Annotated in this window: 57 protein-coding genes, 2 tRNA genes and 1 pseudogene (2 of these 60 cut by a window edge); 28 read left to right on the top strand and 32 right to left on the bottom strand. The window is 63.7% G+C overall.

Annotation, left to right across the window (positions count from 1 at the left end; genetic code table 11):
• A protein-coding gene (locus JQ592_RS20465) for a UPF0182 family membrane protein (protein ID WP_211404591.1) crosses the window boundary here: on the bottom strand, nt 1-398 show its 5' end (the start). Its footprint begins 2386 nt before the window's first position; 398 of the gene's 2784 nt are visible here — the first part of the coding sequence; it begins with the start codon at nt 396-398; its stop codon lies beyond the left edge, outside the window.
• Nucleotides 399-594: 196 nt separating this feature from the next.
• On the opposite strand from JQ592_RS20465, the gene JQ592_RS20460 reads away from it, so the two are divergent.
• Nucleotides 595-1065, top strand: coding sequence for an aminoacyl-tRNA deacylase (locus JQ592_RS20460; RefSeq protein WP_211404590.1), 471 nt, complete (start codon nt 595-597; stop codon nt 1063-1065).
• Nucleotides 1066-1247: 182 nt separating this feature from the next.
• Nucleotides 1248-1667: a CBS domain-containing protein gene (locus JQ592_RS20455; RefSeq protein WP_211404589.1), complete on the top strand. Its 420-nt coding sequence runs from the start codon at nt 1248-1250 to the stop codon at nt 1665-1667.
• Between the two features lie 137 nt (nt 1668-1804).
• Here JQ592_RS20455 and JQ592_RS20450 read toward each other — a convergent pair whose 3' ends face one another.
• Nucleotides 1805-3622 (bottom strand): DEAD/DEAH box helicase, encoded by a 1818-nt coding sequence (locus JQ592_RS20450; RefSeq protein WP_211404588.1) that lies wholly within the window; start codon nt 3620-3622, stop codon nt 1805-1807.
• Nucleotides 3623-3928: 306 nt separating this feature from the next.
• On the opposite strand from JQ592_RS20450, the gene JQ592_RS20445 reads away from it, so the two are divergent.
• Both JQ592_RS20445 and JQ592_RS20440 read left to right on the top strand, forming a co-directional pair.
• Nucleotides 3929-5233 (top strand): tyrosine-type recombinase/integrase, encoded by a 1305-nt coding sequence (locus JQ592_RS20445; RefSeq protein ID WP_211404587.1) that lies wholly within the window; start codon nt 3929-3931, stop codon nt 5231-5233.
• Between the two features lie 17 nt (nt 5234-5250).
• A complete protein-coding gene (locus JQ592_RS20440; protein WP_211404586.1) occupies nt 5251-6222 on the top strand; it encodes a hypothetical protein in 972 nt (323 codons plus the stop codon).
• Nucleotides 6223-6406: 184 nt separating this feature from the next.
• Here JQ592_RS20440 and JQ592_RS20435 read toward each other — a convergent pair.
• Nucleotides 6407-6481, bottom strand: a tRNA-Glu gene (locus JQ592_RS20435).
• A 221-nt stretch (nt 6482-6702) separates the two neighbouring features.
• A complete protein-coding gene (locus tag JQ592_RS20430; RefSeq protein ID WP_211404585.1) occupies nt 6703-7047 on the bottom strand; it encodes a hypothetical protein in 345 nt (114 codons plus the stop codon).
• Between JQ592_RS20430 and JQ592_RS20425 the strand changes: the two genes are divergently transcribed.
• Together JQ592_RS20425 and rpoH are read left to right on the top strand one after the other, a co-directional pair.
• Nucleotides 7046-8053, top strand: a complete 1008-nt coding sequence (locus tag JQ592_RS20425) for an RluA family pseudouridine synthase (RefSeq protein WP_211404584.1) — start codon at nt 7046-7048, stop codon at nt 8051-8053. The two genes, JQ592_RS20430 and JQ592_RS20425, sit on opposite strands and share 2 nt — an antisense overlap.
• 217 nt (nt 8054-8270) lie before the next feature.
• Entirely contained in the window at nt 8271-9170 is a 900-nt protein-coding gene (gene rpoH, locus JQ592_RS20420) for an RNA polymerase sigma factor RpoH (protein WP_018643767.1), read from the top strand.
• Nucleotides 9171-9209: 39 nt separating this feature from the next.
• On the opposite strand, the gene JQ592_RS20415 is transcribed toward rpoH, so the two are convergent.
• Nucleotides 9210-9368, bottom strand: a complete 159-nt coding sequence (locus JQ592_RS20415; protein ID WP_211404583.1) for a hypothetical protein — start codon at nt 9366-9368, stop codon at nt 9210-9212.
• Between JQ592_RS20415 and JQ592_RS20410 the strand changes: the two genes are divergently transcribed.
• Nucleotides 9358-9699: a hypothetical protein gene (locus tag JQ592_RS20410; RefSeq protein ID WP_211404582.1), complete on the top strand. Its 342-nt coding sequence runs from the start codon at nt 9358-9360 to the stop codon at nt 9697-9699. The genes JQ592_RS20415 and JQ592_RS20410 overlap by 11 nt on opposite strands.
• Before the next feature lie 118 nt (nt 9700-9817).
• Here JQ592_RS20410 and JQ592_RS20405 read toward each other — a convergent pair whose 3' ends face one another.
• The 5 genes from JQ592_RS20405 to JQ592_RS20385 all read right to left on the bottom strand — a co-directional run bounded on the left by JQ592_RS20405 (nt 9818) and on the right by JQ592_RS20385 (nt 14644).
• Entirely contained in the window at nt 9818-10441 is a 624-nt protein-coding gene (locus JQ592_RS20405; protein WP_211404581.1) for a peptidoglycan recognition protein family protein, read from the bottom strand.
• Nucleotides 10442-10475: 34 nt separating this feature from the next.
• Nucleotides 10476-11687 carry a GGDEF domain-containing protein gene (locus tag JQ592_RS20400; RefSeq protein WP_211404669.1) on the bottom strand — a complete coding sequence of 404 codons (1212 nt, stop codon included), beginning with the start codon at nt 11685-11687 and terminating at the stop codon, nt 10476-10478.
• 767 nt (nt 11688-12454) lie between these two features.
• Entirely contained in the window at nt 12455-13066 is a 612-nt protein-coding gene (locus tag JQ592_RS20395; protein WP_211404580.1) for a LysE family translocator, read from the bottom strand.
• 56 nt (nt 13067-13122) lie between these two features.
• Nucleotides 13123-13497, bottom strand: a complete 375-nt coding sequence (locus JQ592_RS20390) for a response regulator (protein ID WP_211404579.1) — start codon at nt 13495-13497, stop codon at nt 13123-13125.
• A gap of 340 nt (nt 13498-13837) precedes the next feature.
• Nucleotides 13838-14644 carry a lytic murein transglycosylase gene (locus JQ592_RS20385; protein WP_211404578.1) on the bottom strand — a complete coding sequence of 269 codons (807 nt, stop codon included), beginning with the start codon at nt 14642-14644 and terminating at the stop codon, nt 13838-13840.
• A gap of 153 nt (nt 14645-14797) precedes the next feature.
• On the opposite strand from JQ592_RS20385, the gene JQ592_RS20380 reads away from it, so the two are divergent.
• The 3 genes from JQ592_RS20380 to JQ592_RS20370 all read left to right on the top strand — a co-directional run bounded on the left by JQ592_RS20380 (nt 14798) and on the right by JQ592_RS20370 (nt 16574).
• Entirely contained in the window at nt 14798-15325 is a 528-nt protein-coding gene (locus tag JQ592_RS20380; protein WP_211404577.1) for a hypothetical protein, read from the top strand.
• 139 nt (nt 15326-15464) lie between these two features.
• Complete coding sequence (locus JQ592_RS20375) at nt 15465-15806, top strand: hypothetical protein (RefSeq protein ID WP_211404576.1); 342 nt, start codon at nt 15465-15467, stop codon at nt 15804-15806.
• A 531-nt stretch (nt 15807-16337) separates the two neighbouring features.
• Nucleotides 16338-16574, top strand: coding sequence for a hypothetical protein (locus tag JQ592_RS20370; protein WP_211404575.1), 237 nt, complete (start codon nt 16338-16340; stop codon nt 16572-16574).
• 64 nt (nt 16575-16638) lie between these two features.
• Here JQ592_RS20370 and JQ592_RS20365 read toward each other — a convergent pair whose 3' ends face one another.
• The 3 genes from JQ592_RS20365 to dnaG all read right to left on the bottom strand — a co-directional run bounded on the left by JQ592_RS20365 (nt 16639) and on the right by dnaG (nt 22680).
• On the bottom strand, nt 16639-17949 hold the full coding sequence (locus tag JQ592_RS20365) for a leucine-rich repeat domain-containing protein (protein WP_211404574.1): 1311 nt from the start codon (nt 17947-17949) through the stop codon (nt 16639-16641).
• 177 nt (nt 17950-18126) lie between these two features.
• Nucleotides 18127-20283, bottom strand: coding sequence for an RNA polymerase sigma factor RpoD (rpoD, locus tag JQ592_RS20360; RefSeq protein WP_211404573.1), 2157 nt, complete (start codon nt 20281-20283; stop codon nt 18127-18129).
• Between the two features lie 375 nt (nt 20284-20658).
• Nucleotides 20659-22680 (bottom strand): DNA primase, encoded by a 2022-nt coding sequence (gene dnaG, locus JQ592_RS20355; protein WP_211404572.1) that lies wholly within the window; start codon nt 22678-22680, stop codon nt 20659-20661.
• 214 nt (nt 22681-22894) lie between these two features.
• Here dnaG and JQ592_RS20350 point away from each other — a divergent pair, with 214 nt between their 5' ends.
• On the top strand, nt 22895-23458 hold the full coding sequence (locus JQ592_RS20350; RefSeq protein ID WP_211404571.1) for a chlorite dismutase family protein: 564 nt from the start codon (nt 22895-22897) through the stop codon (nt 23456-23458).
• Between the two features lie 57 nt (nt 23459-23515).
• Here JQ592_RS20350 and JQ592_RS20345 read toward each other — a convergent pair whose 3' ends face one another.
• The 3 genes from JQ592_RS20345 to JQ592_RS20335 all read right to left on the bottom strand — a co-directional run bounded on the left by JQ592_RS20345 (nt 23516) and on the right by JQ592_RS20335 (nt 25893).
• Complete coding sequence (locus JQ592_RS20345) at nt 23516-23914, bottom strand: gamma-glutamylcyclotransferase family protein (RefSeq protein ID WP_211404570.1); 399 nt, start codon at nt 23912-23914, stop codon at nt 23516-23518.
• 236 nt (nt 23915-24150) lie between these two features.
• The gene (locus tag JQ592_RS20340) at nt 24151-24981 is read right to left on the bottom strand and encodes a transglutaminase-like domain-containing protein (RefSeq protein WP_211404569.1); all 831 of its coding nucleotides are present in this window, start codon (nt 24979-24981) and stop codon (nt 24151-24153) included.
• A complete protein-coding gene (locus JQ592_RS20335; RefSeq protein ID WP_211404568.1) occupies nt 24982-25893 on the bottom strand; it encodes a transglutaminase family protein in 912 nt (303 codons plus the stop codon). It lies immediately after the preceding gene.
• Nucleotides 25894-25984: 91 nt separating this feature from the next.
• Between JQ592_RS20335 and JQ592_RS20330 the strand changes: the two genes are divergently transcribed.
• The gene (locus JQ592_RS20330; protein WP_211404567.1) at nt 25985-26791 is read left to right on the top strand and encodes an N-formylglutamate amidohydrolase; all 807 of its coding nucleotides are present in this window, start codon (nt 25985-25987) and stop codon (nt 26789-26791) included.
• On the opposite strand, the gene JQ592_RS20325 is transcribed toward JQ592_RS20330, so the two are convergent.
• Nucleotides 26788-27771, bottom strand: a complete 984-nt coding sequence (locus JQ592_RS20325; protein ID WP_211404566.1) for a DUF3592 domain-containing protein — start codon at nt 27769-27771, stop codon at nt 26788-26790. The genes JQ592_RS20330 and JQ592_RS20325 overlap by 4 nt on opposite strands.
• A 74-nt stretch (nt 27772-27845) precedes the next feature.
• Nucleotides 27846-28466: a LysE family translocator gene (locus tag JQ592_RS20320; protein WP_211404565.1), complete on the bottom strand. Its 621-nt coding sequence runs from the start codon at nt 28464-28466 to the stop codon at nt 27846-27848.
• A gap of 520 nt (nt 28467-28986) precedes the next feature.
• Between JQ592_RS20320 and JQ592_RS20315 the strand changes: the two genes are divergently transcribed.
• From JQ592_RS20315 to JQ592_RS20305, 3 genes are read left to right on the top strand one after another with little or no spacing between them, the layout of a single operon-like run.
• The gene (locus JQ592_RS20315; protein WP_211404564.1) at nt 28987-29301 is read left to right on the top strand and encodes an ArsR/SmtB family transcription factor; all 315 of its coding nucleotides are present in this window, start codon (nt 28987-28989) and stop codon (nt 29299-29301) included.
• Nucleotides 29294-29764 carry an SRPBCC family protein gene (locus tag JQ592_RS20310; protein ID WP_211404563.1) on the top strand — a complete coding sequence of 157 codons (471 nt, stop codon included), beginning with the start codon at nt 29294-29296 and terminating at the stop codon, nt 29762-29764. Before JQ592_RS20315 ends, JQ592_RS20310 begins: the two co-directional genes overlap by 8 nt.
• Entirely contained in the window at nt 29761-30273 is a 513-nt protein-coding gene (locus tag JQ592_RS20305; RefSeq protein WP_211404562.1) for an SRPBCC family protein, read from the top strand. Before JQ592_RS20310 ends, JQ592_RS20305 begins: the two co-directional genes overlap by 4 nt.
• Before the next feature lie 153 nt (nt 30274-30426).
• On the opposite strand, the gene JQ592_RS20300 is transcribed toward JQ592_RS20305, so the two are convergent.
• Entirely contained in the window at nt 30427-31200 is a 774-nt protein-coding gene (locus tag JQ592_RS20300; RefSeq protein WP_211404561.1) for a DUF2189 domain-containing protein, read from the bottom strand.
• 268 nt (nt 31201-31468) lie between these two features.
• Between JQ592_RS20300 and JQ592_RS20295 the strand changes: the two genes are divergently transcribed.
• Complete coding sequence (locus tag JQ592_RS20295) at nt 31469-33700, top strand: ATP-binding protein (protein ID WP_211404560.1); 2232 nt, start codon at nt 31469-31471, stop codon at nt 33698-33700.
• A gap of 1 nt (nt 33701) precedes the next feature.
• Here JQ592_RS20295 and JQ592_RS20290 read toward each other — a convergent pair whose 3' ends face one another.
• The 6 genes from JQ592_RS20290 to JQ592_RS20265 form a co-directional block, all read right to left on the bottom strand.
• Nucleotides 33702-34145: a hypothetical protein gene (locus JQ592_RS20290; protein WP_211404559.1), complete on the bottom strand. Its 444-nt coding sequence runs from the start codon at nt 34143-34145 to the stop codon at nt 33702-33704.
• 2 nt (nt 34146-34147) lie between these two features.
• Nucleotides 34148-34516 carry a YybH family protein gene (locus tag JQ592_RS20285; protein WP_211404558.1) on the bottom strand — a complete coding sequence of 123 codons (369 nt, stop codon included), beginning with the start codon at nt 34514-34516 and terminating at the stop codon, nt 34148-34150.
• Between the two features lie 80 nt (nt 34517-34596).
• Nucleotides 34597-35064 (bottom strand): MarR family winged helix-turn-helix transcriptional regulator, encoded by a 468-nt coding sequence (locus tag JQ592_RS20280; RefSeq protein WP_211404557.1) that lies wholly within the window; start codon nt 35062-35064, stop codon nt 34597-34599.
• A gap of 8 nt (nt 35065-35072) precedes the next feature.
• On the bottom strand, nt 35073-36683 hold the full coding sequence (locus JQ592_RS20275) for an acyl-CoA synthetase (RefSeq protein WP_211404556.1): 1611 nt from the start codon (nt 36681-36683) through the stop codon (nt 35073-35075).
• A gap of 123 nt (nt 36684-36806) precedes the next feature.
• Nucleotides 36807-37946 (bottom strand): epoxide hydrolase family protein, encoded by a 1140-nt coding sequence (locus tag JQ592_RS20270; protein ID WP_211404555.1) that lies wholly within the window; start codon nt 37944-37946, stop codon nt 36807-36809.
• Between the two features lie 255 nt (nt 37947-38201).
• Complete coding sequence (locus tag JQ592_RS20265) at nt 38202-38657, bottom strand: GatB/YqeY domain-containing protein (protein WP_211404554.1); 456 nt, start codon at nt 38655-38657, stop codon at nt 38202-38204.
• Nucleotides 38658-38885: 228 nt separating this feature from the next.
• Here JQ592_RS20265 and carA point away from each other — a divergent pair, with 228 nt between their 5' ends.
• Nucleotides 38886-40076: a glutamine-hydrolyzing carbamoyl-phosphate synthase small subunit gene (carA, locus tag JQ592_RS20260; protein WP_211404553.1), complete on the top strand. Its 1191-nt coding sequence runs from the start codon at nt 38886-38888 to the stop codon at nt 40074-40076.
• A 36-nt stretch (nt 40077-40112) separates the two neighbouring features.
• Here the strand turns inward: carA and JQ592_RS20255 are convergent, their stop codons facing one another.
• Nucleotides 40113-40328 (bottom strand): hypothetical protein, encoded by a 216-nt coding sequence (locus JQ592_RS20255; RefSeq protein WP_211404552.1) that lies wholly within the window; start codon nt 40326-40328, stop codon nt 40113-40115.
• 147 nt (nt 40329-40475) lie between these two features.
• Between JQ592_RS20255 and JQ592_RS20250 the strand changes: the two genes are divergently transcribed.
• Nucleotides 40476-41000: a cupin domain-containing protein gene (locus tag JQ592_RS20250; RefSeq protein WP_211404551.1), complete on the top strand. Its 525-nt coding sequence runs from the start codon at nt 40476-40478 to the stop codon at nt 40998-41000.
• A 170-nt stretch (nt 41001-41170) separates the two neighbouring features.
• Here JQ592_RS20250 and JQ592_RS20245 read toward each other — a convergent pair whose 3' ends face one another.
• Nucleotides 41171-41695: a Dps family protein gene (locus JQ592_RS20245; protein WP_211404550.1), complete on the bottom strand. Its 525-nt coding sequence runs from the start codon at nt 41693-41695 to the stop codon at nt 41171-41173.
• 105 nt (nt 41696-41800) lie between these two features.
• Between JQ592_RS20245 and JQ592_RS20240 the strand changes: the two genes are divergently transcribed.
• Both JQ592_RS20240 and JQ592_RS20235 read left to right on the top strand, forming a co-directional pair.
• Nucleotides 41801-42502 carry a class I SAM-dependent methyltransferase gene (locus tag JQ592_RS20240; RefSeq protein ID WP_211404549.1) on the top strand — a complete coding sequence of 234 codons (702 nt, stop codon included), beginning with the start codon at nt 41801-41803 and terminating at the stop codon, nt 42500-42502.
• Between the two features lie 54 nt (nt 42503-42556).
• A tRNA-OTHER gene (locus JQ592_RS20235) sits at nt 42557-42632 on the top strand.
• A 108-nt stretch (nt 42633-42740) separates the two neighbouring features.
• Here JQ592_RS20235 and JQ592_RS20230 read toward each other — a convergent pair.
• Nucleotides 42741-43118, bottom strand: coding sequence for an ArsR/SmtB family transcription factor (locus JQ592_RS20230; RefSeq protein ID WP_211404548.1), 378 nt, complete (start codon nt 43116-43118; stop codon nt 42741-42743).
• 113 nt (nt 43119-43231) lie between these two features.
• Between JQ592_RS20230 and JQ592_RS20225 the strand changes: the two genes are divergently transcribed.
• The 3 genes from JQ592_RS20225 (at nt 43232) to greA (ending at nt 48799) form a co-directional block, all read left to right on the top strand.
• Complete coding sequence (locus tag JQ592_RS20225; RefSeq protein ID WP_211404547.1) at nt 43232-44401, top strand: MFS transporter; 1170 nt, start codon at nt 43232-43234, stop codon at nt 44399-44401.
• Nucleotides 44402-44652: 251 nt separating this feature from the next.
• Entirely contained in the window at nt 44653-48117 is a 3465-nt protein-coding gene (carB, locus tag JQ592_RS20220; RefSeq protein WP_211404546.1) for a carbamoyl-phosphate synthase large subunit, read from the top strand.
• A 208-nt stretch (nt 48118-48325) separates the two neighbouring features.
• Nucleotides 48326-48799: a transcription elongation factor GreA gene (gene greA / locus JQ592_RS20215; protein WP_018643807.1), complete on the top strand. Its 474-nt coding sequence runs from the start codon at nt 48326-48328 to the stop codon at nt 48797-48799.
• Nucleotides 48800-49060: 261 nt separating this feature from the next.
• Here greA and JQ592_RS20210 read toward each other — a convergent pair.
• Nucleotides 49061-49177, bottom strand: a pseudogene (locus JQ592_RS20210) (IS110 family transposase); the annotation flags it as partial.
• Between the two features lie 192 nt (nt 49178-49369).
• On the bottom strand, nt 49370-49849 hold the full coding sequence (locus JQ592_RS20205) for an Lrp/AsnC family transcriptional regulator (RefSeq protein WP_183246374.1): 480 nt from the start codon (nt 49847-49849) through the stop codon (nt 49370-49372).
• Between the two features lie 266 nt (nt 49850-50115).
• On the opposite strand from JQ592_RS20205, the gene trxB reads away from it, so the two are divergent.
• From trxB to JQ592_RS20180, 5 genes are all read left to right on the top strand, one after another.
• Complete coding sequence (trxB, locus tag JQ592_RS20200; RefSeq protein ID WP_211404545.1) at nt 50116-51081, top strand: thioredoxin-disulfide reductase; 966 nt, start codon at nt 50116-50118, stop codon at nt 51079-51081.
• 5 nt (nt 51082-51086) lie between these two features.
• Nucleotides 51087-52010, top strand: coding sequence for a LysR family transcriptional regulator (locus JQ592_RS20195; protein ID WP_025032176.1), 924 nt, complete (start codon nt 51087-51089; stop codon nt 52008-52010).
• A gap of 447 nt (nt 52011-52457) precedes the next feature.
• A complete protein-coding gene (locus JQ592_RS20190; RefSeq protein ID WP_211404544.1) occupies nt 52458-53366 on the top strand; it encodes a 4-hydroxy-tetrahydrodipicolinate synthase family protein in 909 nt (302 codons plus the stop codon).
• 284 nt (nt 53367-53650) lie between these two features.
• Nucleotides 53651-53797, top strand: a complete 147-nt coding sequence (locus tag JQ592_RS20185) for a hypothetical protein (protein WP_211404673.1) — start codon at nt 53651-53653, stop codon at nt 53795-53797.
• 149 nt (nt 53798-53946) lie between these two features.
• Nucleotides 53947-54093, top strand: a complete 147-nt coding sequence (locus tag JQ592_RS20180; RefSeq protein ID WP_211404543.1) for a hypothetical protein — start codon at nt 53947-53949, stop codon at nt 54091-54093.
• A 122-nt stretch (nt 54094-54215) separates the two neighbouring features.
• Here the strand turns inward: JQ592_RS20180 and JQ592_RS20175 are convergent, their stop codons facing one another.
• Entirely contained in the window at nt 54216-54893 is a 678-nt protein-coding gene (locus JQ592_RS20175; protein ID WP_025032179.1) for a ParA family protein, read from the bottom strand.
• Between the two features lie 491 nt (nt 54894-55384).
• Nucleotides 55385-55662: the 3' portion of a hypothetical protein gene (locus JQ592_RS20170; RefSeq protein WP_211404542.1), read on the bottom strand. Its footprint extends 82 nt past the window's final position; only the last 278 of its 360 coding nucleotides appear in the window; the start codon falls outside the window, past its right edge; the stop codon is at nt 55385-55387.

The raw sequence follows: 55662 nt of genomic DNA, 5'->3' as shown, positions 1-55662 counted from the left end.
AAAGCTGCGCCCCCTGCGATCAACCGGGGCCACGGCAACCGGTCGCGCACAAGGGCAAGCGGATCCGGCGGCGCGTTGCCCGCAGCGCCCCACACCGAAGCGACGACTAGCTGTGTCGACCGCCGCCGGGCAAAGCGCAGTGCGAGCCATCCGTTCAAACAAAGGATGACGGCGGTTCCCGTCCAGACCGCAAGAAAGACGACGGCTTTGGCGCCGATTGTCGTCCAAAAAACCTGCAGATAGCCGATCGAGGAAAACCACAGCCAGTCGACCAGGAAGTCGCTCGCGAGCCAGAGCGGGATCAGGCAAATCCCAATGACAGTGGCCGCAACAATGAGCCCGACCACGGCATTCTGCCTTGGTACCTTCCGTTCGGGTCCGGTAATCCCGATCGTCATGGTTTGATCATAGCGGAAATGAGGGACGCCCGCCCCTCGATTTCGCGGTCGGGCGGCGCTCGCCTACTCTACCGCCGACAGCACTCGTATCCCGACGATCCCGGGTCTATAATCAGGTAGCCATCTGTCCTATGCCGATGGTCTGCAGGGAAGACCTCACGATGGATGGTTTGCATTTTGCTCCGGAGGTGATGTCATGGCCATTGCTCCCACGCTCCAGAAATACCTAGCCGCTGAGAACATCCAGTACGAGGTGATCCCGCACGAACTCAGCATGACGTCCGCTCGAACCGCCGAGGCATGCCATATCTCGGGCGACCGCCTCGCCAAGGGCATCGTGCTGCGGCGCAACGGCGGATACATGCTGGCCATCTTGCCCGCATCGCATCACCTCCGCCTGTCGGACCTGAGGACAAGCCTCGGCGACAATGTCCACATGGCCGATGAAACCGAGATCAATCGGCTGTTCAGCGACTGTGCACACGGCGCAGTTCCTGCCGTCGGCAAATGCTACGGATTGGACATCATCGTCGACGACAGCATCGAGGCGCAGCCGGACATCTATATGGAAGCCGGCGATCATGAGACGCTGCTTCATATGGGTCACGCGCAGTTTGCGCGCCTGACGGCCAATGCACCGCACGGGCGCTTCAGCGCGCATGACTGAGGATCTTGTACACCGCCCATCGCCCTTGCGATCCTGGGCGGGAACTCTGGCCGCGAGGTTGCCGTCATACTGTTCAGCAGGGTGGCGGCGAGAGCGTCTGCATTTGTCTGGTCTGGTTCGCAACATGGGGGGCGTCGCTGCGTTGCATCAACGCAATTGAAACCCACCAACGGAGGCTCGCCATGAAAGTCAAAGACGTGATGCACAAGGGTGTCGACTGGGTCAGCCCCGACACCCCAATTACCGAGCTTGCCAAACTGATGCGGGCGCATGACATCGGCTGCATTCCGATTGGCGAGGACGACAAGCTGGTCGGAATGGTGACCGACCGCGATATCGTCTGCAAAGGGCTCGCGAGCCACAGCTTCGATGCCGGCCGCGCGAAGGCGCGCGACGTGATGACCGAGGGCATCCATTGCTGCCGCGAGGACGATGACCTCGCCAAGGCGATGCATCATATGGAGAAGCTGCAGGTCCGCAGGCTGCCGGTGATCAACAAGAGCAAGCGGATGGTCGGCATCATCAGCCTGGGTGACGTCAGCCATTCCACGTCGGGTGATATGCTCACCGAGACCGTCCGGAGCATTTCGGCGCATCACTGAACTTGCGGCCAGGACTTACGGCCAGGGCTCCTGTCGCGATCGCCGCTCGAACAGGCATTGAGGGAGCCCGAGCCATGCGCTCGTCATGCCCCATCGCGCGGCGCGGAAGCGACGGCGCGAGGTGGGTCATTTTGCGCCTACGCGATCAAACGTTGCACCAATTCCGACTCACTCGAGTACGTCAGGAGCGCCTCGTGAGTCGCCCGGGTAATCCCAACATAGGTCAGCCGGACACACTCCTCGACGGTCTCGCCGTGGCGGCCGAGCAAGCCCAAGCCGGCAATAGCGACGCAGGGAAACTCCAGCCCTTTCGCGGTGTGCATGCTCAAGAACCGCACGGCCACCCGCTTGATCGAAACTCTGTTGCGATTGTCCTTGGCCATATCGATCGGCACGTCATGCCTGGCGAGTATTTGCTCGACCCGCCCGCCGATCCAGTGCTCGGGGTAGAGACACGCCATCTGCGACCACTCGTACCCGGCCTTTTTCCTATCGAGAAACCACTCGGCGACGCAGTGAGCCTCTGCGTCGATGCTCACGCATCGCCGCACGGCCGGCTCCACGCCCTGCCGGCCCGCATCTTCGGGCAACAGGATGGCGTGCTCATCGTCGGCCGTGATGCCCGGAGCGCCAATGACGTCTGCAGCGAAGCGTTTCGCGAAAGCAACGATTTGCGCAGTGTTGCGGTAGTTGACTTTCAATACGCTCGTTCTGCCCTTGGCCTCAATTCCGAGCTGGCTCCATACCGGGCGTTCACGCCCCTTGTAGATGGCCTGGATGTCGTCGTAGACGACCATCAGCGCCTTCGTGCGCGGGTTCACCATCTTGGCCGCGAGCGCGAGCCATTGCGGCTCGAAGTCGTGTGCCTCGTCGATCAGGACAGCGTCGTACTGCTCCGTCGGGATATGGCCTTGATCTACCGCCTTCATGACCTCTGAAACGCTCGCAGCCAGTCGCTTTGCGTAGTCCGGATACTCCCGCTCGGATGGGGCGGGGACCCCATAAGTCCGCAGCATCCGGTAACACCAGGAATGAAAGGTGAGGACCTGAACGCGGTTCTCCACGCCCCTGCTTTGCATGGCATCCTCAAGCCGCCCGGCGATGCCATTGGCGTAACACAGGATGAGCACCGGCTTTGCCGCCGCACGCGCCAGATACTCGGCTCGAAAGGCAAGGATCAGGGTCTTGCCCGATCCGGCGACGCCGCGAATAATTCGATGCCCCTCTCCCAGACTGCGCGCGAACTGCTCCTGATGCAGGTCCATGACCGCAAGCGTCCGGTCCGAAGGATCGGCCGCAGGCGCTTCGTCCAGAGGCAGCGCAATCTGTCGTATGCGGATTTCCGGAAAGAGCAGCGCCCGCAGGCGGTCGAATTGCGGCATGGACAGCGGCTCTTCGGGACGCGGGTGAACCATGTTCCACAATCTGGTCCGGAATTCTTCGGGATCCGCTGTCTCCGTCATTTCATCCTTGAAAAGACACAGATGCCCGGCCAGCACCTCCTTGAGATTGGTCTGATCGAACTGCTTGCGCGTGATGTTCGTGAATACGGCCCCGAAGCCGAACGGAACAATGGATCGGCCGACAAAGCGATGACCAGGCGGAAACAACAATTGTCCATCGCGCTCCAGCGTGCGCACGACCTCGAGCGTGTACCTGCGAGCCTGCTCGAGGGGATTGCTCTCCCGTACGACACCGCGATTGGTCAGCAACTCGACCTTTGTCTTGTCGGCCGAAACAATCGTCTCCAGGCGCCAGTCTTTCACCTCGAGCACGAGCAGGCCGTTCGCGGGGTGAACGATGATAAAATCCGGATGCCGGTTGTGAGGGCCGACAGGGAGATTGTGCCAAACGACAGCGTTCTCTTCGAGGAAGTCCTTGAGTCGTTCCGCCAGTCGTAGCTCCCCACGACTGTCGAAGCGTGCGAAGCCGAGACTGGGGATCAGGATGGCCATGTTGCGACCGCGAGCGCCATTGCGGACCACCTTGTGGGCTACGTGTGTAGCAGAGCGGTCTCTCCAGGCTCACATGGTTGCCTAGAGTGTGCAGCTTTTCAATGGCTTAGGATTTGTCTGGCGCTCCCTAGGGGAATCGAACCCCTGTTTCAGCCTTGAGAGAGCAGAAACTCGGGCCCCGGCGAACGCCCGCGAACGTCTATAAACTCAATTGAATCAATTGCTTAGTTCGCTGACGTCTGCTACACTCCATCTCAATTCTCCACCGTTTGTTGGAGAAAAGTTGGAGAAGCAGGACGAGATTCCATGGCGCGCTCAGCCCGCAATTCCTCCCTCGAGACGCGGACCGCGCGCGCCAAGCTGCGCATTCGCCGCGCGCCGTACTTCGCGAAAATCGCGAAGGGACTGAGGCTCGGCTATTACCGCGGCGCGATCGCGGGCTCCTGGATCGCGCGTCTCTATCGCGGCGAGCGCAACTACGAGACCAAGGCGATCGGGATGGCCGATGATACAGTCGAGGCCGATGGCGTCCAGGTGTTCGACTACTGGCAGGCGCAGGAGCAGGCACGGCAATGGGGTGAGCGGCAGCGACTCATGGCCGCGGGCGGCGTGCGCAAGGGCTCCTACACGGTCGCCGATGCGGTCGCGGACTACCTCACCGAGATCCGAGCAGAGAAAAAGCCGGCGGCCGTAAAAGGCGCTGAGTATGTGTTGGACGCCTGGATCCGGCCGGAGCTCGGCGCCGTGCAGGTCGAAAAGCTCACCACCGACCGGCTGAACCGGTGGCGCAACAAGCTCGCAACGGAGCCCAAGCGCGTCCGAACCAAGCGCACGGCCGCCGAACAAGCCACCCGTCCAACGCCGGATGACGAGGATGCCCGACGCGCCCGCAAGGCGACCGCCAATCGCATCTTGACCGTGCTGAAGGCGGTGCTCAACCGCGCCTTTCACGCCGACCGCGTCGCCTCCGACGCCGCCTGGCGCAAGGTCAAGCCGTTCAAGCGGGTCGACGAGGCCGTCGTGCGCTACCTCAGCGTGGCCGAGGCGCGGCGGCTGGTCCAAGCCTGCGCCGAGGATTTTCGGAAGCTCGTTCAGGCAGCGCTCCTGACCGGCTGCCGCTACGCGGAGTTGACCCGGCTGAAGTGCGGGGATTTCAACGCGGACAGCGGCACGCTGGCGATCCGTTTGAGCAAGGGCAAGGTGCGCCATGTGGTGCTGACGGAGGAGGCCCAAGACGCCTTTGAAGGCTGGACAGCCGACCGGCCGTCATCCGATTTGGTGTTCCGGCGCGCCGATGGGGATGCCTGGGGGACCTCGCATCAGAAACGTCCCCTTGAGGAGGCTAGCAAGCGGGCCGGCATTGCTCCTGCGGTTACCTTCCACATCCTGCGGCATACCCACGGATCGCACCTCGCCATGAAAGGCGTGCCGATGGGCGTCATCGCCAGCCAGCTCGGCCATGCCGACACGCGGATGACCGAAAAACACTATGCTCACCTGGCACCCAGTTACGTTGCACAGACCATCCGGGCGAATTTTCCCGTGCTTGGCCTTGCAACAAACGAAGTCGTAATTCCGCTCCGACGGCGTTCATCGGAAGGACGAGCCTAAGATCAGGCGATACACTCGTGGACAGCAACCGACCAAAGACGTCGAAGGGCACCCCACCGACCAATAAGGCCGACGAGCCTCTTGACGCCTGGAACGAGTTAGGCCGGAAAGAGCTCAACGACTGGCGGGCAAAGCCGCGATTGCACACAGCTGTTTTCGAGAAGTACCTTACCAAGGATCTAACGACTGATCCGCCTGACGAGGCCTTCCCGTCGCCGGAGGTCAAGGAAGCATTTTATCGACAGCGCAGAGAGCTGATCGATGAGATAGAAGCGGTAAGAAAGGAAATGGGCTGGGACGAAGGTCGTCTCCTCGAATTTTCGCAAACAGTGGTTGAATTTCGAAAACAACCGACCATCGCGAAGTATTTGAAGGTCAGAAAGAAATTTCCCGACCTTGATATTCAGGTCGGGATGTCGGGTGGAATCGACCCGCTCTTTGCTATCCAAGAAAAATGCGAAAAATACAAGATCGACCCGCTTTTGGTGGCAGGCGCAATGGACGGGTTTGAACCAGGTATCGACGCCCTATCTCTGGTTCTAATGGATCGGATCGTTTCGCGAGATAAGATTGCTGGGCCGGGCTCAGCTCAACGGAGACGTGACGCAATCTCAAAAACTATGGTCGATTTCTTGATTTCGGCCATGATCGAAGGCATCGAATGGAGTGGTGATGCGGTTCGACTGCCGGCCTCCTTGATCCTCCTGATCAGGCATCAGCTCGGTGCTCTCAAAGGTGACCTGCATCAAGAAGCGCAATCCTACGAAACAAAGGCGAGTCTCGCGTTCACAGCCGCCCAACATGCATCCTCAGACGAAATTCCGAGCATCAACGATCTCCTGAGTTTCGTTGACCCGGAGGCGCCGATTTCGCGGGCCACCATTGCTCGCTGGCGCAAGGACAAACAGTTCAACAAGCTCTTCCTGGGCTTCAGGAAGAGCAAAAGGGCAGATTGGCCGGAGTCTCACCAAAATAAATTGGTGAGATAGGATTTCCGCCTCCGCGAATTTGAGAGCGCATGAAGGCATCGGCGGCGCCGAGAACGGCTACCGTTCTTTCACCGCCTGTACCGGGCTGACCACACAAGCTTCACTCCACCGCCGGGCCGTTGGAGAAAAGTTGGAGATGAGATGAGCACGAGGTCGGAAATTATCGTCAAGTTATTGAAATCGCTGGCGCTCCCTAGGGGAATCGAACCCCTGTTTCAGCCTTGAGAGGGCCGCGTCCTAACCGCTAGACGAAGGGAGCGTGAGGCGTACGACATAGCCGCGAATTTTGCCGGCGGCAAGGTGTGATTGGGGGTTTCAGATGGCCTCACCGACGTCGTCCTGGCGAAAGCCAGGACCCATTATCCCAAATGGTGATGGTTAAGGCACCTCGGAGCCACGATCTCGTTCACGCAACCGGACTCGGTGATTATGGGTCCTGGCTTTCGCCAGGACGACGATGGAGGGGTGTTCCGGGCCCTCTCACGGCTCATTGGCGAATTTCAGCTTCCCGGCCGGCCTCAACGTGTGGGCATCAAAAGTACGGATCTCGGTGACCCCGCCCACATCGAGTGTGACCACGAGGCGGTCGCCGGCGACCCCGGTCGCGACGATTTTGGCGCCCTTGGGCAGGGTGGCGGTGACGTCGCCGGCCGCTTCGACCGCCCTTCCCTCCGACTTGAAAAGGCGGTAGCCCACCGCGATCAGAACGGCGCAGATCGCCAGCGCCGTGGTCAACCCCGCGATCAGCATCATCCGCCGCACCCGCGCGAACAGCGCGGCCTGCTCGGGGGTCGGTTCGGGAACAGCGGTATCAGACGTCGTCATGGAAAGTTTTGGCTCTGCGCAAAGGTTGGAAGTTGTCGTCGCCGGCGACGAGGGCTCGCCCCGGCTCGACCGCGTGCTGGCGGCGCACCTCACCGACCTGTCGCGATCGCGGCTGAAAGCCCTGATTTTGGCGGGCGCGGTGAGCCTGAAGGCTTCCGCTATCCGCGACCCCGCTTATCACGTCGTCTCCGGCGATACGATCATAATCGACGTGCCAGAGGCGGCGCCCGCCGAGCCGAAGGGCGAGGAGATCGCCCTCGATATCGTGTTCGAGGACGACGACATCATCGTCATCAACAAGCCCAAGGGGCTGGTCGTCCACCCCGCGGCCGGCCACGAGACCGGCACGCTGGTCAACGCGCTGATCGCCCATTGCGGCGCTTCGCTGTCGGGCATCGGCGGGGTGCGCCGGCCCGGCATCGTGCACCGGCTGGACAAGGACACCACAGGGCTGATGGTGGTCGCCAAGAACGACCTCGCCCACGCCTCGCTGTCCGCACAATTCGCCGATCACGGCCGCACCGGCGAGATGCGGCGCGGCTACATGGCCTTCGCCTGGGGGGTGCCGAACCGGCACCGCGGCACCGTCGATGCGCCGATCGACCGTCATCCGCATGCCCGCGAGAAGATGGCGGTGCGCCAGGGCGGCCGCGAGGCGGTGACGCATTGGGAGATCCTGGAGAGCTTTGCCGGCCGAGACGGCAAGCCGGTGGCCGCCCTGCTCGGCTGCGAGCTCGAGACCGGCCGCACCCATCAGATCCGCGTTCACCTCGCCCATATCGGCCACCCCCTGATGGGCGATGCGGTCTACGGTCCGCATTTCAAGACCAAGGCGAACCAGCTCGGGCCGGAATCGCAGGGGGCGCTAGCCGCGCTCGGCCGGCAAGCCCTGCATGCCTATCTGCTGGTATTGGAGCACCCGAGGACGGGAGAATTACTCCACTGGGAGGCGCCTCTGCCGGAGGATTTGCTTCTCCTGGAGGACGCCCTCAAAGCGGCGCTATGACGCAGGCCGTTTAGGAAATCCGTTACATTACAAAAAGTTATAGCTGCCACACGGGGACGTGACGTCAGCAATCCTTCCCTTTTCGACCCCCGATGGGGTATATTGCGCCTGCGTTGGAAATGACCAGCGCGGAACATCGCAGCCCGGCCGGCTTTGACACAGCGGTCGTCTGCCTGGCCCGCCGCTATCGGGGGCCTGAACCTTTGGAGGGCGCACTATGGCCCGTACCGCTGCTTTGCCGGTCCTCAATGGAGAATCCGGCTTATCTCGCTACCTCGCCGAGATCCGCAAGTTCCCGATGCTGGAACCCCAGCAGGAATACATGCTCGCCAAGCGTTGGCGCGAGCATGACGATCGCGACGCGGCGCACCAACTCGTCACCAGTCACCTCCGCCTCGTGGCCAAGATTGCTATGGGCTATCGCGGCTACGGCCTGCCGATCTCCGAGGTCGTCTCGGAAGGCAATGTCGGCCTGATGCAGGCGGTGAAGCGTTTCGAACCCGAGAAGGGGTTCCGTCTCGCCACCTACGCCATGTGGTGGATCAAGGCGTCGATTCAAGAGTACATCCTGCGTTCCTGGTCGCTCGTGAAGATGGGCACCACCGCGAACCAGAAGAAGCTGTTCTTCAACCTGCGCAAGGCGAAGAGCAAGATCAACGCGCTGGACGAAGGCGATCTCCGCCCCGACCAGGTCGCGACCATTGCCAAGCGCCTCGGCGTGACGGACCAGGACGTGATCGACATGAACCGCCGCCTCGGTGGCGACGCGTCGCTCAACGCCCCGATCCGCGACGACGGCGAAGCCGGCGAATGGCAGGACTGGCTGGTCGACAACACGCCCAACCAGGAAGCCCTGATGGCGGAGCACGAGGAGTATGATCACCGCCGTGACGCGCTGAACGGCGCCATGGGTGTGCTCAACCCGCGCGAACGCCGCATCTTCGAGGCCCGCCGCCTCGCCGATGAGCCGATGACGCTGGAAGACCTTGCCGCCGAGTTCGGCGTGTCGCGCGAGCGCGTCCGCCAGATCGAGGTCCGCGCCTTCGAGAAGGTGCAGTCCGCGGTCAAGGGCACGATCGCAAGGCAGGAACAGGCCGCGCTGGAAGCCGCGCATTAAGCGCGAGGCTTGCGCGACAAGAGATTGGCGGATCGAAAGTCAGAAAGCCGGCGGCAACGCCGGCTTTTTTGTTGAGGTGTGAGCTGCGGCATGTTTTCCGCGGAGATGCCGGCGGGGCTTCTTGAACGCCTGTGTCGGGTCGCCCGACACATGATTGTCGGCCACATCCAGAGAACGGACACGCGCCGTGTCGATCATCCTGCAATCCACCGTCGGCGGCTTTTCCGCCCAGTTCATGCGCAAGTTGCCGCAGGTCGAGCAGGCGATGCGCGAGCACGGGCTGGAGCCGTCCGAGTTCGTGATCTCCAAGGACTATGCCTCGACCGCGACAGTGCCGTTCGTCGGACCGTTCTTCTACGATTACAGCGTGTTCTTCGGCGACGACAAATTCACCGTCACCGAGCCGAACGACATGGTGTTCCTGGACTATTTCTTCAAACGCGTGCTCGCTGCCGACGGGCCACCGGAAGTGCCGCAGCGGCCTGGCTTGATCCAGCGGCTGTTCAGCTGGATGGCGCAGCCGGTGTGATCACCCGGTGTCATTCCGGGGCGCGCGCAGCGCGAGCCCGGAATCCATTCATCCACCAACTCTGACGCAGGATGGATTCCGGGTTCGCGCCGAGAGGCGCGCCCCGGAAGGACGAGACCTACTCCCCCCACACCCTCGCCAGCGTCGCGAGCCAGCAGCCTTCGCAATAGCGCGCGTCCTTGTAGTCGATCCAGTTGTGCGCATAGACGCGGTCGAGCGGGATGTCGTAGCGCGCGCGCAGCACCTTGACGAGGATCCTCCACGCCGCGACCTGCGCCTCTGTCGGTCCCGTCGCGACATCCGGATAGTTGCCGGCGAACTCGACGCCGATCGAATTGTCGCGCAGGACCTGGCGATAGGTCGGCTTGTTGTCGATGTACTTGCTGTCGTTGCGGTTGGCGCCGTCACCGTGGGTCGGCACCAGGTTCTCGGCGACGGCCCAATAGACCGTGCCGTCGGTCTCCACCCACACCGTGACGCCGCGGCGCGTCGGGTTCTTCGCCTGCTCCGCGGCGCCGCCGCGCGCCGAGCCCGCCGGCCCCTCGGTCTGGTGCACGATGATGTTGCGCCACGGATGGGCGCTGCGGACATCGCCCCACGGCGCGAGCCAGATCACCTTCAGGCCGGGAATGTCGGGCATGCCGGAGGCGCGCGCGATCCTCGTGAGCTCGGCGTCGGTTGCGGCGGCTGGCGTGATCAGAAAAGCGGCGAGAAGGGCCGCGAGCAGGCGAGACATCATCATGCGGATCCAGTAACGGACCCAATCGTAGCAGGCTTTAAGCGAATGTGCGCTTGCTCTCGGCCGGCCCGATCGGCTCCGGCGCGAGCGGCGGGGCCGGATCGTAGACCGCAAAATCGTTCTTGCCGTTCTTCTTGGCGGCATAGAGGGCGTGGTCGGCATGCGCGATGAGGCGGTCCGGGAATTGGCCGATGCCGCGGTCCCACTCGGCGACGCCGATCGAGATCGTGATCGGGATCTCCTTGCCCGTGCAGGCGGCAGCATCCTGGCGGCAGACCTCGAGCACGCGGCGGGCGATCGCGGCCCCCTCGCGCAGGGACGACGACGGCAGCACGATGCAGAATTCGTCGCCGCCGGTGCGGGCGAGCATGTCGCCGGGCCGCAACCGCGTCTGCGCCATCAGGGTGAAGTGCCGCAGGCAATCGTCGCCCGCGGCGTGGCCGTAGGTATCGTTGATGGTCTTGAAGCCGTCGAGGTCGATCACCAGCAGCGAGAACGGCTCGCCGCTGCGCTCCGAACGAGCGCATTCCTCCGACAGGCGCTGCAGCAGGTGGCGCCGGTTGGCAACGCCAGTGAGATCGTCGAGCAGCGCAAGGTCGGCGACCTCGCCCCGCAGCCGGTCCATCGCCATCAGCAGGAAGCCGAAATTGAGCGTCATCGACAGGAACAAGAGCCCCAGCACCATGACGGCATGGTTCTGACCGCCCGCAACGGCCGAGAAATCATAGCCGAGCAGGTTGCCCACCGTCCGCACCAGCAGTAGCCCGATGATGCTGAGAATGACGATGCCGGACAGCCGCGCGCCCGGGCTGACGCGGCCCTCCGGCGGCGACAGCAGCAGATGCAGCGACAGCACCAGCGGCAGCCCCTGACCGATCGTGTAGCTGAGCATGCGCAGCTGCATGTGCTCGAAGCCGATCATGAAGAACACGACGCCGGCGAGGCTCAAGCCTTCCGTTCCGATCATGATGCGCCACGAGACCGGCCGGTCATAGAAGCGCTGAATGCCCATGGCGGCGAAGCAGCTCGCCGCCATGACGCCGGCAGCGCCGAGCAGAAGCGGCACGGGAGATGTGACGAACAGGCGGATCAGGGCCGTCATCGCGCCGGCCGCGCCGACGAAGGACGATGCCATCCAGAACCGCGCAGCCGCGAATTTCGGATAGGAGCGCGTCACGTAGCCCCAGATCAGGCCGAGCGCGAGGAAGTTGACGACGAAGACCGTCCAGAGTGTCGGTACGTTCAGCATGGCGGGCGCAGCGCGCACAGCGTCGCGTCCCCCATTCCTGGCAGCCGTGCGTCCATGACCCATCCCCGTCTTCTTGCGGGGAACAATGCGCGGGTTGCACTTAACGGAGTCTCACTGCGATCCTTCAAAGCGCGCCCTTGGTTTTGGATTCATGAACGGCGCGGCCGCGTTGTCGGATCGTTAGGCATGTCGCCGTCCTCCCGCGCGACGCGCTCGATGCGGATTCGCGGGCAAAAATCACCCGAAAATGCATCTGAGCTGTGGATAACGCGATGACACGGATGTGACAGCACGGGGCAGAGCCCTGCGAATCTGCTGAGTTTATGGTCGAGGATATTGCGAGGCTGGCCCTCCGCCGAGCATCCCTCGTGTCGCGTTCCACCATTAAACCCTAAGAGGATACTATGGCTAAGAAAGCGAAGAAGGCGGCGAAGAAGAAGGCGAAAAAGGCCAAGAAGGCGAAGAAGAAGTAACGAGGCTTCTTTTTCTTTGCCCGGGTGGAGCCTCGCTCCGCCCGGGCGTCGGGTGGAAGAGTTTGAAGGTAGCGGGCGCAAGGCCCGCTTTTTTATTGCCTGCTTTGCGACGAGTTCCGCTCTCTCACTCCCTCTCCCCGTTCTTACGGGGAGAGGGTGGGGTGAGGGGCTTCTCTCCACACCCGCGGCCGTCGTGAGACCTGTACCCCCTCACCCGGATCGCAAGAGCGATCCGACCTCTCCCCGCAGGCGGGGAGAGGTGAAGGAAGCAGCGGGGAGAGCTGAAGGAGAAGCCTACCTCTCCGCCAACGCCAGCTTGGCGCCGAGTGCGGCAAAGCCTGCGGCGAAGCTGCGGCGCAGCCAAGCCATCACGGCGGGGCGGGAGATGACGCGCTCGCGCACCGAGGCCGCACACAGGCCATAAACGGCGAACACCACGAAGGTCATCGCCATGAAGGCCCCGCTCAACTCGAGCATCCGGGCGAGCACATGAGCCTCGTCTGCCGCGATGAACTGCGGCAGGAAGGCGAGGAAGAAGATCGACAGTTTTGGATTGAGGATGTTGATCAGGAAGCCGGTGACGACGACCCGGCCGCTCGACCGCGCGCGGATCTCGCCCTCGACCGCCAGCGCCCCGGTTTCGCGCAGCGCCTGCCAGGACATGTAGAGCAGATAGAGCACGCCGCCCCATTTCAGCGCGGCGAAGGCGAGCGCGCTGGTGTGGAGCACGGCGGCAAGCCCGAGCATCGCAGCACACATGTGCGGCACGATCCCGAGCGTGCAGCCGAAGGCGGCAGCGAGGCTGGCGCGCGAGCCGCGCGTCAATGCCGCCGCCAGCGTGTAGAGCACGCCGGTGCCGGGCGAGGCGACCACGATCAGCGAGGTGAGCAGGAAGGACCAGGACATGGGCCAACGCTATCACCCCGCCTCGCGGCAGGAAAGTCAGCCGGCGCGATCGTCCGTCAGGACATTTGCGCGATCTCGGCCTCGCGCAGCACGTCGAGCGGCGCCCACGGCTTGGCCCAGAATTTCGCGCCGTCCGGCAAGGGCTGCTTCAGGGGGCGACCGGAGGTGACGACGACGTCGAGCTTCGGATTGCGGTCCTTGGCGACATACGCAAGCTCGACGCCGTTCATGCGGCCCGCAAGCTGCACGTCGGTCAGCATCAGGCATAGCGCACCGGCGTTCTTCTCCAGCACGCGTTCGGCCGCCTCGGCGCTTTCGCACTGAATGACCTGGTAGCCGCTCTCTTCAAGCAGAAGGGACAACATCTCCCGCTGCATGGCGTCGTCTTCAACGATCAGCGCAGTTGCGCGAAATGGCTGTGCCTGTCCCATCGGCCGCTCCCAATGATCGATTGCCTAACGTATGTTAAAAGCCAAGTGCGGGTCCGGTTCGGTCTCATTTCAAAAAAATGTAAACCGCGGTTCCATGACCGGGGACTTTGCGGGGATTTCGTGACTGCGATTCGCGGCGCCGCGGCCCGCCACACCCACCGCCGTCGTCCTGGCGAAAGCCAGGACCCATAACCACCGAACTCAGTTTGGCGAAGACTGGCAGTTACTCAGCCAATGCAGGTGGCCGAAAGCCGTCGTAACAATGACTCCCTGGGGTAATGGGTCCTGGCTTTCGCCAGGACGACGATGGGGTGAGATCGCGCTCAATCTCCCCACGCCCTCACTGCCCCGCCAGCCGGTCCGCGAAATACCCGATGGTCTTGCGGTAGACCACTGCCCTGTTCCACTCGCGCATCGCCTCGAAATTGGCGGTGCCTTCGCCGTAGGGCTGGCCCATCTTGAAGCCGCTCGTGTGCAAGAGGTTCGCGGTCGAGGCAAGCACGTCGGGGACGCTGTGGCGCAAGTCGACATGGCCGTCGCCGTCGAAATCAACGCCGTACTTGATGTAGGACGACGGCAGGAACTGGGTCTGGCCGATCTCGCCGGCGTAGGCGCCGATCAGGTCGCGCAGCGGCAGGTCGCCGCGCTGCACGATCTTGAGGGCGGCGAGCAGCTCGCCCTGGAACAGGTCGGTGCGGCGGCAGTCATGCGCGAGGGTTGCCAGCGTGCGGATCACCGGCAGCTTGCCGATGTCGCCCTTGCCGAAATCGCTCTCCAGTCCCCAGATCGCGACCAGGATATAGCGCGGCACGCCGAACTGCTGCTCGATGCGCGAGAGCAGCGCGGCGTGACGCTGCAGCAGCGCCCTGCCGCCATTGATGCGGCCCGGGCCGACGCGGGTCGAGACATACTGCTCAAAACTCTTGTTGAAGGTGTAGCGCTGGCGCCGGTCGAAGGCGAGCACGGCGCCGTCCTGCGTGATGCCGCTGAACGCCGCACTGGTCACGTTTCCCGAGACGCCGGCTGCCTGCGCCTCCGAGCCCATGGTGGCGATGAAGCTGTTGAAGTCGCCGCCGCAGCGCGCGGCCTGCGCCGAGCCGCCGGCCAGACCAATGAAGCAGGCAGCGGCCAGAGCGTATCTCAACATGTCGAGCGATCCCCCAAGAAATCTAGTCGCGAAGCAGCGCGCGATCATGCCCGGGAAAGCCGCCAGCGTCAAAGCGGCACGCTTGATCCGCATCAACGTGTCTCACGCCCTGCTTTCTAGACTGGCGAGAAGAGCCGTCCAGGAGAAGTGCCAATGACCGGAATTACCTTGACCGCCGAGCAGATCCGCAATGCACCCGCCCCGGTGCGGCAATGGATCGAGCAGGAGGTGATCAATTCGCTCGGCCTTGCGTCGCAGGCGCAAGCGGCCGCGCCGCCGCAGGCCGCACATCTCGTCGCCTGCAGCGTAGAGGACATGGCCGGCGTGCTCGAGCATATCCGCGGCGTGTTTCCCGCCGTGAACGTGCTGTTCGAGCTCGGCCGTCCCGGCATCAGCTTCGGCCAGCCCGCGGTGATGACGTTCCGGCTGATGGACATCCTGCATCACGCGCGCCTGCAGGACATCGGCCAGGTCATGACGTGCCTGGAGATGCTCAACCAGGCACTGACCGAGGTGAGGAAAGACGCCTCGGTGCGCTTCTGCGGCTTCGACAATGAGGGCCACTGCCTGATCGCGCCGCAGACGCAAGTGAGCATCGCCACGCTGTGGCAGACCATGATGGAGCGCCAGCAGGCGGCGCAGGCAAGCGAGCCCGGCAGCCGGGTTGCGCCGGCGGCTTGAAGCGGCCGACGTCTTTCGCTCGACATCGCGGCGCAAGCGACATGATGCGCGGCGTGGCTCGCAACGTCGTCGCGCTCCGGAATGACGGATGAGAGAACTGCCTCTATGATGTCGGCGCTGGTGTAGGAGGTGATGAGCCATGCCTGACAATCATCAATCGCGACCAACCCGCCTCCTTCGCGTGCCGCTGTTCCGCCTGCTCGCGATCAACCTCGCGATCGGCGCCTGCGCAGCGGTGCTTCTCGTCGGCGGGCTGCTCTGGCTCAACCCCGGGCATCTGCGCGAGCTGATCTTCGCCGACCGCACACCCGGCATCGCGCTCGTTCTGCTGCTCGGCTCCTTCCTCATCACCTTCGGCTCCGCGGCGATGGGCAGCGCGATCATGGCGCAGGGACGTAAAGAGGATGACGGTGGGCGCAGCGGCGGAGCTGGATCGCGGCTCGCCGTTCAGGAAGTGGCGCAGCGCCCGCACGCGCGTTGAGATATCCACCGCAGCGATGGAACTCGCCTTTCGCGCGGGGAACCATGTGTCTGCACGCAAACGGGAAGACATGCAGCCGAGCGCACCTCCCGACAAGGCGCGCAACACTCGCTGCATTGCGAGAGCAACAAGATGAACAAAGTACTTTGGTCATCCAAACAATTGCTTTCGACGCGCATCGGAACTTAACTTTTCGATCACCGCATATCTGCTGCGCTCGCTGCGACACCAACGCGCTTACGATTTGGCTTGCCACGGCATGACGCAACCTATAACCTTCTATTTTAGGTTGTTGCCCTGCCAGCCCCGGGCAACGCTGAAGACCAAAAATAGACGGCGGGCTTTGCGGCCCGCCGTTTATTGAGGGTTCGCATCGGACCTTCGATAAGCGCATGGCGCTTCCATCCAAACTGATTTCCACCCGACAGATTTCACCGATCGATGGCGCGGAGCCCTCCCCAAGACCACGGCTGCATGCGGACAATCGCGAAAGCCATTTGACTGCGGCGCCCTGATCGACGACAAGCCGCCATGGCCAAGAAACCCGGAACCAATCCCAAAGGCGAGTTCGCCTTCTTCAACGTCGTCTACGAAGACGGCTCCCAGCGCTCCAACCGCCGCGTGCCCGCCGATCTGCTCGGCGGCCTCGACGGCGACGAACCCGCCCGCAGCTTCATCATGGAGCAGGACCGCGAGATCGCGGAGAAGTCGGGACGGCCGCCGCTGGCGATCAAGAGTCTCGACCGGGTGGGGGCGAAGAAGAAGTAGGCTGTGCGAAAGTCAGGAGAGCTGCATCACAACCAAGAACGAGGGCCTTAGCCCGCCGCTGTTCTCAGTTGCCGTGCCCACCGTATCTGCTCAACCAATCCAAAATTTGATGTACGTACGGCTCCAACGCCTTCCCCGCATTCCTCCAACCTTCGACCGCTCGATAGACGGCTTCCCCTTCGCGAAAAGCCTTCCAGATTGAATTCACAGTGCCGGCAAATGCATAATCGCGCGCTTTTCGTGGATTGAGATTTCCTAAAGGATCTGGAGGCGCCCTCGGCTGATCGCCCTCAGGACTCAATACAACCGTCGTCGGGACTGGCACACCTTCTGGACTTTGGCTCGTGGAGGTACCTAAGGCCTCTTGTACCTCGGGAGCAAATACAACGGGTGTATATTGATCGACACCCCGAATGAACTCTTGAGCCGCATCAAGCGGAAGCGGACTTTCTATGCGACCATTTTGAACATCACGATAGAAATGTTCGATTTCTGGGTAGTAGACTCGGAGACCGATATGTTGCTCGAGGATTGTCTTGAGCTTCGATGCAAGTCCTATAGGTAGAATATCTGCTTCTGCAGCAAACATACTACGAATGCTGCGAGCCTCGGCATCGGCCAATAGAATATTTCCTTCGCCACGTTTCTTTGGGAGTCGGTTAGCATATTTGCTGAGGCTAGCCGCGTAGTCGGGACGAGCATTGAATCTCCCATCTTCGAGCTCGGAAGCTAAATCGACCGCGAGCGTTCGTGAAGTCTCAAGACGGCTGTCGTGATCACGCTCGCTGGTCGGAAATGGAAAGATTGGCCAATCAATACTATTCGACGCCAATTTGATGCTGCCGTCGATTGCATGAAAATCAAAGGGCGCCAGCACTCCCTTTAGCGGCTGAACGGTCAGTTCGTTTCCTTTATCGAGCTCTGCATAGCCTGTCGGGATATGCTCTTTGAGACCACATCGGCGACGCACTTCGTTAATCGTTTCTACAGTTCGAAATGGCTGATTGAGCTCGACTAGCCGATCGAACGGCGCGGCCTTCGCAATCGGAGTTCCCTCGTAGGAAAGCCCCCCCTGTCCCCGCATAACCGCATCTTGCATCGCTGTCATTTCCGCCAGCGCAGAAAGATCTGTCACCCGTGTTCTGCCAAGGTCAAGTTCTTCCAAAGAAGTTAATCGGGCGATCGGCGACAAGTCAGCTACTGGGCTTGCTCGAAGGCTAAGCAATTTGAGATGTCGAAACTCTCCTATTTCTGCTGGCAGTATGAAAAGGGTCGAATAATAGCGCAGGAAAAGGTACGAACTTGCACGAGCGTAGGGTTCGGAGATCCGTTTCACAACGGCGCGGTATCCGGGCGTCTTCTTGAGATCCACCATTTCGGGGCTCGGTATCCCATTTATATGAACACAGGAATCAGCACTAATATTCTCGCTATAATTGAATATTCATTCGGAAAAATCTATAGTGGCTGCCACAGCAAAAACGGCGGGCTTTCGGCCCGCCGTTTTCGTTTGGATGGATGCCCGGGTCAGGCCCGAGCATGACGATCCGAATTAGTTATCCAGGAACGACCGCAGCTTCCTCGACCGCGACGGATGCTTCAGCTTGCGCAGCGCCTTGGCTTCGATCTGGCGGATGCGTTCGCGCGTCACCGAGAACTGCTGGCCGACTTCTTCCAGCGTGTGGTCGGTGTTCATGCCGATGCCGAAGCGCATGCGCAGGACGCGCTCTTCGCGCGGGGTGAGCGAGGCGAGCACGCGCGTGGTGGTCTCGCGCAGGTTGGACTGGATCGCGGCGTCGATCGGGAGAATCGCGTTCTTGTCCTCGATGAAATCGCCGAGATGTGAATCCTCTTCGTCACCGACCGGCGTCTCGAGCGACAGCGGCTCCTTGGCGATCTTGAGAACCTTGCGGACCTTCTCCAAGGGCATGCCGAGTTTCTCGGCCAGCTCTTCCGGGGTCGGCTCGCGGCCGATCTCGTTGAGCATCTGGCGCGAGGTGCGCACGATCTTGTTGATCGTCTCGATCATGTGCACGGGGATGCGGATGGTGCGCGCCTGGTCGGCGATCGAACGGGTGATCGCCTGCCGGATCCACCACGTCGCGTAGGTCGAGAACTTGTAGCCGCGGCGGTACTCGAACTTGTCCACCGCCTTCATCAGGCCGATGTTGCCTTCCTGGATCAGGTCGAGGAACTGCAGACCGCGGTTGGTGTACTTCTTGGCGATCGAGATCACGAGACGGAGGTTGGCTTCCACCATCTCCTTCTTGGCCTGGCGTGCTTCGCGCTCGCCCTTCTGCACGGAGTGCACGATCTTGCGGAACTCGACGATCTCGAGGCCGGTCAGGGCCGCGAGCTGATGCACCTCGTGGCGAAGGTCCTTGATGCGGTCCTTCTCGTGGTGGACGAAGTTCTTCCAGCCCTTGGCCGACAGCTTCGAGACGCGGTTGAGCCAGCGCGGATCGAGCTCCGAGCCGGTGTAGTTGCGCAAGAAGTCCTCGCGCGCGACGCCGTGGCTGTCGGCGAGGCGCATCAGGCGGCCCTCATGCGAGACGAGGCGCTTGTTGATGTCGTAGAGCTGCTCGACCAGCGAATCGATACGCGCCTGGTTGAGGCGCAGCGACTTCACCTCGACGATGATCTCGTCCTTGAGCTTGCGGTACTTGCGCTCCTGGTGCGGCGACAGCGAGGGCCCGTGCGAGGTGCTCTCGAGCTGGTTCTGGATGTCCTGCTCCTGAAGCTTGCGCAGCTTCTTGTAGCTCTCGGCGATCTTGTCGAAGATCTCGACGACCTTCGGCTTCAGCTCGGCCTCGATCGCCGCGAGCGACATCTGGTTCTCGAACTCGTCGTCCTCGTCCATGTCGGCTTCGGCGGCGGCCTCGCCCGGATCCTTCTCGGCCTCGGTGCCATTGCCGGCAGGCGCGGCGCGGAACGGGGTCGGCGACGGCGGAGCTGCGGGCGGGGCGACATGTGCGGGCGCCGCACCAGTCGCGGCTGCGGCCTCACCGCCCTCGGTCGAGGCTTCGCCGTTCTCGCCGGCAGGGCCGCCGATCATCGCGGTGTTCATGCCGCCCTTGGCATCGGGACCGGCATAGGTCGCTTCGAGATCGATGATGTCGCGGAGGAAGATCTTGCCTTCGTTGAGCTCGTCGCGCCAGATGATGATGGCCTGGAAGGTCAGCGGGCTTTCGCAGAGCCCTGCGATCATCGCCTCGCGGCCGGCCTCGATGCGCTTCGCGATCGCAATTTCGCCTTCGCGGGAGAGCAGCTCGACCGTGCCCATCTCGCGCAGATACATGCGCACGGGATCGTCGGTGCGCTCGCCCGGCTCGCTCTTCTTGACCTCGGTGACGGCCTTCTGGGTGACCTCGACGAGCTCGTTGTCGGTCTCGTCCTCGCCGCCCTCGTCCTTGTCCTCCTCGCCTTCGCTGTCGTCGGCTTCGGTGACGTTGATGCCCATGTCCGAGAGCATCGACATGATGTCCTCGATCTGTTCGGGCGAGGTCTGGTCGGACGGCAAGACTTCATTGAGCTGATCGAAGGTGACGAAGCCGCGCTTCTTGGCCTGCTTGATCATCTTCTTCACTGCCGCATCGGACAGGTCGAGCAAGGGAGACGGCGCGTCCTGGGAATCCTTCTCGGGAGCATCCGCTGCCTTGTCGTCTTTTTCCTTGTCCTTCGCCTGCAGCGTCTTTGCCTTGGTGGCCATCCATTGCTCCTAAACGCGCTTCATGCGAGACGATCGCCGCGCCCGCGTGAATTCACTTGAACCTGTTGCTCGACGCTCTCGCTTCGGCAGCTTTCGACACGGAAAGGGCGGCGCGCCTGTCTCTCGCCACCCCCAACTCTCTCTCGCCGGAATTGCCTAACGCTTCGTGAGCCTCTTTGTCGCAGCGGATGCAGGTGTAGTGCCAACAGCTGATGCGCGGATTCATTCCTGACGCGTCTGTTCTGCCTGCGGCCGCCTCTGGGCCAAAGTGCTACAAGACCGTTAAGCCTCGATTAACCCTGTTTTTGCCGCCAAACCTTGGATTTGGCGAGTCTTTTAGCGGTTCCGGCCACGGCCGTCCGCATGATTCTTTCATCACACGCTCTTCTGGAACCGACCCGACAGCTCGCCAAAACCCTCGATCAGGGCCTCGGTACCATCGACTTCGGCCATCCGGGCCTTGACGTCACGCAGCCATGCCAAATTGGCCTCGCTGGGGTCCTCCCCCAAGGCCAGCTCGGCGTCCTTCAGCTCTCTAAGTAGTGAATGCCATTGCCGATGCAAGGCAACCAGCTGATGCCAGGTCGCAAGAACGTCGTCCCGCGCCGCGCCCTCGCGCGCCCCGAAGACCGCCGCGGTGGTAATGGCACGCTCAACCCTTTGAAGTAACGGGGTAAATCCACCCTTCTCGAGGTCGGCGCGCATCTTCTCGGCCTGCTGCTCGGGGTCCGGAGAATGATGGTGGTCGTTGGCGAAGGCGGCGATGATGCCGGCCCGGAGCTTGTGGGCTTCGGGATGGGCCAGCTCCAGGGCCGCGACCTCCTCCAGATGCTCATGCAGCAGCCAGGGGTGGTTGATCAGGCATTGCAGGATCAGGGCCTCGCGGCGGGAGATGGCGCTGCGCTGGCCCTTCATGATCGGGCTCGCCGCGAGTTGGGGGCTTGCCGCCTGGTAGGGGCCGGAGGGCAACAGGGTCGGACCCGGCGGGCCGCGGCGGCCGCCGCCAAATCCGCCACCGAATCCCTGGGCCCCGAATCGATTCGCACCGCCCCCGCCCCGCGGCTGGAATGGCCGGCCGCCACCGGGGCGGAAATTGCCGCGGCCACCAAAGCCGCCGCGCCCGCCTTCGGGCGCGAAGGTGCGCTGCAGCCGCTCGACGAAATCGTCGCGATAATAGCGCCGCACCACCTCGTCGCGGACGCCGTTCGTGAGCTCCTTGATGCGCGCCTCCAGCGCGGCGCGGCGCTCGGGCGTAGCGAAGTTGCCGCCTTCGAGCTCGCGCGACCAGATCATGTCGGCGAGCGGACGTGCCGCCGCGATCACCTCCTCGATCGCGCCGCGCCCACCGGAGCGCACGAGATCGTCGGGGTCCTGCCCTTCCGGCAGCAGCGCGAAACGAAGACTCTTTCCGGGCGCGAGGAAGGGCAGCGCGAGATCGGCCGCGCGATACGCCGCCTTCTGTCCGGCGCGGTCGCCGTCGAAGCAGAGGATCGGCTCGTCCGCCATCTTCCAGAGCAGCGCGAGCTGGCTCTCGGTCAACGCGGTGCCGAGCGGCGCGACGCTGCCGGCAAAGCCCGCGGTGACCATGGCGATGACGTCGACATAGCCTTCGACCACGATCAACGATGCGCCGTCATGGGTCGCTTTGCGCGCGGTCTGGTGGTTGTAGAGATTGTCGCCCTTGTGGAAGAGCGGCGTCTCCGGCGAGTTCAGGTATTTTGCCGGAACGTCCTTTTCCAGCGCGCGCCCGCCGAAGGCGATGACGCGGCCGCGCAGATCGGTGATCGGAAACATCACGCGATCGCGGAAGCGATCATAGGGCACGGGAATGTCGTTGCCGGCAACGAGCAGCCCGGTCTCGACCATGTCGTCGACGGAGATTCCGAGCTTGCCGAGATGCTCCTTCAGCGCGAATCGATCGGGCGGGGCGTAGCCGAGCCGGAACTGCAATTGCGTCGCCGGCGAGATGGCGCGATCGGCAAGATAGCCGCGCGCTTTCGCGCCGACGCGCGAGGCCAGCGTTTCCGCGAAATATTTCGCGGCGAGATCCATGACGTCATGCAGCGAGCGCCGCCGCTGCTCCTGCCGCGCCGCATCCGGCGTCACCGCCGGCAGCGGCAGGCCCGCCATGTTCGCGAGCCGCTCGACGGCCTCGGCGAACGGCAGGCCGTCGGTCTCCATCACGAAGGTGATGATGTCGCCGTGCTTGCCCGAGGAGAAGTCGTGGTAAAAACCCTTCTGGTCGTTGACGTAGAAGGACGGCGTCTTCTCCTGCTGGAACGGCGACAGCCCCTTCCACTCCCTTCCTGCCTTCTTCAGCTTGACGCGCTTGCCCACGACTTCGGAAACCGAAAGCCGGGCACGAAGCTCGTCGAGGAATTGGGGCGTGAAGCGCATGGGATCTGTGTAGCGCGAACCGGGGTGAGTCGGGCGAAGGATCAGGGATATAGGCGTGGCTTGCCTAAAAGTCAGGTTTAGGCGGGTTATCCGGGTTATTCGACCTATTCACAGGGCTTCCGTCCTCCCCCCGTCATTCCGGGGCAATGCGCAGCATCGCCCCGGAATGACAAGAGAGCTTGAACCGCGCCCGGTTCCACGCTTCCATACCCCCATGTTCAGGACCTTTCGAGGCGGCCACAGCGGGGGCTGGCGCGTCACCTCGATTTCGCCAGTGACGGGCGAGCCCCTGCCCTTCATGCCGGCGCTGTCGGTCACCGACAGCGACGCGGTCTCGTTGCCGCTGGTGCCCTCACGCAATGCCTGGCGACTGGTCGGCGTTCCCAGCAGCCTGCGCTACACCGAGCGGCCCGAGAAGGAGCAGCTCGTCGCGGTGCAGGCCGGGCTCGGCCGGGTGGAAGCCACCAGCGCGGCGCTGATCCCGATCCGGAAGTCGCAGGCCTGGTGGGATCTGACGCAGGAAGAGCGGCGCGAGATCTTCGAGGACAGGTCGCACCACATCGCCGGCAGCCTGCGCTTCCTGCCCGCGATCGCGCGCCAGCTCTATCACTGCCGCGACCTCGGCGAGCCCTTCGATTTCCTGACCTGGTTCGAATTCGCCCCCGCGGATGCCTCGCTGTTCGAGGAGCTGGTGGCGACGCTCAGGCAGACCGAGGAATGGAGCTATGTCGAGCGCGAGGTCGACGTGCGCGTGGTGAAGGAAGTGCTGTCGGCCTAGAGCGTGATCCGGAAAAGTGCGCAACGGTTTTCCGACAAGATCACGCTCAAAAAGCAACTAGTGGTCCAGGAAGCGGCCCGACTCGATGCGGGGCAGATCGGTGACGGGCCAGTTGTAGACATAGGTCCAGGCCTTCTCGGATCTGCCGTCCGGCAGCGTCACGTCGATCAGCTCGCGCAGATATTCGGTCGGCTCGGGAAAGCCTTCGCCGCAGGCTTCATACATGTCGAGCTCGCGCAGCAGCTCGTCGGCCACGCGCAGCTGGAAGAGCTCGCCATGGACGAGGTCGGACGCAGCGTCCGAGCGCAGCAATCCCGGATAGTGCTTGATGAGGAACAGCTGCCCGCGGCAGGTCGCTTCACCGATGAAGTCCGCGTGCTGCGCAAGCAGCCGCGCCATCGGATGGTCGAAGCCGCGCATCAGGGTGCCGTAGACGAAGAGACGGTTGGAGGTCATGGGGGGTCTATAGCTGGCAATTAGATCGAGCAACAGAGCCGCACATTCGGTGTCGTCCTGGCGAAAGCCAGGACCCATAACCACCGAATGCGGGAATGGGCAACCTGATGGCGACATCGTCGCGCCACACCAACAGTCGGGGTAATGGGTCCTGGCTTTCGCCAGGACGACATTGGGAGGGCGTTGTGCCTGACATCAACATTGCGAGCGAAGCGAGGCAGTGACGAGCGCCCCCTTCACCCCGCCTTCACCACAGCCGCGCCGACCACCTCGTCGCTCACCACCACGAACTTCTTCAGCTCCATCCGGCCAAAGCTGGTGGAGAGCGCGACGTCGGCGGCGTCGCGCCCCGTCGCCATCAGGATGCGGCCGATGCGGGGGACGTTGTGGCGGGCGTCGAAGGTGAACCATTTGCCCGAGAGCCAGACCTGAAACCAGCCGGAGAAATCCATCGGGAACGGTTCGGGCGGGATGCCGATGTCGCCCATGTAGCCGGTGCAGTAGCGCGCGGGGATGCCCATGCAGCGGCAGAGCGCGACGGCCAGATGCGCGAAGTCGCGGCAGACGCCGGTCTTCTGCTCGTAGACGTCGTGCGCCGACTTCATGTGATGGGCGTGCTCATAGCCGAAGGTGACATGCTGATGCACGAACGCGGTGATCGCCGCGACTCGATTCCAACCGGGCTCGGTCTTAGCGAACAGCGACCAGGCGATATCCGTAAGCTTGTCGGTCTCGCAATAGCGGCTCGGCATCAAATAGAGCAGCAGCTCGTTCGGCAATTGCTCGATCGGGATCTGCTGCGCGGCCGGCATGACCTCGTCGGGCAGGCCGCTGTCGCGCACCAGTGCGCTGCCCTTCAGCGTCACGCCGCCGGCCGGCGCCATGAGGCGGCCGCACACATTGCCGAAGACGTCGTGATAGAAGCGGATCGGAATGTCGGGCTCCGCGACCACCGTCTCCCCGCCGATGATGTCGGCCTGTCGCGAGGGGTGGATGTTCAGCATGATCACCATCGGTGTCGGCTGCACCGCTGCGTAGGTGATCTCGAAGCCGACCTTGATCTCCATCTATGAAACCTCTTCCTCCATCTCTGCGTCGCTGTCTTGGTCGTCCGAGACCACCTTGATGTTCACTTCCATCTCATCGAAGGCCTCTTCGGAGCCGATATAGACGCCGTGCAGCGGAATCGCCTGACGCGGGTCGCGGGCGACCGCGACGCGGATGAGGTCGCGGGTCCCGACGATGCCGTTGGTCGGATCGAACTCGATCCATCCGGCGCTCGGCAGATAGGCCTGCACCCAGGCATGGGTGGAGCCGCCGCCGACATGACGCTGCGCGATGTCCTCGGGCACGAAGATATAGCCCGACACGAATCGCGCGGCGATGCCGAGCTGGCGCAGCGCCTCGATCATGAACAGCGCATAGTCGCGGCAGGTTCCTGTGCCCGACTGCAAGGTGTCGAGCGGATGCTGCGTGCCGGGCTCGTGGCGCTTGCGGTATTTGAACTGCTTGCGGATCGCGTGCGTCATGCCGCTCAGGATCTTGAAGGTCGGCGTCGGCGCCTCCTCGTCGAGGAAGCCGCGCGCCCATTCTCCGATCTCGCCGTCGGGATCGGCATATTGCGGCGTGATGTACTGGACGAGATCGGCAAACTCTTCGTCGTCATAGACGAACGGATAGAAATAGGCGGCATCGTCCGCAGTCAGCGCGAACTCGTCGACGGGATTGTGCTCGACCGTGACGTGCCAGTCGAAGGTCAGATGATCCGCGCGCTCGTCGAAACTGGCGATCGCGACCGAGTTGCCGAACACGTCGTGGATCCAGCGCAGCGACATCGGCTCGGGCGAGATCTCGAGCCTGGAGTCGAGCACGCGCAAATCATGCCCGTCGCGCGGACGCAGCATGATGCGGTGTTCGCCGAACGCCACGGGGCGGTTATAGCGATATTCGGTCTTGTGATGAATCGTGAGCAGCGGCATCGTCCGGCAATCATGGTGATTTTGGGCAGACCAATCTATACCGATTCCTGCCCAATTTTCGGGGTGACTGCTTTTTTCATAGGCAATCAGGATGGCTTTAGACACAGCCGGCGCGGCCGATCAACTGCTCGGCGAGGGTGACATTCCGCCAGTGCATGAGGTGAATGCAGAAGGCACATCGCCCTTCCTGCTGACCTCGGATCACCACGGACGCGTGCTGCCGCGCGCGCTCGGCGATCTCGGCATCCCCGAGAGCGAGCTTGTCAGGCACATCGGCTGGGACATCGGCATTGCCGGCGTCGCCGAGCGCCTCGCCCAGATGCTCGATGCGCATCTGATCGCGCAGCGCTATTCGCGGCTCGTGATCGACTGCAACCGTCCTCCCGGCGCGGCAAGCTCGATCCCCGTAATTTCCGAGGCAACCACGATCCCCCGCAACGAGGCCATCTCCGACGCCGAGCGCGCCGCGCGCCGGCGCGAGATCTTCGAGCCCTATCATCATCGCATCGACGCCACGATCGGCCGGCGCCTGCACGGCAAGCGGCCGACGGTGCTGGTATCGCTGCACAGCTTCACGCCGGTTTATGCCGGCGTTGCGCGGCCCTGGCACATCGGCGCGCTGTACAATCGCGACACCGTGCTGCCGCAGCTCTTGGTGAAACATCTTCGCAGCCAGGGCGATCTCGTCGTCGGCGACAACGAGCCCTATGCGGTGAGCGACCTCACCGACTACACCATCCCCGTCCACGGCGAAGCCCGCGGCCTCGTCAACACCGGCATCGAGATCCGCCAGGATCTGATCGCGGACCAGTCCGGCCAGCAGCAATGGGCCGACCGGCTGGCAAGGGTTTTTGCGGAGATCGAGGTGGAGCTGCGGGCGGAAAGGTTGCTCGACTAACCACCACGCGTCGCCACGAACAGCGCGAGCGCGGCGAAGATCGCGGCGATGCCCCACAGCACGTAGGCCATGCGGCCGTCGCCGCGGGCATCTAACGTGGCTTCGGCCGGGTTGTCGGGATTGACGCGGACCTCGACGGTCGCACCGTCCTGGTAGCGCGACATCAGCTTCTTCAGCATCTCGTCGGAAGCCGACGGCGTTTCCGCCGCGACCCGCGCGCATTCGTTGGTGTAGCTGACGTTCTGATAGCGATAGGTGTAGGTCACGCGCTTGCCGAACATCTCGAGGCCGCGCGCCTCGCCGGGCTCGCTGGCCTCGTGATATTCCTCGATTCCGGACAGCTTGATCGTGCCCGGCACGACCGGCCAGCGCGTCGCCATCGACGCCTGCCGCTGCACGCCCCACGCCATCAACGCGATGACGAGGCCGAACGCACCGAAGGCGACGACGAGGCCCGCCAGATCGGGGCGGCCGATGTGATGGGCGAGATACTGGTAGCTCTGGTTGAGGCCGAAGACCGAGCCGAAGATGATGGCGATCACGATCGCCGAGCCGATGCCGAGGCAGCCCCACAGCCCCTTGGGCAGATCACGCTCCAGCACGGCCTGATCGGGATGCTTGGGATTGTAGTAGACGGTGACGATGGTGCCGGCCGGATATTTCGCCAGCTTCTCGGCGACCTGGAAATTGCCGAGGTCCTCGCCGATCGAGATGCGGCTACCGCGCAGCTTGCGACCGCCGACCGAATATTCGTAGGTGACGTTGGCGAAGTTGCGGCTCTCCGTGCGATAGCCGTCCTCGCGCTCGTCGTCGGAAACCTTGACCTCGCGCAGCTCGGCGACCGAGGTGATGACCTTGCCCGCGGCCTGCGGCCAGCTTCGCGCCTCGCGCGCCTGCCAGGTCTTGACGATGGCGGCAATCAAGATCAGCGCCAGCGGCGCAAGCAGCATCGCGTAAACGAGCGGCGGCAAATTCGGCACGGTCAAAATCCTTGGGTCAGCGGCAATGCTTCCTTGGACGCATCGCCGCCGCCGCAGGTTCAACCGATGTCAGCTCATTTCGCCCGGGTCAGCGCCAGCCAGATACCGCCGCCGATCATGAAGCCGCCGGAGATGCGCGACATCATCCGGGTGCGGCGGGCCGAGAAGAATTTTCGCGCGCGGCCGGCTGCGATGGCGTAGAGCGCATCCGTCATCACCGCGGTGACCATGAAGGTGGCGCCCAGCAGCGCGACCTGCGGAAAGTGCGGCTGGTTCATGTCCATGAACTGCGGGATGAAGGCGCCGAAGAACACCAGCACCTTCGGGTTCGACAGCAGCACCAGGAAGCCTTGCAGGAAAAACCCGCCGCGCGGCGGCGGAGGCGGCGCGTCGACATCGACGCCCTCGACCGGCGCCCAGATCAGCCTGATGCCGAGCCAGACCAGATAGGCCGCGCCGGCAAAGCGCACCCAGTCGAACCAGTAGCCCATCGTCGCCATCAGCGAGGTGAGGCCGATCGCGACGATGCCGATGACGATGGCGAGGCCGGCTTGCGCGCCGGCAACGTTGGTCAGCGCCGCACGCGTGCCATGGCGCAGACCATTGGCGATGACCAGGGTGACGATCGGCCCCGGCAGCAACGCCAGCGCAATGCAGGCGGCGACGAAGGCGAGATAGGCTTGCATGGACATCATGGGTAGGACTCAGCTGAGGGCGGATTGGAGGTATTAATGCATGGGATGGGCGGGAACGGAAGCGAGATGAGCGCAGAGCGCACGTCAACCAGCGGTGTCATACCCCGCGAAGGCGGGGTATCCAGTACGCCGCGGCCTCTCCGCATCCCACATGCGTCTCTGGAATACTGGATCCCCCGCCTTCGCGGCCGCATCGTCAGTTCCTGGGCAGACCGGCCACAGCGCGCGCGGGACCTGTCAGCTCGAGGCGAAAAGGACGAGGCCTGCGGCAGTCAAGACGCGTCGGAACATCAATGTCCTCCCGGAACCAATCTGCGTTGGCTGAGATGAGAGGCTAACATGGCTGGATGCATGCGCCCAAAACACGATTTCGCGGCGAGTCATTCCGGGGCGCACGAACTGCGAACTATGGTGCGCGGTTGCGCACTTGAGAATCTCGAGATTCCGGATAACCGCTGTGCGGTTTCCGGAATGACGTGTTTCTTGACATGCAACCATTTGGTTGCCTATTATCACTGCCATGGATGAGGTCTTCAAAGCGCTCGCCGATGCGTCACGACGCTCGCTGCTGGACAGGCTTCACGCCAGGAACGGCCAGACCCTGAACGAACTCTGCGAGGGCCTCGCGATGACGCGCCAGGCCGTCACCAAGCACCTTGCCATTCTCGAAGAGGCCAATCTGGTCACGACCTTCAAGCATGGCCGCGAGAAGCTGCACTACCTCAACCCGGTGCCGATCCATCAGATCGGCGAACGCTGGATCAGGAAGTTCGAGCGCGGCAAGCTCGTCGCGCTCGGCGAGTTGAAACGCCAGTTGGAGAAGCGCGATGAGTAAGCCGCAATTCGTCTATGTGAGCTATATCGAGACCACACCGGAAAAACTGTGGGAGGCGCTGACGTCGAGCGCGTTTACCAGGCAATACTGGTTCGGCGCCGAGGTGAAATCGGACTGGAAGGTCGGCTCGCCCTTCGCGCTCCTGCTCGACGACGAGATCACCGATTCCGGAGAGATCCTGGAGGCCGATCCGCCGCGGCGCCTGTCCTACAGCTTCAAGCACCACAAGTTCGAGGAGCTTCGGGGCGAGCCGACCTCACGCGTCGTCTTCACCATCGAACCGTTCGGCTCGCTCGTGCGTTTGACCGTGTTGCATGACGGCTTCGTCGAGGGCGGCAAATATCTCGGTGCCGTCTCCAACGGCTGGCCGGCGATCCTGTCCCAGCTCAAGAGCCTGCTGGAGACCGGCAGGCTGCTCGGCATCCCGCGCGCAGCCCTCAACAAGGGATTCGACGCAAAATGAACCTCGATCAGTTCAAACCGCTGATGGTCTACACCATCTACATCGCCTCGACGCCGGAGAAAGTCTGGGAGGCGCTGACCACGGCCGAATTCAGCAAGCAGTATTTCTTCGGCAACGCCGTGGAGGTCGAGCCGCGGCTTGGCGGCGCGTTCATCGTGCGCACGCCTGACGGCGCGCTGCACATCAGCGGCGAGGTCCTCGCATATGACCCGCCGCGAAAGCTCGCCGTCACCTTCAACGTCAACTGGCCGGATCTGATCGAGAAGCTCGGCCCGACGCTGGTGACTTACGAGATCGAACAGGTCGGCGATGCGGTTCGTCTCACCATGAGCGAAGGCCATGACCGGCCGCTCAGCGACGATATCCTCGAAGGTGGACGGCAGGGTTGGCCGGCGATCCTCTCCAGCCTCAAGAGCGTGCTCGAGACCGGCAAGCCGCTGGTGGTCAAAATGGGCCCGCCGCAGCGGATGCTCGATGCGCTGAAGGCGATGGGGATCAAGACGCCGTAACTTCTCTTCCGTCGTCCTGGACAAGCGTAGCAAAGCGGAGCGCTGATCCAGGACCCATTACCACCGGCTTCGGTTTTGCGAAGACTGGTCATGACCAGTTCGCGCCAAACTCCTGCTTGGGGTAATGGGTCCTGGCTTTCGCCAGGACGACGCTTAAACAACCGGCACCACCAAGCGCCGATACAGATGCCATGTCGCGTGCCCGAGCACGGGCAGCGTCACGATCAGGCCGAGAAAATACGGCAGCGCCGAGACGATCAGCAGCATCACGATCACGGCTGCCCAGCCGATCATCGGCAGCGGGCTGGTCACCACCGCACGCACGCTCGTCACCATGGCCGTGACGAAATCGACCTCGCGATCGAGCAGCAGCGGAAACGACACCACGGTCAGCGAGAACAGGATCAGCGACAGCACCGCGCCGACGGCGTTGCCGATGGCGAGGAACAGCAGGCCCTCGTTGGTCGTCAGCACCACCGTCATGAACTCCTGCAGGCTCGAGAACGACGCATGCAGACCGAGCAGCAGCGCAATCAGCAGCCGCACCTGGTACATCCAGATCACGAACACGAACAGCGTGACGAACGCCATCCAGCCGATCTCGCTGCGCGAGCGGACGGTCGACCAGATCGCGCCGAACGACACAGGCTCGCCGCGCTCGCGGCGGCGGCTGACCTCGTAGAGGCCGATCGCCACGAACGGGCCGATCAGCGCGAAACCAGCAGCCAGGGGATAGACCAGGTAGACCATGCCGAAGGCTGTGAGGCAGAGCATGATGACGATGCCGCCGGCGGCGTAGAGCGCGCCGAAGCAAAGCCCGTAGAGCGGCAGCGCCTGGAAGTCGCGGAGGCCCTCGACCAGTGCCTCGGCGATATCCGTGGCCACAACGGGACGCACGACCGGATCGACCTTGCCCGAGATGGACATAGCTTCCTCCTCATTTGCCGGCGCGATCTTCGTCGCGCGCGACCTCGATGTTACTGCCCTTCGGCACCGCGCGCACGCGCGAGTTGATCACGGGATGACGGTATTGGAGGAAGCCGGCAGCGCCTCCTCGCTCTGGCCCACCCGCCACGCGTGTATGTCAAAATCTTTCCTCGCTTTTCGGCACCATGCCTATGGACGGAGCGGAGGGCGGTGCCGCAAATTGTACCTCCGCCCCCATGCGCGATGACCAGAGCGGACCACTCGACCGATGAGCTTGCATACCCGGCTACTGATCCTCGTCATCGCCTCCATGCTGGTGCCCGCGGGCCTTGTCGGCTTGCGCTTCATGCAGAACCGCAGCAGCGACATCAACGCCGCCCTGACCAATCTGGCGGCGGCCGCCGACGAGATTGCAGGCGACCTGAACGAAAAGATCCAGGGCACCGCGCAGCTTCACTATGGTCTCGCCCGTGCCCGCGACCTCGACACGCGCGACAAGGCGGCGTGCTCGGCGTTTCTGTCGGAGGTGCGCGAGGAACACCCACAGTTCACCGGAATATTGACCATCGATCCCGACGGCAGCCTGTTCTGCGACTCGCTGCGGACCAACCGCAGCCTCGATCTCCGGGATCGCGCCTATTTCAAGCAGGCCCTGGTCTCGAACCGCGTCGTGCTCGAACCGGTCTTCGGCCGGCTGACCGGAATATCGGTGCTCCAGATCGCTTATCCGGTGCGGTCGGACGCGGGCGCGCTGAAGCTGATCCTGCTGGCTTCGTTCAACCTGCGCAAATTCGCGGAGTTTCACCACAAGCGGCTGCTCGGCGAGAAGGATATCCTGCTCGTCGACGGCAAGGGCACGGTTCTGGTCGCTCCCTCCGGCGCAGGCTGGACCGAGCCGGTCGGCGGGTCGATCGCGGGCTCCGAACTGTTTCGCTTCGCGGCAACGCCCGACCGGGAGGCCTTTCACGAGGTGACCGATCGCGAGGGCCGCGCCCATGTCTGGAGTGTCGCCGCCGGCTCGCCGTCGACCCGGGATGCCGGTCTCTACATCCTGGTCGGGCGGTCCAAGGACGGGCTGGTCGCGGCAGCGAACCGCCGGCTCTACGAGGACCTCGCGATCCTCACCGTGGCCTCGCTGCTGCTGCTGGCGGCGGTCTGGATCCTTGCGACCGTGAGCGTCGGGCGCCAGGTCGGACGGCTCGCCGCGATGGCGAAGAATCTCGGACGCGGCGATCTCAGCGCGCGCATTCCGCCGCCCCATCCGGGCGGCGAGCTCGGCGGGCTGATGACCCTGCTCAACGACACCGCCGAGTCGCTGCAGCAGCAGCGCGCCGCCATCGCCGACCTCAACCAGAAGCTCAGCCAATCGCAGAAGATGGAAGCCATGGGCCAGCTCACCGGCGGCGTGGCGCACGACTTCAACAATCTCCTGACCGTCATTCTCGGCAATTCGGAACATCTGGCCGATCGGCTGGCGGGCGACAAGGAGTTGCACCGGATCGCCGGCGACATCGCGACCGCCGCCGAGCGCGGCTCCGACCTGACGCGGAGCCTGCTCGCCTTCGCGCGCAAGCAGCCCTTAAGGCCGCGCGACATCGACATCGCCGGCAAGCTGCTCGACATGGAGCCGTTGCTCCGTCGAAGCCTGGGCGAGCACATCGAGTGCACCTTCGCGCTCGATGCGGATCTGTGGATGACCAGCGTCGATCCCGGCCAGTTGGCGACCGCGCTGCTCAACCTAGTGCTCAACGCGCGCGACGCTTTGCCCGACGGCGGCAAGCTGACGGTCGAGGCGCGCAATACCTCGCTCGGCGAATCCGACCTCGACGTCAACGGCGAGCCGCGGCCGGGCGACTACGTCATGGTGGCCGTGACCGACACCGGCACCGGCATGACCGCCGAAGTGGCGAGCCGCGCCTTCGAGCCGTTCTTCACCACCAAGGAGGTCGGCAAGGGGACCGGGCTCGGCCTCAGCATGGTCTACGGCTTCGTGCGACAGTCCGGCGGGCTGGTGCAGATGCAGTCCGAACCGGGACATGGCAGCGTCGTCAGGCTGTTCTTTCCCCGGCTGGCAACGCCGCCGGCCGAGGATCCGTTACCGGCAGAGCGGATCGCGGCACCCGATGGCAGCGAGACCATTCTCGTCGTCGAGGACGACGACATGGTGCGGGCCTATGTCGAGAACGAGCTGAAGGCGCTCGGTTACCGCGTCCTCACGCGCTCGAACGGTCCCGCGGCGCTGGACTTGCTGCGCCAGCGCGGGGACATCGATTTGCTGTTCACCGACGTTGTGATGCCCGGCGGCATATTCGGGCCGGAGCTTGCGCGGCAGGCAACGGCGCTGCGGCCCGGGCTCAAGGTGCTCTTCACCTCCGGCTACACCCAGGATCCGGTCAAGACACCCGACGGGGTCGGTGACGCCCGCATTCTGACAAAACCGTTCCGGCGCAAGGATCTCGCTGCGATGCTGCGCGCCGCCCTCTCGGCGCCGCCGCGATAGATCAGGACGAGAACGCGAGCTGGAGCGCCACACCGAGATTGGCCGCGAACAGCGCCGCGTCGATGACGAAGATCCGGAGCATCGGGCCCTTCAACACCGGCCAGTAGGCCACCCCGACGCGTCCGCCGCGCATCAGGACCGGGAGGTTATAGACGAACTGGCTGAAGTGGCAGGCAGCGAAGAACAGGAACAGCACGAGCTGCGCCTGGACCGGCTGAAAGAAGAGTGGACGGGCGGCCAGAAGATAGAACGACAACAGTCCGATCGGCAGGTTCATCCCGCCGAGGAACGCGACGCTGGCCGCCAGGGTCGGCGCGATCGGATTGCTGCGCTCTTCCCGCGGCAGCAATATCTTGAGCGTGTTGGTTTGCGCGATGCTGAACTGGATGAACGCGCCGACGAACCAGAGCGTGTTGAGGAGCAGAACGATATCCGAAAGACGCATGGCTATTTTCCGTAAAAGGCTTCGCTGCGGATCACACGGCCCGCATCGTCGAAGTCCATGAATTCGCTGGCGCGCGTGCCGCCCAATTGCCACCACACCGTCAGCCGCGCGATCGTCTCGTCCCAGCTCCAGCCCAGGATCTTCAAATCGGCGCTTTCGATGTGGCCATAGGCTTGCCGCCAATAGGTGCGGATGTTCTCCGCTCCGGTGACAACGGGGAAGCCTGTCAGTTCGAGCGCGAGAGGGCTGCGCATCTGCGCGTCGTCGGCGAAATGCGCGACGACCGCGTCGATGTCGACCTTGCACCAGCTCGCGCACCATGCCGCAACGAAACGTTCGGCCGCGGCGCGATTCATCTTCCCTGCGCTCATGGCGGAGCCCCTCCCTGGCCCGTTGGCCGGAAAGTGGCAAAGCCGCACCCTCATGTCAACCATATTGACTTGAGAAGCCGTCAGTTGTTGTCGGCGATCGCCTCCATGACGGCCATCCAGGCCGCCGCCCCTGAGGCGCCGGCGCGCTCGAACGCCCGGCGCATGACCTTGCGCTCGTGGTCCGACGCCCTTTGCTCGATGCGTTGCCCCGCGGCCGTCAGGCGCAGCAGCTTCGAGCGATGCTGCTCGGGCGCGCGCGTCGACGTCAGCAGCTTGCGCTCCAAGAGCAGGTTGAGCGGCCGGTTCAGAGCCTGCTTGGAAATGCCGAGGACCTCGATCAGCGCGCCGATCGCGATATCGGGCTGGCGCGCCACGACGTAGAGGATGCGGTGATGCGGGCGCGACAACCCCTGCCTGGCGAGATAGTCGTCGGCCTCCAGCGTCATCCCGCGCCAGCCGTAATACATGAGTTCCAGCGCCGCATCGAGATCGTGCAGCTTCGCCAGCGAGGCGCGGTGAAGCCCCGCGGCCTGAGACGTCTTCGGCATTGAAAAACCTACCCCCTCGCCCGCAGCTCGCGCCGCAGCACCTTGCCCGTCGCCGTCATCGGCAGCGTCTCGGCGAACTCCACGTAGCGCGGATATTCGTGCGCAGCGAGCTGCACCTTCACGAACTCCTGAATCTCGCGCGCGAGCGCATCGCTGCCGGTAAAGCCCGGACGCAGCACGATCCAGGCCTTGATCGATTCCGTGCGGATCGGATCGGGGATGCCGACCACGGCGGCCATCGCCACCGAGGGGTGTTTCATCAGCGTGTGCTCGATCTCGGACGGGCCGACGCGGTAGCCGGCGGTAGTGATGACGTCGTCCTCGCGGCTGACATACCAGAAATAGCCGTCCTCGTCCTGCACGCCGAGATCGCCGGTGAGCAGGAATTCGCCGGCATATTTCTTCGCCGTCGCCTCGGGATTGCGCCAGTATTCGAGCATGGTGACCGGGCACGGCTGGCGCACGCCGATGATGCCGCGTTGACCGCGCGGCAATTCCTCGCCCTTGTCGTTGACGATGCGGACGTCGAAGCCCGGCGTCGCCTTGCCCATCGAGCCCGGCCGGATCGGAAAGAGATTCGAGTTGCTGCCGATCACGAGGTTGCATTCGGTCTGGCCGAACACTTCATGCGCGTCGATGCCGAAAGTCTCGCGCACCCATCCCAGCAATTCGCCGCCGAGGGATTCGCCGCCGGTGAAGATGCTGCGCAGCCTGACGCCGGGATGCTTCACGCCGGCCTGCCGCATCAGCTTCAGCGCGGTCGGCGGCAGGAAGACGTTGCGGACGCCGAGATCGGCCATCATCTGCATCGCCGCCTGCGGCTCGAATTTTCGCGCGCGGTGGCCGACCAGCGGGATGCCGTGATACCAGAACGCGAGCAGGCCATTGACGAGGCCGCCGATCCAGGCCCAGTCCGCCGGCGTCCACATGAGATCGCCGGGCCGCGGCAGGAAGTTGTGACACATCTCCACATTCGGCAGATGGCCGAGCACGACGCGGTGCGCATGCAACGCGCCCTTCGGATTGCCCGTCGTGCCGGAGGTGTAGATGATCAGCGCGGGATCATCGGCCGAGGTGTCGACGTTTGCAAAATCCTCGGACGCGGTTTCGATCGCTGACCAGAACGGCTTTGCGCCGGCGTGGACGGCGCCGCTCGTGACATAGATATCCTGCAGATAGGGCAGCCGCTCGCGGATCTTCGTGAGCTTCTCCCAGCCCGCCTCATCGGTGATGATCGCTCTTGCTTGCGAATTCGACAGGCGGAATTCCAGCGCGTCCTCGCCAAACAGCGCAAACAGCGGGATCGAGATCAGCCCGGAGCGGAACGCCGCCATATGCGCGATCGGCAGCTCCAGCGACTGCGACAGGAACACCGCGACGCGGTCCCCGCGCGTGAGCCCATCCGCCTTCAGCACATTGGCGAAGCGGCGCGACATGTCGGCAACCTCGTCGAAAGAGGTGCGCGTGACGACGCCATTCTCGTCGACATAGACCAGCGCGAGGCGGCCGGTGCCGTCGGCATGGCGATCGCAGCAGGCCTCCGCCATGTTGAAGCGCGCGGGGATGTCCCAGCGGAAGTTGCGGGTGAGCTCGTCGTAGGTCTTGGCTTCGGTGAGCATGGCTCGGCGTTCCACGGTCTCGGCGTCATGGCCGGACTAGTTCCGGCCATTCACGCTCTTCTTGCTTGCAGCCAGTTTAAGGCCGTGGATGCCCGGGACAAGCCCGGGCATGACGATTAGGGTTCACCGCACCGCCGCGAAGAACTTGCGGACATCGCGCACGAACAGCTCCGGCTGCTCGAAGGCGGCGAAATGGCCGCCCCTCTCCATCTCGCTCCAGTACGTGATGTCGTGGAAGTTCGGCTCCATCCAGCGCCGCACCGGGGTGATGATCTCCTTGGGGAACACGGCAACGCCCGTCGGCACCTTGACGACCGGCGTCGTGCGGCGCTTGCCAAAGCTCTCCCAATAGAGCCGCGCCGACGAGGTCGCCGTCTCCGTCGCCCAATAGAGCATGACGTTGTCGAGCAGTTCGTCCTTGGTAAAAATGTTTTCGGGGTGGCCGTTGCAATCGGTCCAGGCCCAGAATTTTTCGAGGATCCAGGCCGCCTGCCCGCTCGGCGAATCCGTCAGGCCATAGCCGAGCGTCTGCGGCCGCGTCGACTGCTGCTTCGAGTAGCCGGAGTCGAGATCGACATAGTGCTTGAGGCCGGCGAGCGCGCGCTTCTCCTCCGCCGTCGGCTCGCCCTCGACTTTCGGCGCCGCGTTGAAGGCGAGCGTGATGTGGATGCCGGCGCAATGCTCGGCGTCCTGCGCGCCAAGCGAGGTCGTCACCGCCGAGCCCCAGTCGCCGCCCTGCGCGCCGTAGCGGGCATAGCCGAGCACGTCCATCAGCTTGGCCCAGGTCGCGGCGATACGGTCGACGCCCCAGCCGGTGGATTTCGGCTTGCCGGAGAAGCCAAAGCCCGGCAGCGACGGACAGATCACGTGAAAGGCATCGGCAGGATTGCCGCCATGCGCGGCAGGATCGGTGAGCGGCGCGATCACCTTGTGGAATTCGACGATCGAGCCGGGCCAGCCATGGGTGATGATCAGCGGCAGCGCGTTTACTTCTCTCGAACGCACATGGATGAAGTGGATGTCGAGCCCGTCGATCTCGGTGGTGAACTGGTCGAAGCGATTGAGCTTTGCCTCACGCGCGCGCCAGTCGTAGTCATTGGCCCAGTAGGTGCAAATTTCCTGGATCCATCTCAGCGGAACGCCCTGGCTCCAGTCGTCGACCAGCTCCGCTTCCGGCCAGCGCGTGCGCGCGAGGCGCGATTTGAGATCGGAAAGGATGTCGTCGCTGATGACGATGCGGAACGGTTTGATGGCGCCGGTCATCATGCCTCCCCAATTTTGTGCCTCCCCAATTTTCTTACGGAGAGAGTAGACCGAACCGATGCCGCATTAAAGGTGCCCCTTCTCCCCTGGAGGGGAGGGATCGGTTCGCATAGAGCGAAGCGCGATGCGGACCGAGGTGGGGTGACAGTCTCTCCACGGAAGCGCTGCCCGAGTGGAGAGATCACCCCACCCCGCTCCCGCTGCGCGCGATCGACCCTCCTCCTCCAGGTCCCCTCCAGGGGAGGGCAAGACGGCTTAGCCCGACAGCGCCGCCTTCACCAGGCCGCTGGCCTTGCCGAAATCCATCTGGCCGGCATACTTCGCCCGCAGCACGGCGATCACCTTGCCCATGTCCTTCATGCCGGCAGCACCGGTTTCGCCGATCGCATCCGCGATCGCCTTCTTCACCTCGTCCTCGGACATCTGCTTCGGCAGATACGCCGAGATCACCGCGATCTCCTCGCGCTCCTGCTTGGCGAGCTCGGCGCGGCCGCCCTTGTCGTAGAGCTCGACCGCTTCCTGGCGCTGCTTGATCATCTTCTGCAGCACCCCGAGCAGGTCGGCGTCCGACAGCGGCGGCTTGCCCTGCCCGCGCGCGTCGATGTCGGCGTTCTTGATGGTCGAGTTGACCATGCGCAGCGTGGACAGCTTGCGCTCGTCCTTGGCCTTCATGGCCTCCTTGACCGCATTGTTGATGTCGTCGCGCAGCATGGCCGGGGTCCTCTCAATCTGTCGCGCCTGATCTAAGCCGTTCGCGGGCCAGAGGCCAGACTGGACCGGTTTGCCGGTGCATTGTTTCCCCATCGGCCGCCGAAATGGCTCAAAATTGCCAGTTCCGGCCCAAGTGCCTGTAGCCGCCCGTCAAATATGCAAAAACGCATGTGAATCGGCCCCCTCCCGCTTTGACGGGCGCTTGCGGGGGGCTTATGAAGCGGGCTCATGACACAACATGACAACGATCCCGCTTGGCCGGACCACAAACCGACCGCGCTCCTCGTGCTTGCCGATGGCACGGTGCTCGAAGGCTTCGGTCTCGGTGCCGAAGGCCATGCCGTCGGCGAAGTATGCTTCAACACCGCGATGACCGGCTATGAGGAGATTCTGACCGATCCCTCCTATGCCGGCCAGCTCATCACCTTCACCTTCCCGCATATCGGCAATGTCGGTACCAACGAGGAAGACATCGAAACGGTGAACATGGCCGCGACGCCGGGCGCGCGCGGCGTGATCCTGCGCACCGCGATTACCGATCCCTCGAACTACCGCGCCACCAAGCACCTCGACCAATGGTTGAAGGCACGCGGCATCATTGGCCTCTCCGGCATCGACACCCGCGCCCTGACCGCGCTGATCCGCAGCAAGGGCATGCCCAATGCCGTGATCGCGCATTCCAGGACCGGCGAGTTCGACCTGCACGGTCTCAAGGAAGAAGCGCGTGAATGGCCCGGCCTCGAGGGCATGGACCTCGTGCCGATGGTCACGAGCGGCCAGCGCTTCACCTGGGACGAGACGCCGTGGCTGTGGGACAAGGGTTTTGGCCGTCAGGACAAGCCTGAGTTCAACGTCGTCGCCATCGACTACGGCATCAAGCGCAACATTTTGCGCCTGCTCGCCGGCGTCGGCTGCAAGGTGACGGTGGTGCCGGCGACGACCTCGTCCGAAGACATCCTGGCGATGAAGCCGGATGGTGTGTTCCTGTCCAACGGTCCGGGTGATCCGGCCGCGACCGGCAAGTACGCGGTGCCTGTCATCCAGGACGTCATCAAGTCGGGCACGCCGACCTTCGGGATTTGCCTCGGCCACCAGATGCTCGGCCTCGCCGTCGGCGCCAAGACCAAGAAGATGCATCAGGGCCATCACGGCGCCAATCACCCGGTGAAGGACGAGACCACAGGCAAGGTCGAGATCACCTCGATGAATCACGGTTTCGCCGTGGACGAGAAGACGTTGCCGAAGGGCGCGACGCAGACCCACATCTCGCTGTTCGACGGCTCCAATTGCGGCATCCAGCTCGACGGCAAGCCGGTGTTCTCGGTGCAGTACCACCCCGAGGCTTCGCCCGGCCCGCGCGACTCGCATTATCTGTTCCAGCGCTTCGCCGATCTGATGCGGCAGAAGAAGAGCGCGTAAGGCCAAAAACGCCGGCGGATGACCCCGCCGGCTCCGTCACGGACGCATGAACATGAAGTCCGTGTCGGGATCGCAGTTCTCGGCGACGAAGCGCAGCTCCGCCTGGATGTCGGCGACGGACCTCGTCTCCAGATATTTCGAAATCACGAGACTGAGCAAGGCGCGGCAAACGACTTCGTGCCCGAGGCCGGCCGTCTCCGCCTCATCGACGGCCGCCGAGAAATGACGCTGCGCAACCTCGGATGCGTACATGGCGTTCCCTCTCTTCGCTTTGACTTGCGTGCCCGCCAATGGCCGCCTGCGCCTTGATCTCCGTCAAGCCGGGGTATGGACTGGCGTCAGGAACCAAGCGACCTGCGCGGTCTTGATTCCTGATCTATCGCTACTCGGAGCCCCGCCATGTCCGTAGTTCGCGACAAGGCCGAGCCGCTCGCCATCGTTTTCGAGGATGACGGGCTCGTGCCGAACAACGTCCTTTCGTTCCTGGTCTACCAGGGCGCGGTGAAGCTCGATCCGAAGCAGCCGGAAGAGACCATCGAAAACCTGTTCGAACAGAACGGCTGGGGCGGGACGTGGCGCAACGGCGTCTACGACTATCTGCACTATCACGCCACGGTGCATGAGGTGCTTGGCGTTGCGCGCGGCAGTGCCCGCGTCCGTTTCGGCGGCGATCATGGCCAGGAGCTGGAGATCAAGGCCGGTGATGTCGCGATCCTGCCGGCCGGCACCGGGCATCAGTGCATCAAGGCGAGCGATGATTTCTGCATCATCGGCGCCTATCCGCCCGGCGCGAAGATGGAGATCACGCGGGCAACGCCGGAGAACCATGCGAAGGCGCTGAAGACGATTCCAGAGGTCGCGCTACCGCCCGCCGATCCCGTGACGGGGAAGGATGGGGCGTTGATGAGGTTGTGGGGGAGTTAGCTGCGCTCATTCAACAAACTCCACCGTCGTCCCGGCGAAGGCCGGGACCCATACTCCTCAGACGGGGTTATGGCGCGAGATGGTCATGACTTGTCTTCGCCAAACTGGCTTTTGTGGTTATGGGTCCCGGCCTGCGCCGGGACGACACTGTTGAAACACGCAGCTCGGCCCTACGCCGCGTTCGCACCTTCCTGCCGGGTCGCCTCGAACAGGAACCAGGTGCGGCGCTCGGTCTCGTCGATGAAGACCTCGAGGATGCTGGCGCTGGCGACGTCGCCGGCCTCGTCGCAGACGTCGTGCGCCTTGCGCATCGCAGCTGCGACGTGCTTGTTGTCCTGCATCAGCTCGCGCAGCATCTCGCGCGGCGGGACGTAGTCCTCGTTGTTGTCCTTGATGGTCTGGAGCTTTGCGACCTGGCCGATCGACTTCAGCGTGGTGCCGCCGATCTTGCGGACGCGCTCGGCGAGCTGGTCGGTGGTGGCGAAGATCTGGTCCGACTGTTCGTCGAGCAGCAGGTGGTAGTCGCGGAAGTGCCGGCCGCTGATATGCCAGTGGAAATTCTTGGTCTTCAGGTACAGTGCGAACGCGTCGGCCAGAAGCACGTTAAGTGACTCTGAGACCTTCTTGACCCCATCGGGCGACAGGTCGGTGGGGGTGTCGAGTTCGGGCGAGACCTTGTTGTTGGTTTTGCTCACGGGAAACCTTCCTGTTAGGACGCGGACATTGACGGCGCGCCGTCGCACCCCTAACGCAAGGCGGGCAGTGACGGTTCCTAGATAGGAACCGCCGGGCGGGATACCATGGACGATTGGATCGATTATTACGACTCGACGCACACGATCTATGTCAGCAAGCTGCATCGCGACTTGCACTTCCAGATCATTGCGCGGGACATCATCGGCTACATCACCTCGCCCGAGGCGACCGTGCTCGACTACGCCTGCGGCGAGGCGCTGTCGGCGAATCAGGTGGCGGCCGCCTGCGGCAAGCTGATCCTGGCCGAACCGGCGCCGGGCGTGCGCGGCCGGCTGATCGCGCGGTTTGCCCCCAACACCAAGATCCGCGTCCGCTCGCTCGACGACGTCCGCAAGATGCAGGACCAATCCATCGACCTCGTGGTGATGAACTCGGTCGCGCAATACATGACGGGCGAGGAGCTCGATGCCGCGCTGCTCAACATCCGGCGATTGCTGACTCCGTCCGGCAAGCTGGTGCTTGGCGACATCCTTCAGCCCCATGTCGGCATGTTCAGGGACGTGATGGCGCTGCTCGGTTTCGGCCTGCGTCACGGCTTCCTGAAGGATGCGCTGATCGGCCTGATCAGCACCGCGCTGTCGGATTACCGTCAGCTGCGCTCGAAGATCGGACTGCAGCGCTACAGCGAGGACGAGATCATTGCGAAGCTGAAGGCGGCCGGCTTCGCCGTCCAGCGCGCCCACACCAATATCGGCCACAATCGCTGGCGCATGACCTTCATCGCACGGCCGCCACTGGTTCGTTAAGCATAACAATTAGCCGTTGTAGCTTGTCGCAGTGCAATCGGTAATGTCCGCGCCGGCCCGGTGGCGGAAGCGTCTACGCGAGGGCGGTGCAACGCTCTTCATCCTGGTTCAAATCCAGGCCGGGTCTCCAGCCTTCGCTGCTTACGCAGCTTCGGCTGGGCAAGCCAGATCGTGGCGAAGGCTGCCTCGGCGAAGCCCGAAGGGCGAAGACGGGCACGCTTCGGCCCGCACAACCGTCTCATTTTCGGTCAACCTCGACCAATTCGCAGCCGGACACGAGCGGCAACCGGTCGGCATCCTTGGCTGCGGAGCTGAGCACGGCATCGAGCAGGCCCGGGAAGCGCGCCTCCAGATCCTCACGGCGCAGCCGCATGAAGCGGTTGGTGCCCGCCACGCGGGTCCGCATCAGGCCGCAGTCGCGCAGCTTGGCAAAGTGATAGGCGAGGTTCGACTTGCCGCTCAGTGCGCTGAAGTCGCTGCAGCGGAGTTCGCTGCTGACACGTTCCTGCTGGGCGAGCTGGTAGACGATCGCCAGACGGATCGGATCGCTCAGGCAATCCAGAACCATCGGCAGCTCGATCTGGTCGCGGGTGGGGTGGTGGGGCGTGCGGCTCATGGTTCGAGAATCATAGCGATGCGACCGCGATGTTCAATAGTTCTTGAACCAATTGACACTGATATCGCTTCGTTTGATAGTTCAATAAACGTTGAACATAGGGATTGTTGCCAATGAGCGTCTTCTGGCTGGCCCTCGGGGCCTTTGCGATCGGTACCGAAGGGTTTGTGATTGCTGGGCTTTTGCCAGCGATTGCGGGCGACCTGTCGATTTCGGTTTCGGCCGCCGGGCAATTGGTCACCGCCTACGCCCTCACCTATGCCGTGGGCTCGCCGGTCCTGGCGGTGGCGCTGAACAATGTCGATCGCCGCACCGTGCTGGCTCTGGCGCTGACCACCTTCATTGCCGGAAATATCGCGGCCATGGTGGCCTCCAACTATGCCCTGCTGCTGGCCTCGCGGATGCTGATGGCGCTGGGCTCCGGCCTGTGCATGCCGACCGCGCTCGCGGTGTCGGTCGCCGTCGCCTCGCCTGAAAGGCGCGGTCGTGCGGTGGCGCTGGTGACTTCCGGACTCACCGTTGCGACCGTGATCGGCGTTCCCCTCGGCAATCTCGTCGGCAGCCTGCTCGGCTGGCGCGCGACCTTTGCCATGGTGGCCCTGATCGGCGCCGTTGCACTCGCCGGCCTGTTGCTGGGCCTGCCCCGCGGCCTGCCGCGCAACACGGCTTCGCTGAGCGACCGGCTGGCGGTGGCACGTCACAGCAACGTCCTGATCGCGCTTCTGATCACCATTCTCTGGGCGCTCGGCGGCTTCACCGTGTTCACCTATTTCGCGATTCCCTTGCGCGGCCTCGGCTTCGATGCCTCGCAGATCAGCCTGGCGCTGCTGGTGTTTGGCGGCGCGGCCGCGATCGGGAACATGCTCGGCGGCGCCCTGGCCGACCGGCTCGGCACGCTGACCACCGCAGCGCTCGGGCTCGCCGGCATGGCAAGCGCCCTGATCCTGCATTCGCTGGTCCTCAAATTGATGCCGGGACAGGCCCATTACGCCGTTCTGGGCACGATCTTCCTGTGGGGCATCTCGGGCTGGGCGTTCTATCCGGCCCAGATCGCCAGCATCATCCGAATCGAGCCGCAGGCCTCGATGATCGCGCTCTCGCTCAACGCCTCGTCGATGTATCTCGGCTTCGCCATCGGAGGGGCCCTAGGCGGCGCGGTGCTGGCCACCCTGTCGCCGACCGACCTCGGCTGGATCGGCGGATCGAGCGTTGCGGCCTCGCTTCTGGTGCACCTCGCCCGTGGCTGGCAGGCCCGGCCAAAACCCGTCAAAATTGCCAGTTGATGGGCATTTTTCGGGGTTTCGCCGCCCCGAAAACTGGTCTAAGACCCACCCGCGCGCGAGGGAGACCCCCGCGCACGCGCATGATCCGCCAAAGTGTGGGCGGTTTGGCGCGGAAGATCATGCGCTCTTTAAGAGTGGGAGCGCGATCGGACGCAAAACCGGGCGCCACTTTTGCTGATCGCGCTCCTGCTTAGGGGACGCGCGGCAAGCGCGCCCTTTTTTTGTGCCCAAATTCCAGCCCGCGAGCGGTGATGCCTAAACGAACCGACATCTCGACCATCCTGATCATCGGCGCCGGCCCCATCGTGATCGGCCAGGCCTGCGAGTTCGACTATTCCGGCACCCAGGCCTGCAAGACGCTGAGGGAAGAGGGCTATCGCATCGTCCTCGTCAATTCCAACCCGGCCACGATCATGACCGACCCGGAATTGGCCGATGCGACCTATATCGAGCCGATCACGCCCGAGATCGTCGCCAAGATCATCGAGAAGGAACGTCACGTCATTCCCGGCGGCTTCGCGCTGTTGCCGACCATGGGCGGCCAGACCGCGCTGAACTGCGCGCTGTCGCTGCGCCGGCAGGGCACGCTGGAGAAGTTCGACGTCGAGATGATCGGCGCCACGGCTGATGCGATCGACAAGGCCGAGGACCGCCAGCTCTTCCGCAACGCCATGGAGAAGATCGGGCTGCAGACGCCGAAGTCGCGCCTCGCCAACGCATCCCAGTTGAAAAAGTCCTTCCGCGACAAGTACCTCACCGAGCGCGAAAAGCTCTCCGGCGCGGCGCAGGAAGAACTCGACCGGCAATGGGCGCTCGGCGAGAACGAGCGCCGCAAGCGCTACCAGGAATATGCGCTCGGCCAGGCCATGATGGCGCTGTCCGAGATCGGCCTGCCCGCGATCATCCGTCCCTCCTTCACGCTGGGCGGCACCGGCGGCGGCATCGCCTACAACAAGGAAGAATTCCTCGACATCATCGAGCGCGGCCTCGACGCGTCCCCCACCAACGAAGTCCTGATCGAGGAATCCGTCCTCGGCTGGAAAGAGTTCGAGATGGAGGTGGTGCGCGACAAGAAGGACAATTGCATCATCGTCTGCTCGATCGAGAATTTCGATCCGATGGGCGTGCACACCGGCGACTCCATCACGGTCGCGCCGGCACTGACGCTGACGGACAAGGAATACCAGATCATGCGCGACGCCTCGCTGGCGGTGCTGCGCGAGATCGGCGTCGAGACCGGCGGCTCCAACGTGCAGTTCGGCATCAATCCCGCCGACGGCCGCATGGTCGTGATCGAGATGAACCCGCGCGTGTCGCGCTCCTCCGCGCTGGCCTCGAAGGCGACGGGCTTCCCGATCGCCAAGGTCGCTGCCAAGCTCGCGATCGGCTACACGCTGGACGAGATCGCCAACGACATCACCGGCGGCGCGACGCCGGCCTCGTTCGAGCCGACCATCGACTACGTGGTCACCAAGATCCCGCGTTTCGCCTTCGAGAAATTCCCCGGCGCCTCCTCCACGCTGACCACCTCGATGAAGTCGGTCGGCGAGGTCATGGCGATCGGCCGCACCTTCCAGGAGAGCCTGCAGAAGGCGCTGCGCGGTCTTGAGACCGGCCTCACCGGCCTCGACGAGATCGAGATCGAAGGCCTCGGCCAGGGCGACGACAAGAACGCGATCCGCGCCGCGCTCGGCACGCCGACGCCGAACCGGCTGCTGCAGGTCGCGCAGGCGATGCGCCTCGGCTGGTCCAACGAGGACATCTTCAATTCCTGCAAGATCGACCCGTGGTTCCTCGCCGAGATGCGCGGCATCGTCGACATGGAGGAGAAGATCAAGAAGAGCGGTCTTCCCGCCAACGCCTTCGGCATGCGCACGCTGAAAGCCATGGGTTTTTCGGACGCGCGCCTCGCCGTGCTGGCACAGGTTGCGGATGCCGAGGTCACCGCCAAGCGCCACGCGCTTGGTGTGCGTCCGGTGTTCAAGCGCATCGACACCTGCGCGGCCGAGTTCGCTTCGCCGACGGCCTACATGTACTCGACCTATGAGTCGCCGTTCGCCGGCAGCGTCGCGGACGAAAGCCAGCCGTCGGATAGGAAGAAGGTCATCATCCTCGGCGGTGGCCCGAACCGCATCGGCCAGGGCATCGAGTTCGACTATTGCTGCTGTCACGCCTGCTTCGCGCTGCATGACGCCGGCTACGAATCCATCATGGTCAACTGCAATCCGGAGACGGTGTCGACCGACTACGACACCGCCGACCGGCTCTATTTCGAGCCGCTCACCGCCGAGGACGTGCTGGAGATCATTGCGACCGAGCGCAGCAACGGCACGCTGCACGGCGTGATCGTGCAGTTCGGCGGCCAGACCCCGCTGAAGCTCGCGCGTGCGCTGGAAGCCGCCGAAGTGCCGATCCTCGGCACCTCGCCCGACGCCATCGACCTTGCCGAAGACCGCGACCGCTTCAAGCGCGTGCTCGACAAGCTGCGCCTGAAGCAGCCGAAGAACGGCATCGCCTATTCGGTCGAGCAGGCGCGTCTCGTCTCCGCCGATCTCGGCCTGCCGCTGGTGGTGCGCCCGTCCTACGTGCTCGGCGGCCGCGCGATGCAGATCATCCGCGAGGAGAACCAGCTCAACGACTATCTGCTCGGCACGCTGCCGGAGCTGGTGCCCGCCGACGTCAAGGCGCGCTATCCGAACGACAAGACCGGGCAGATCAACACCGTGCTCGGCAAGAACCCGCTGCTGTTCGACCGCTATCTGTCGGACGCCACCGAAGTCGACGTCGACTGCCTCTGCGACGGCAAGGACGTCTTCATCGTCGGCATCATGGAGCACATCGAGGAGGCCGGCATCCATTCCGGCGACAGCGCCTGCTCGCTGCCGCCCTATTCGCTCGATGCCAATACGATCGACGAATTGGAGCGGCAGACGCGCGAGCTCGCGCTCGGCCTTGACGTCGTCGGCCTGATGAACGTGCAATACGCCATCAAGGACGGCGATATCTACGTGCTGGAAGTCAATCCGCGCGCTTCGCGTACGGTGCCCTTCGTCGCCAAGGTGATCGGCACGCCGGTCGCCAAGATCGCCGCGCGCATCATGGCCGGCGAGAAGCTCGCCGACTTCGAGCTGAAGAAGGCCAAGCTCAAGCATGTCGGCGTCAAGGAATCGGTCTTCCCGTTCGCGCGCTTCCCCGGCGTCGACACGGTGCTCGGCCCCGAGATGCGCTCGACCGGCGAGGTCATGGGCATCGACCGCAACTTCGAGGTCGCCTTCGCCAAGAGCCAGCTCGGCGGCGGCACCAGGGTGCCGCGCAAGGGCACGGTGTTCGTCTCGGTGCGCGAGAGCGACAAGACGCGCATTGCAGATGCCGTTCGCGAACTGCATTCGCTCGGCTTCAAGGTGCTGGCGACGTCGGGCACCGCGCGCTTCCTGACCGACCAGGGCATCCCGACCGAGAAGGTGAACAAGGTGCTGGAAGGGCGGCCGCACATCGTCGATGCCATCACCAATGGCGACGTCCAGCTCGTCTTCAACACCACCGAAGGCCCGCAGGCGCTCGCCGACAGCCGTTCGCTGCGGCGCGCGGCCCTCTTGCATAAAGTGCCGTATTACACCACTCTTTCCGGGGCCGTGGCGGCCGCGCAGGGCATCCGCGCCTATCTGGGCGGGGACCTTGAGGTTCGTACCCTGCAGAGCTACTTTTCGGAAACCTGATCGCGAGCGGCGGTGATCCCGCCGCTAAGTGATTGGCAATGAAGCTACAATGGCCGGAGGAACTGTCCGGCCATGTGGTTGTTCTGTTCCGGCGCCAGACCCACATAGCGTTCCGGCGGTGGCGTGTTCAGCCCCGGAGATACCGACGAATCAAGGTTGCCGCGCCCTCTGGTTTTGGGGGCGCGCTGGCTGAAGGACGAGAGAAGAGATGGAAAAGGTTCCGATGACCCAGGCCGGCTTTGTCGCGCTCGGGGAAGAATTGAAGAAGCGCCAGTCGGAGGACCGCCCGCGGATCATCGAGCACATCGCCGAGGCGCGCTCGCACGGAGACCTGTCGGAAAACGCGGAATACCATGCCGCGAAGGAAGAGCAGTCCCACAATGAGGGCCGCATCGCCGAGCTCGAGGACAAGCTCGCGCGCGCCGACATCATCGACATCTCGAAACTGTCCGGCGACACCATCAAGTTCGGCGCTACCGTGACGCTGGTCGACGAAGACACCGAGAAGAAGACGGTGTGGCAGATCGTCGGCGAGGTCGAGGCCGACGCCAAGAAGGGCCGCATCTCCATCACCTCGCCGCTCGCGCGCGCGCTGATCGGCAAGAAGAAGGGTTCAACCGTCGAGGTCAACGCACCCGGCGGCGCCAAGGCGTATGAGATCACCAAGGTGGAGTGGCGGTAAGCATTTGCCGCTGCGCTGAGATGACGTTTCGAAAGGGCCGCGCAGTGCGCGGCCTTTTTGTTTCTGCGGGTTGCCTGCACATGGCGAAGCACACTCCCACCACCCGTCATTGCGAGCGCAGCGAAGCAATCCAGACTGCCTCTGCGGAAAGACTCTGGATGCTTCGCTGCGCTCGCAATGATGGGGCGGCATCAGCGCGCCCAACTCTCGTGTCCCGGACGCGCTGCAACGCCCTTAGCGTTGCTGCGCAGAGCCGGGACCCAGCATGTCACGCCGGCGCAGTTTCTTGCGCAGCACCGGTTGCTCCGCTGCGTCAACCCCATGCAGCTGGAAAACACTCTTGGACGTATCCACTCCAATTCGGATAATCTCGCTCACGGACGGCTCCCTCGTCTGAGATCTAAACCGACCTCATTCTGGCACACTGATGCCGTCGGTGGCCGTCCACCCCAACAGAAAGCGACACGGGAAAGCGCGGTGAGATGGGCCCCGGCTCTGCAGCGCACCGCACCGGACGATGCTTCGCATCGCCGGGGCGCTGCGCTGCGTCCGGGGCACGAGAGCGGAAACTTATCGCCGTCCCTTCACATCCAGCGGCACCGCCGCCTCGTATTTTGAGTTATGCAGCACCAATGACGTCCGCACGTTGCGCACATGGGGCGCCGCCGTCAGGTGCGTCACGAAATCCTGGAACGTCGCCATATCCGGCGCGACGCATTTCAGGATGAAATCGACCTCGCCCGACAGCATCCAGCATTCCCGCACCAGGGGCTCGGCGCGGACGAACTCCTCGAAGGCGCGCAAATCCGCCTCGGCCTGGCTGGACAGGTGCACGGCGGCGAACACCGTGACGTCGAAACCGAGCTTTCGCGCGTCCAGGAGGCCGCGATAGCCGTGGATATAGCCCTCCTCCTCCAGCGCCCGGACCCGGCGCAGGCAGGGCGGCGGTGAGATGCCGACGCGCTTGGCGAGCTCGACATTGGTGATTCGACCGTCGGCCTGAATCTCGGTGAGAATTTTCAGGTCGATCTCGTCTAGGCTCCGCGACACGTGATTGGAACTCCTGGCCTTTGCGGCGGTATTGGATGGGTCTGTCGCAATCCTCATAGCCAGTCCGCACGGTTAGCGCAATTTTATTGCGCGTGCAGCGCAATCGACTTTTGTTCCCTGTTGGAAAAATCCGCCGACAGGGAATGCAATTCTTGCATAGCTCACCAGAAGGCTTAGATTAGCTCTGATATTTCAGCGCCTCCGCGAGGCCTCCCGGCACGTTCCGCGCCCGCGCTGCAAATCCCCCGTGAAAGGCGTCCATCGAAATGTCCGCTCCTGTTCATGCAAAGGTCCTCATTATTGGCTCCGGCCCCGCCGGCTACACCGCCGCGATCTACGCCGCGCGCGCGATGCTCGAGCCGATCCTGATCCAGGGCATCCAGCCGGGCGGCCAGCTCACCATCACCACCGACGTCGAGAACTATCCGGGCTTCGCCGACGTGATCCAGGGCCCCTGGCTGATGGAGCAGATGGAGAAGCAGGCGGTCCATGTCGGCACCAGGATCGTCACTGACCTGGTCATCAAGCTTGACACGACGCAGCGGCCGTTCCGCCTCACCTGCGACAGCGGCGACGTCTATCTCGCCGACTCCGTCGTCCTCGCCACGGGCGCACAGGCGCGTTGGCTCGGGCTGCCGTCGGAAGCGAAATTCCAGGGCGGCGGCGTCTCGGCCTGCGCCACCTGCGACGGCTTCTTCTACCGCAACAAGGAGGTCGTGGTGGTCGGCGGCGGCAACACCGCGGTCGAGGAGGCCCTGTACCTCACCAACCATGCCTCGCAGGTCACCATCGTGCATCGCCGCGATCACTTCCGCGCCGAGCGCATCCTGCAGGAACGCCTGTTCAAGCACCCGAAGATCAAGGTGATCTGGGACTCCGCCGTCGACGAGATCTGCGGCACCGAGAACCCGAACAAGGTCACCCATGTCCGCCTGAAGAACGTCAAGACCGGCGCGCTCAAGGACGTGAAGACTGACGGCATCTTCATCGCCATCGGCCACGCCCCGGCGACCGAGCTGGTCAAAGGTCAGGTCAAGCTCAAACCGTCGGGCTATGTCGAGGTCGCCCCGAACTCGACCGCCACCTCGGTACCCGGCCTGTTCGCCGCCGGCGACGTCGCCGATGAAACCTATCGCCAGGCCGTGACGGCCGCCGGCCTCGGCTGCATGGCCGCTCTCGAAGCCGAACGTTTCTTGGCCCTGCGCGCCAGCGAGCGCGCGGCAGCGGAATGAAGATCATGCCCCGAACACGCGACGGATTTACGGATATGGACTGGGACAAGCTGAAGGTGTTTCACGCGGCAGCGGAAGCGGGCAGCTTCACGCACGCGGGCGAGCAGCTCGGCCTGTCGCAATCGGCGGTCTCCCGCCAGGTCTCGGCGCTGGAGCAGGAGCTCTCGGTCTCGCTGTTCCACCGCCACGCCCGCGGCCTGATCCTCACCGAGCAGGGCGACCTGTTGTTCCGCACGGCGCATGACGTGTTCATGCAGCTGCAGGCGGCGCGCGCCAAGCTCACCGACAGCCGCGAGCGGCCGAGCGGCGATCTCAAGATCACCACCACGCCCGGCGTCGGCATCAACTGGCTGATCCCACGGCTCGGCGAATTCACCGCGCTCTATCCGGAAATCCGGATCTCGCTGATCGTCACCGACGAGGAGCTCGATCTGTCGATGCGCGAGGCGGACGTCGCGATCCGCACCCGCAAGCCGACGCAGCCGGACCTGATCCAGCGCAAGCTGTTCGCGATGGGATTCCATGCCTATTGCTCGCCGGAATACATCAAGCGCTTCGGCACGCCGCGCACGCTGGAGGAACTCGACTCCCATCGCATCATCACGCTCTCCGACGGCAACTTCGCGCCGCACCTGCAGAACCGCAACTGGCTGATCGAGGCCGGGCGCAACGGCTCCGGTCCGCGCGAGGCCTATTTCAAGGTCAACAACATCCTCGGCCTCGTGCGCGCCTGCGCGCAGGGCCTCGGCATCGCCGCGCTGCCCGACTATCTGGTCGAAGAGCAGAGCAAGCTCGTGCAACTGTTCGGCGAATCGGATTCGATCCAGCTCGACACCTATTTCGTCTATCCCGAGGAGTTGAAGACGGTTGCGCGCGTGCAGGTGTTCCGCGACTTCGTGGTGAGCAAGGCGCAGCGCTGGCCGTCCTGATTTCCGCATGTCTGACATGCGGCCTCGGCTGTTGCTGCATGGCGCTCGTCAAGCCCATACTGTTTGCACGCTGAGCCTTCGCGTTGCGCATTTGTCCCCCTCCTCCAGTGGCGCGGGAGTTCAGTAATCCCTCTTGGAAGGTGATTGTGTCGGCCTCACGTGGCCAATACCTAAGCCGGGCCCTCGGGTCCGGCTTTTTTTCTGCCGAATCCGGTGTTCACCTTCCGCGTGTATTGACAGTTCCACCTATCCCCCGCATCATTTCCAAATGATCACGAAGTCGTGCGCAATCGTCTCGAAAAAAGGCCCCCATCCCGGGGCCTCGGATTTTTGCGCGCATTAGCTGGACTTCATCATCGCGAGCTAAATCCCGAAAACCCCGCCACCTGGACGGGGTTTTTTCATGTGCCCTCCGTCTCAGGTTTTTTCCCGAGAAGGAGATGGAACATGACCGGACTACGCGACCATTTGCACGGACTCTGGCTGCCGCTGGTGACGCCGTTCCGTGACGGCAAGCTGGACGAGACCTCACTGCGACGGCTGACGCGGCATTACGGCGGACAGGCCGTCGATGGCTTCATCCTGGGGGCCACCTCCGGGGAAGGCATGACGCTGCGGGAGGGCGAGCTCGAGCGCCTCGTCACCGTTGTGCGCGACGAGATGGCATCCGGCCGCCGCACTTTGCCGATCTGCCTCGGGCTGTCGGGCGCCGACACCGCGCGGCTGAAGGATCGCTTCGATGAAACTGCGGACTGGCCGATCGACGGCTATCTGATCGCGAGCCCGTATTACGTGCGGCCGTCGCAGCGCGGGCTGCTCGCGCATTTCGAGGCGCTCGCCGACCACGCCGCCTGGCCGATCGCGCTCTACAACATTCCCTATCGCTGCGCGGTCAACATCACCAACCAGACGATGCTGCGGCTCGCCGAGCATCCCAACATCGTTGGCCTCAAGGATTGCGGCGCCAGCCGCGAGCAATCGATCGCGCTGCTGCGCGATCGCCCGAAGAATTTTCGCGTGCTCACCGGCGAGGATGCGAACTATCTCGAGGCGCTCACCGATGGCGCCGATGGCGGCATCGTGCTGTCGGCCCATGTCGAGACCGCGACGTTCGCGGCGATCTCCAGCGAGCTCAAGCGCGGCAACCACGACGCTGCGCAAGCGCGCTGGAATGAGGTTGCCGAGCTGACGCGGCTGTTGTTCACGGAGCCAAGCCCCGCGCCGGCGAAGTATTGGCTGTGGCGATCCGGCCTGATCGACAGCCCCGAGGTGCGCCTGCCGATGGTGGAAGTGAGCAGCGAGCTCGCGGCGACAATCGATCGCGAGATCGAGCGGCGGATGAAAGTCGCGGCGTAACGCTTCCTTCGCCTCTCCCCGCTTGCGGGGAGAGGCCGGAATTTGCGCCTGCGCAAAATTCCGGGTGAGGGGGGCTTCCGCGAGTCCAGCTGCCAACGCATCTGCGGAGGCAGCCCCTCACCCCACCCTCTCCCCGTAAGAACGGGGAGAGGGAGTGAAGCAGCGTGCCCCCTTGGTTAACCGCGCCCCAATGGCCTTCGCAGCTGCCGCATGGTGCATCCACGTCTCGTTTACGTGACCGCGCCTATCGTTCTCTCAAACATCTACCAAGAGGGGGAATGACCATGGGGTATCGCACCCGGCCTACGGCCGCGCAGCAGTTCGCGCCTGCCGATCTCTTGCAGGGGATTCTCGTCGTATCGTCGTTCGGGTTCTGGGCGGTGGTGCTCGGCCTGATGCCGGTGCTGGTGTTTCGGGCCTGGCTCACCTGAGGCGAGGACGGCGCGGATGGTTAATCCGTGGTAGCGGCCGTGTTCAAATGCGCGCGCTGCCGCGATCCGGAATCTTAAAACATCCCGCGTAGCGTGACGCCCATAAGCGAAGAAATCGCGAGGGGCGTTTTGTGAATAGTCATAATGAAATGGCGTCGCATTTCGGCGCCGGACAGCAGCACCTGTCCACCGAAGAGAGCTTCACCACCGAGGACATTCTCTGGGCCGTCGGCATCTGGTCGGTGATCCTGACCATGTCGCCGGTCATCGTGTTCTACATGCTGATGGTGGCGTGAGCCTCATCTCGAGATTCCGGGTCTGGCGCTTGCGCGCCATCCCGGAATGACAGTGAAGCCCAGAAACGCAAAACGCGCGGACCGTCCCGCGCGTTTTCCGTCCGGGGAATGATTTATGAAAATTATGCCGCCTGCTTGTGCATTGCGCCGGATGCCGACGCGGTGCCGCGAATGGCCTTGACTGAACGCTCGATCGCCGCCCACAGCCTTGCGATTTCCTGAGCCGCGCGGCTCTCGGCCTGATACTCGCGCGCGCCTTCGCCGTGGCTGAGCGCCATCAACAAATCCGAACGATTGGTGATCTGACCGCCCCACACCGGAGCACGGAATTTCGCCAGCGCCTCGCGGGCGATGGTGACGATCGGGCTCTCGGCTTCGTCGCGCTTGGCGGGAGCACCGTTGAGCACGACCGCGTAGGGCTTGCGCGCCGCGCGGCACATCTGGATGGTTTCCTGCACCGCGTTGACGTCGAACACGCCGGGACGGGCGGGGATGACCACCATGGTGGCATTCTTGATCGCGTCGTCGACGACGGCCGAGAGATTCGGCGGCGTGTCGATCAACACCCATTCATAACCGTCGCGCTTGGCAGCGGAGACGATGCCGCTGACGGAGTTCACGGCGGCCTTGATCGGCGGCTCGTTGGTGCCGCGCAGCTTGTGCCACAGCGTCAGCGAGCCCTGTGGATCCGCGTCCACGAGCATCACCTGCTTGCTCGCCTTGATCTGCGCGGCGAGATGTGCAGCCAGGGTACTCTTGCCCGAGCCGCCTTTACGCGATGCAAAAACAATAACGTTCATACCCTTGGCCTCCAGATTGACCCCAGGCCGCGAAAATGAATCACCGCGCTGATTCGTGAAAGAAAAATTTACCGGGAGTTGCGTCGCCGCCACGAAATAACAAGGCGTGTTGGCTTTTGAGTCACACTGCTGCGCGCGACAGGACACAAACCGCAATGAATCGCCTTTGAGGCGAGCGTATGTGCGTTTTTTGAGCAGCGCGGCGGCAAAACCGAATGCAACCTTGCCGCGCAAACCGTGCGGCGACTCTTTTCGATCACATGTGACGGTAATCGCCGCAGGTCTGCGCGCGACAACCGCGAACAAAACGAGTCCGGCGCTGTCGCAAGGCTGACGCCGCAATCATCTGGTTCGAGGATCGAAGAAACCGCTTCGCGCCTCCGGCGCTCGGAGGACGTCGCGTCCGGACATGCAAATGCCCGGGCCAAAGCGCGAAGCGCGTTATTGCCCGGGCATCAGCAGGTTTCAAACGAGGAACGCGCGCGGGGCGCTCAACCCTCGTCGGTTTTCTTCTTGCTCACCTTCGCCGCCGGCTTGGTGCTCTTCTTCGCGGTCGATGCGCTTTTGGGCGCGATGTTGGTCGGCCTGCCGGCCCGGGCCGCGCCGGGCTCGGGGCCCTGGCGGAAGAACACCTTGCACTGCGGCGACAGCTGCGCCTTCTTCTGGATCATGCAGGCGGTGATGGCATCGACGTTCGGAACGAACTCGCCGCACAGCCGCATCGCATCCGGCGTGCAGGCCTGCTGCTGCTCCGGCGTGTAGGCAAAGC

The sequence above is a fragment of the Bradyrhizobium iriomotense genome, from assembly GCF_018129405.1.
Classification (GTDB): Bacteria; Pseudomonadota; Alphaproteobacteria; order Rhizobiales; family Xanthobacteraceae; genus Bradyrhizobium; species Bradyrhizobium iriomotense_B.
This window is presented reverse-complemented; position numbering and strand designations above follow the sequence as displayed.

Bases quoted from the DNA above. Each gene is read 5' to 3' on its own strand.
- JQ592_RS20335 (WP_211404568.1), bottom strand. From the start codon at position 25,893: ATGCCGCTGCTCACGATTCATCACAAGACCGAATATCGCTATAACCGC.
- JQ592_RS20380 (WP_211404577.1), top strand. From the start codon at position 14,798: ATGACCGGAATTACCTTGACCGCCGAGCAGATCCGCAATGCACCCGCC.
- JQ592_RS20190 (WP_211404544.1), top strand. From the start codon at position 52,458: ATGACCGGACTACGCGACCATTTGCACGGACTCTGGCTGCCGCTGGTG.
- JQ592_RS20285 (WP_211404558.1), bottom strand. From the start codon at position 34,516: ATGAGCGCAGGGAAGATGAATCGCGCCGCGGCCGAACGTTTCGTTGCG.
- JQ592_RS20295 (WP_211404560.1), top strand. From the start codon at position 31,469: ATGAGCTTGCATACCCGGCTACTGATCCTCGTCATCGCCTCCATGCTG.
- rpoH (WP_018643767.1), top strand. From the start codon at position 8,271: ATGGCCCGTACCGCTGCTTTGCCGGTCCTCAATGGAGAATCCGGCTTA.
- greA (WP_018643807.1), top strand. From the start codon at position 48,326: ATGGAAAAGGTTCCGATGACCCAGGCCGGCTTTGTCGCGCTCGGGGAA.
- JQ592_RS20405 (WP_211404581.1), bottom strand. From the start codon at position 10,441: ATGATGATGTCTCGCCTGCTCGCGGCCCTTCTCGCCGCTTTTCTGATC.
- JQ592_RS20330 (WP_211404567.1), top strand. From the start codon at position 25,985: ATGGCTTTAGACACAGCCGGCGCGGCCGATCAACTGCTCGGCGAGGGT.
- JQ592_RS20345 (WP_211404570.1), bottom strand. From the start codon at position 23,914: ATGACCTCCAACCGTCTCTTCGTCTACGGCACCCTGATGCGCGGCTTC.
- JQ592_RS20350 (WP_211404571.1), top strand. From the start codon at position 22,895: ATGTTCAGGACCTTTCGAGGCGGCCACAGCGGGGGCTGGCGCGTCACC.
- JQ592_RS20175 (WP_025032179.1), bottom strand. From the start codon at position 54,893: ATGAACGTTATTGTTTTTGCATCGCGTAAAGGCGGCTCGGGCAAGAGT.
- JQ592_RS20425 (WP_211404584.1), top strand. From the start codon at position 7,046: ATGGAAAGTTTTGGCTCTGCGCAAAGGTTGGAAGTTGTCGTCGCCGGC.
- JQ592_RS20300 (WP_211404561.1), bottom strand. From the start codon at position 31,200: ATGTCCATCTCGGGCAAGGTCGATCCGGTCGTGCGTCCCGTTGTGGCC.
- JQ592_RS20180 (WP_211404543.1), top strand. From the start codon at position 53,947: ATGGCGTCGCATTTCGGCGCCGGACAGCAGCACCTGTCCACCGAAGAG.
- JQ592_RS20460 (WP_211404590.1), top strand. From the start codon at position 595: ATGGCCATTGCTCCCACGCTCCAGAAATACCTAGCCGCTGAGAACATC.
- JQ592_RS20375 (WP_211404576.1), top strand. From the start codon at position 15,465: ATGCCTGACAATCATCAATCGCGACCAACCCGCCTCCTTCGCGTGCCG.
- JQ592_RS20395 (WP_211404580.1), bottom strand. From the start codon at position 13,066: ATGTCCTGGTCCTTCCTGCTCACCTCGCTGATCGTGGTCGCCTCGCCC.
- JQ592_RS20445 (WP_211404587.1), top strand. From the start codon at position 3,929: ATGGCGCGCTCAGCCCGCAATTCCTCCCTCGAGACGCGGACCGCGCGC.
- JQ592_RS20290 (WP_211404559.1), bottom strand. From the start codon at position 34,145: ATGCGTCTTTCGGATATCGTTCTGCTCCTCAACACGCTCTGGTTCGTC.
- JQ592_RS20310 (WP_211404563.1), top strand. From the start codon at position 29,294: ATGAGTAAGCCGCAATTCGTCTATGTGAGCTATATCGAGACCACACCG.
- JQ592_RS20455 (WP_211404589.1), top strand. From the start codon at position 1,248: ATGAAAGTCAAAGACGTGATGCACAAGGGTGTCGACTGGGTCAGCCCC.
- JQ592_RS20270 (WP_211404555.1), bottom strand. From the start codon at position 37,946: ATGACCGGCGCCATCAAACCGTTCCGCATCGTCATCAGCGACGACATC.
- dnaG (WP_211404572.1), bottom strand. From the start codon at position 22,680: ATGCGCTTCACGCCCCAATTCCTCGACGAGCTTCGTGCCCGGCTTTCG.
- JQ592_RS20385 (WP_211404578.1), bottom strand. From the start codon at position 14,644: ATGTTGAGATACGCTCTGGCCGCTGCCTGCTTCATTGGTCTGGCCGGC.
- JQ592_RS20255 (WP_211404552.1), bottom strand. From the start codon at position 40,328: ATGTACGCATCCGAGGTTGCGCAGCGTCATTTCTCGGCGGCCGTCGAT.
- rpoD (WP_211404573.1), bottom strand. From the start codon at position 20,283: ATGGCCACCAAGGCAAAGACGCTGCAGGCGAAGGACAAGGAAAAAGAC.
- JQ592_RS20315 (WP_211404564.1), top strand. From the start codon at position 28,987: ATGGATGAGGTCTTCAAAGCGCTCGCCGATGCGTCACGACGCTCGCTG.
- JQ592_RS20230 (WP_211404548.1), bottom strand. From the start codon at position 43,118: ATGAGCCGCACGCCCCACCACCCCACCCGCGACCAGATCGAGCTGCCG.
- JQ592_RS20240 (WP_211404549.1), top strand. From the start codon at position 41,801: ATGGACGATTGGATCGATTATTACGACTCGACGCACACGATCTATGTC.
- carB (WP_211404546.1), top strand. From the start codon at position 44,653: ATGCCTAAACGAACCGACATCTCGACCATCCTGATCATCGGCGCCGGC.
- JQ592_RS20365 (WP_211404574.1), bottom strand. From the start codon at position 17,949: ATGGTGGATCTCAAGAAGACGCCCGGATACCGCGCCGTTGTGAAACGG.
- JQ592_RS20280 (WP_211404557.1), bottom strand. From the start codon at position 35,064: ATGCCGAAGACGTCTCAGGCCGCGGGGCTTCACCGCGCCTCGCTGGCG.
- JQ592_RS20250 (WP_211404551.1), top strand. From the start codon at position 40,476: ATGTCCGTAGTTCGCGACAAGGCCGAGCCGCTCGCCATCGTTTTCGAG.
- JQ592_RS20390 (WP_211404579.1), bottom strand. From the start codon at position 13,497: ATGGGACAGGCACAGCCATTTCGCGCAACTGCGCTGATCGTTGAAGAC.
- JQ592_RS20225 (WP_211404547.1), top strand. From the start codon at position 43,232: ATGAGCGTCTTCTGGCTGGCCCTCGGGGCCTTTGCGATCGGTACCGAA.
- JQ592_RS20195 (WP_025032176.1), top strand. From the start codon at position 51,087: ATGCCCCGAACACGCGACGGATTTACGGATATGGACTGGGACAAGCTG.
- trxB (WP_211404545.1), top strand. From the start codon at position 50,116: ATGTCCGCTCCTGTTCATGCAAAGGTCCTCATTATTGGCTCCGGCCCC.
- JQ592_RS20340 (WP_211404569.1), bottom strand. From the start codon at position 24,981: ATGGAGATCAAGGTCGGCTTCGAGATCACCTACGCAGCGGTGCAGCCG.
- JQ592_RS20305 (WP_211404562.1), top strand. From the start codon at position 29,761: ATGAACCTCGATCAGTTCAAACCGCTGATGGTCTACACCATCTACATC.
- JQ592_RS20370 (WP_211404575.1), top strand. From the start codon at position 16,338: ATGGCCAAGAAACCCGGAACCAATCCCAAAGGCGAGTTCGCCTTCTTC.
- JQ592_RS20185 (WP_211404673.1), top strand. From the start codon at position 53,651: ATGGGGTATCGCACCCGGCCTACGGCCGCGCAGCAGTTCGCGCCTGCC.
- JQ592_RS20275 (WP_211404556.1), bottom strand. From the start codon at position 36,683: ATGCTCACCGAAGCCAAGACCTACGACGAGCTCACCCGCAACTTCCGC.
- JQ592_RS20430 (WP_211404585.1), bottom strand. From the start codon at position 7,047: ATGACGACGTCTGATACCGCTGTTCCCGAACCGACCCCCGAGCAGGCC.
- JQ592_RS20400 (WP_211404669.1), bottom strand. From the start codon at position 11,687: ATGCTGAACGTACCGACACTCTGGACGGTCTTCGTCGTCAACTTCCTC.
- JQ592_RS20450 (WP_211404588.1), bottom strand. From the start codon at position 3,622: ATGGCCATCCTGATCCCCAGTCTCGGCTTCGCACGCTTCGACAGTCGT.
- JQ592_RS20320 (WP_211404565.1), bottom strand. From the start codon at position 28,466: ATGATGTCCATGCAAGCCTATCTCGCCTTCGTCGCCGCCTGCATTGCG.
- JQ592_RS20415 (WP_211404583.1), bottom strand. From the start codon at position 9,368: ATGATCGACACGGCGCGTGTCCGTTCTCTGGATGTGGCCGACAATCAT.
- carA (WP_211404553.1), top strand. From the start codon at position 38,886: ATGACACAACATGACAACGATCCCGCTTGGCCGGACCACAAACCGACC.
- JQ592_RS20265 (WP_211404554.1), bottom strand. From the start codon at position 38,657: ATGCTGCGCGACGACATCAACAATGCGGTCAAGGAGGCCATGAAGGCC.